Below are 46,958 nucleotides of genomic sequence, written 5' to 3'. Positions count from 1 at the left end.
ATAAATAAATTTGTGGACACAATCAATTTGCATCCCAAATTCAATCATGGCGACGCGCTGCACTCAATGGAAGACGGCGCTGGCGAGACGCTTACCCCAAGCCTTTACGTATGCAGCCTGCTACGCGGCGGCCCTTCCCGGAAAAATCGACCCCAACGCCCAGTCCGATTATGAGCAAATGCTTTTTCTACACCATGCCGACATCCTGGTGTCGGGGGATGGACGTTTCCTGCACGATGCCTTTCTAGCGCTGTGGAAGCCGCGCGGCAAGGTACTCATGACGCCCGATGAGTTCTTGATATTTGTGAACTCCCTTACCGTATAGCGACAACTGGCGGCTGCTGTACCGGCAGGTAACGTCAGCTTTGAGTCAAACCGTTCCGGCCTGACTCAAACTTAGGAGCCTCTCAAAATCCCGGCCCGGTTCACTTGCTTTTTGCATCGTGAGAAAGCGAGAGCATCGGGCACGATTTGATCCGTATAATTTAAATGCCACATTGGCGAGTTGGTGGCATTTACTTAACTGTTCTAGTTTTTCATAACCTATTTTGGAGGATTTATGGAAGCATTGGCAGGTAAAAAGCAGATGTCCTTTGGCGGTCATGGAGGTAGTTTTAGCTCCATTCAAGGTACTGGCGGCCAGCAGGTGCTGATTAAAAGTGGCTCAAAGATCGACTCGATTCAAATCGGGAATGTCAAATATGGCGGCGGCGGCGGCACCCCAACTGCCAGTTTCACATTGCCAGCTGACGGTAAGTTCTCCATTACGCGCATGTGCATAAACGGCGATGTCATCGGGTACATCCAGTTCGTGTGCGATGGCGTGACCTATCAAGCTGGTCAGGTGACTGGTGACGGCGACCTGAGTTTCGGGAGCGGCTTGCCGGTTTCTTTCGCAGGCATTGCCAGTGGTTCCATGGTCGACATGATCCTGTTTAATACCGATTTCTGATAGCGCTGCACGCGCTTGCGGCATTCTTTTCTTTCGTGGCACCCACATGGAGACTGGCCTAGCTACGCCCGGGCCAGTTTCCTTGCGCCGTGGTTGTCGCTGCGGCCAATCATCTTTGTAAATGGTGGGACATAGAGTCCCCCAAATATTCGCGACGTAAAACCTGTCCGGCATACGGGTTCATGTGGCTCAAATGCGTCATGCCAGCTGCATGGGAAGACGCTGTCTTCGACACCGAGGCTAAGGAACATGCCCACATTGACCAGTTTCGACTTGCTGGCGGGGTTACCTTCGAAAGCGGTAGTCGACTGCGCAGGCGAAAGCCGCCCATGGTCGTGGGTTCTGCACGGCGAAAGGCTTTAGGTGATAATGACCGGCGCTCAAGCGAGCGAGAGACATGCAATTGCAGGTTATCGCCTTCGAGGCGGACTCACGCCGCTATCAAGAGGCGGCGGCAAGCAGCGCTGCGATTGATATGACATGCTCATCTTGGCTTGAGGGCGACACGTTGAAGCAACCTGAGAGAACGGAAGGGGAGATTTTGAAGCAAAACGTTATTGTTGTCGGTGATCAGGCAGAGCCTGAGTTTGAGGAAATGATTGGCAAAGGCTTGGATGAGTTCAATGTGCTGAAAGCGGGCCTCAATGATCGGCGCCCCTTAAGTGTGATTGTCAGAGACCCTCATAGCAACGAGGTGCTGGGCGGGATCGTTGGAAGAACTTCTCTCGGGCTGGCATTTCTTGACTTGTTTTACCTACCGGACGCGCTGCGCGGTGCAGGATTAGGCACCCAAATGTTGCAGGCCTTCGAGGATGAAGCGTGCCAGCGTGGCTGTCGTTCCGCAGTGCTGTACACGATCAGTTTCCAGGCGCCAGGGTTTTATGAAAAAAACGGATGGGTAAGTTTTGGCGAGATCAGTTCCGCGCCAGGAATCAACCGCGTGTTCATGTCGAAGAAGCTGGCACCACACTAAACACCAGCCCGGCCGGCACCTCACGCCTTCGGCAATGTGGCCGATGGGTAGGATTGGCGGCCGCATGGAGGTGGACTGGCAATGACGAGCGACCCGAGATGGCCTTTGGTGGCGCTACACCGAAACAGAAGTCGGGCGCTTTCCCAATACCCGCTTTTTTTTTTGCGCAAAAAGAACGGGGATACGATAGGAGATCGTTATGCGCAACACTGCGACAGGCTCGGATGAGGAAAAAGCAGAAGAGGCAGCAGGTGACGTGGAATATAACCCGGACCGCTTGCTTGACACGCTGATCGAGCGCTTGGGCTTGAAGAATGACGCGGCGTTGTCGCGTGCGCTGGAAGTTGCGCCACCGGTGATCAGCAAGATCCGGCATCGCCGGCTTCCCGTCGGCGCTGCGCTATTGATCCGTATGCACGAAGTGTCGGAGTTGACCATCCGGGATCTGCGCTATCTGATGGGGGATCGCCGGAAGAAGTACCGTCTCAGTGACGTCCAAGGCAAGCCAAAGGAGTAAGGGGAATCTGTCCGTTTTTTTGGATGGCGCGGTAGCTTTTCCCTGTCGTCACGGATACTTCCATTACGAGCATTTTTGTTCTGCAAACGGCATGGGCTAAGGCCGGCGAGGGCGGTGATGTCAGTGGAGGCGAAAAACGTGCTTCCTATTCGGTCGGCTTCAAGAGGCAGTCGGGGAAAACTTTACCACGTGACGATTGGTGAGATTTTAGGCAAGAATCTTGTGCAATTATCGGATACGTTCACAGGTTGTTGTGGGTAAAAGACACAGCGCCGTTGCGGTTTCTGGTATCGATCGCTGCCATTGCAGGGTCAGGTGCAGCCTGTCCGGTGCACAAAGGTTGTCGGCAAACAGATGTTCCCCGGCGAGACGCGAGATAGGGGCTTGGCGTCAAGCATACAACGACTACAAGCACTACCGTCCAACCACCGCCCCTCTGGTCTGAAAAGCTAGGTGCTTATGGCATCACATAGCGGGTCATCGGATACTGTGCTGTTGTGCCGTAGCGGATCACGCCTGTACGCGCTGCCGCTGGCAAACGTGCGTGAAACGATGCGGGCGCTGCCGGTCGATCCCATGCCGGCCATGCCGGAGTTTCTGCTGGGATTGTCCCTGATCCGCGGCACCGCCGTGCCGGTCCTCGATTGCGCCAAGCTCGCCCGCAGCGAGACGTCGACTGCACCCTCGCGCTATGTCACCCTGGCGTTGGGGGAACGCCAGGCGGCTCTCGCGGTCGATGCCGTCCTCGGCGTGCGCACGCTGTCCACCATCGTGATGGCCGAGGCCGCTCCCTTGCTGGACGATGCAGGCCATGCGCCGGTGCAGAAAATCGCCGCGCTCGACGCCGAGTTGCTGATGGTGCTGCAAGCGGCCCGCCTGATCCCCGAGTCCTTGTGGGAGGCGGTGGCAAGCCAGGAGGAGGGGGCATGAATGCCGATCCGACAGCCGCGCAGGTCTTGCAGTTTCGTGATCTGATTGCGCAGCGGCTGGGCTTGCAGTTCGATGACACGCGCCTGGCGCAACTGGCCCGCGTCTTGAACCTGCATGCCGGCGGCAACAGCGCCGCCTACCTGTCGATGCTCGGCTCGGCCAGTAACTCGGCAGAGGCGCTGCACCGGTTGGCGGCCGACCTGACGGTGACCGAAACGTACTTCTATCGCAATGCCGAACAAATCGACGCGTTTGTGGACTTGGCCATGCCATCGTGCTGGCAGGCCCACCTGGATGGCAGCCCCGTGCGCGTGCTGTCGGCCGGTTGCGCCTCGGGGGAGGAGCCGTACACGCTGGCCATCGCGGTGCGCGAGGCGGCCGGATTGGGCGCGCACAGCCTGGCTCTGCGCGCCGTCGATGCCAACCCGGCCATGCTGGTGAAAGCGGCGCGGGCGCGGTACGCGGCCTGGTCGCTGCGGGAATTGCCACCGGAAATCCAGGCGCGCTGGTTCGTGCGCGACGGCGAGATGCAGGCATTAAAGGAGTCCGTGCGCCGCAGCGTGCGCTTCGAGCAGCGCAATCTGGCGCAGGACGACGAGGCGCTCTGGGGCGCAGGGCGTTACGATATCGTGTTCTGCCGCAATGTGCTCATGTACTTCACGCTTGAGCAGGTGAAGGCGGCGGTGGCGCGGATCGCCGCCTCGCTGGTGCCGGGTGGCTACCTGTTCTTAGGACATGCGGAAACGCTGCGCGGCGTTTCCAGCGACTTTCATCTTTGCCATAGCCACGCCACGTTCTACTACCAGCGCCGCCAGCTGGCCACCGCCGAGGAGGTGGCCCCGGCCGTGCCGCTCACCATCAGCACGCGGGCGTTGCAGGGCACGCCGCTGGACGATTTCGCCCGCTGGGGCGAGGTGATTGACCGCGCCAGCCAGCGCATTCATGCGCTGACGGCCACGCCCCTGACAGCGCCACCGGGGGAGGGTAAGCCAGCCCAACCGGATTTGCGCCATGCGCTGATGTGCTTGCACAAGGAGCAGTTCGAGCAGACGCTCACGCAGATCAATCAACTGCCGCCGGCCTATGCCGACGATCCGGACGTGCTGCTCTTGAAAGCCGTCTCGCTCAGCCAGAGCGGGGCGCTGGTGCTGGCCCAGGATGTGTGCCAGCGCCTCCTGGCGCGCGATGAGCTCAATGCTGGCGCGCACTATGTCAAGGCCTTATGCAAGGAAGAGGAAGGCGCCTGCGCCGAGGCGCTGGAATGTTACCGCAGCGCCGCCTATCTCGATCCTGGCTTTGCCTTGGCGCGCCTGCATATCGGCCTGCTGGAGCGGCGTATGGGCGACATGGCGGCGGCGCGGCATGACCTGGCCCAGGCCTTGATGCTGCTGCAGCATGAGGATCCCGCCCGCCTGCTGCTCTTTGGCGGGGGCTTCCCGCGCAGCGCCTTGATCGGCCTGTGCCAGGCGGAACTGGCCGCCTTCGGGGAGGAGGCATGATGCCCGGCGTGCCCTTGGCGGCGCACCGCAGCGCGCAAACGCTACGCGAGCAGTTCGACCGTGGGTTTGCCCTGGCCCTGGCCCCGCCGGTGGGCGGTAGCCTGAATGTGCTGATCATCCGGATCGGCAGCGAGCGCTTTGCGGTCGCGCTGCCCGATATCCAGGGACTCTATGTGGACCGCACCATTCTAGCGCTGCCCAGTCCCATGCCGGAACTCTTGGGTGTGGCCAACTTCCGGGGGCAGATCGTACCGGTCTACCAGCTGGCGTCCCTGATCGGGAAAACCGGGGCGGCCGCGCCGCGTTGGATGGTGCTGGTGCAGGAACGCGCGCCGCTGGCCTTCGCCTTTGACGCCTTCGAGGCCCATCTGTGCGCCGGCGCCCGGCAGCTCCTGGCCGGCTCCGAACGGGCGGTCGCCGAGCAGGCCTTTGATGCCGTGCACACCGAGAACGGCGTGGTGCCGCTGCTGCCGGTGCGGACGCTGGCCGGCCAGATCGCCGAACGGACGGCCGGGCCGGGACCAGGAGGGGGGCATGGCTAAGGATCCCTACCGCTATTTCCGGGTCGAGGCACGCGAACTCATCGAGCAGCTCGGCAAGGCGGTGCTGGCGCTGGAGCAGGAGGCGCCAGGTGAGGAACAGGTGGCGCGCCTGCTGCGCTGGGCGCATACTTTGAAAGGGGCGGCGCGCGTGGTGCGCCAGGGCACCATTGCCGACCTGGTGCACCGGGCCGAAGCGTTGCTTATGCCCCTGCGCGAGGACGACCGATGCCTGCAGCGCGCCACGATCGATCAACTGCTGGCCCTGTTCGATGAAGTGAGTGTGCAACTGGCGCAGCTCCCCTTGCCGGGCGAGGAGGGGCGAGGCGCCGCACCCACGCCCGCGGCCGCACCCGTATTGGCGACGGCCGATGCGCTGCCGGCCTTCGACGCGCCCCAGCGCATTGCCCGCGCCGATGTGCTGGAGGTCGATGGCTTGCTGGAAGGGCTGGGGGAGATCGGCATGGAGCTGGCGGCCATGCGGCGCGCCATCGAACAACTGGAGCTGCTGCGCGACCTGGCCTTGGCGGCCGGTGCCGGCCCACAGGGAGGCCGGGCGTTGGCTGAACGGCTGGGCGCGCTGGAACGGAGCATGGCCGCCGGCGCGGAGCGTATCGACCGCGAACTGCGCCAAACGCGGGACGCCGCCGAACGCCTGCGCCTGGTGCCGGTGGCGGGCATCGTCGGCACGCTGGAGCGCTGCGCGCGGGATGCCGCTCATGGTTGCACTAAGCAAGTGGCATTGCACGCCGATGGCGGCGACCTGCGCATCGATGGCGAGGTGCTCGATGTGGTGCTGGGCGCCTTGCTGCAGCTGGTGCGCAATGCGGTGGCGCATGGCATTGAGCCGCCAGCCGAACGCGCAGCCGCCGGCAAGCCGCCCGTTGGACGCATTACGCTCGCCGTCAGCCGGCGTGGCAATATGGTGGTGTTCCGCTGCCATGACGATGGCCGCGGCATCGATCTGGCGGCGTTGCGCCAGGTGCTGGGCCAGCGCGGCGTGCCGGTGCCGGACGACGAGGCGGCGCTGCTGGCCCGGCTCTTTGACGGCAATGTCAGCACCAGCCGCGTGGTCACGGAACACGCCGGGCGCGGCATTGGCATGGATGTGGTGCGCTCGGCCATGGGCCGGGTAGGGGGCAGGGCCACGGCCAGCACCGAGGCCGGCTGCGGCGCCACGGTGGAGTTGTGCGTGCCGCTGTCGCTGGCGGCCTTGAACGTCCTCTTGGTGGAGGACGACGCCCAAACCCTGGCGCTGCCGCTGGACGCGGTGTGCGGCGCGCTGCGGGTGCCGCCCGAGCAAGTGGTGCAAAGTGCCGAGGGCAGCGCCATCGTCTATGAGGACCAGCTGCTGCCCTTGTTGCCGCTGGCGGTGCGCGCGCGCGGACAGACGGCCCATCCGCGCCTGCCGCGCACCGTGACGGCGGTGGTGGTCCGCAGCCAGGGCGCGCGCCTGGCACTGGCGGCCGGCCGCCTGGCCGGCGTCGACAGCGTGGTGCTGCGGGCCTTGCCGCCGCTGCTGCGTGTGGAGCCGCTGGTGCTGGGCCTATACCTGGACGATACAGGCGCGCCGCGCATGGTGCTCGATCCGGAAGCATTGGGACTGTCCCTGGCGCAGCGCCGTCCCGCCGCGCCGGACGCGGCGCCAGCCTTGCCGATCCTGATCGTGGACGATTCGCTCACTACCCGCATGCTCGAGAGCAGTATCTTGGAGTCGGCCGGTTATGCGGTGGCGCTGGCCGCTTCGGCGGAAGAGGGGTTAGCGCTCCTGCGCCAGACGCGCTATGCGCTGGCCTTGGTCGATGTGGAAATGCCGGGCATGGACGGCTTTGGCCTGATCGAAATGGTGCGGGCTGATCCGCAACTGGCCGATCTGCCCGCGCTCTTGGTGACCTCGCTCGATACACCGGCGCACCGGCAGCGCGGCACTGCGGTGGGGGCTGATGGCTATATTGTCAAAAACGCGTTCGATCAGACCGCCTTTCTGGCGCAGGTCGGGGAGTTGGTGCGGCGATGAAGCGCTGGCGCGTCCTGGTGGTGGAAGATTCGCTGACGGTGCGCATGCACCTGGGCGAACTGGTGGCCAGCGACCCGGCGCTGGAATTGGTGGGGGCGGCCGAGGACGGCAAGCAGGCCATCGAACTGTGCCAGGCGCTGCGCCCGGATGTGGTGTCGCTCGACATGATGATGCCGGTGATGAGTGGGCTGGCCGCCACCGAGTACATCATGGCCTATTGCCCGACGCCCATCCTGGTGGTGTCCTCTTCGGTGAACCGCGGCGAGCTGTTCCGCACCTACGATGCCTTGGCGGCGGGGGCGCTGGATGTCATGGAAAAGCCGCAACCGGACCAAATGGGATGGGAGGCACACTATCTGGCCAAGCTGCGCCTGGTGGCGCGGATCAAGGTCGTCACCCACCTGCGTGGGCGGCGCAGCCCACCGCTGCCGGCGGCGGGCCTACCTGCGGCCGTGCCGGCCCAGCGGCTGCGCTTGGTCGCCCTGGGCGCCTCCACCGGTGGACCGCGCGCTTTGATGGAGGTGTTGGGCGCCTTGCCGGCGGATTTTCCCTTGCCCCTGTTGATCGTCGTCCATCTTGCGCCGGCCTTCGGCGCCGCTTTTGCCGACTGGCTCAACGAGCAAAGTCCGCTTCCGGTGCGCCTGGCCCGCCATGGCGAAGGTATGCCCCAGCGCGGCGTACTGCTGGCGCCGCCGGGACTGCACCTGCAAGTGCGTGGGCGGCAGCTCGTCTGCGAAGCGGGGCCGGAGCGGCTTTCTTGTCGGCCATCGGTCGATGTGCTGTTCGAGTCGCTGGCCACGGAATGCGGCCCGGCCGCGGTGGCGGTGCTCCTGACCGGCATGGGCCAGGACGGCGCGCACGGCATGCTGGCAGTGCGCGGTGCGGGTGGCATGACCATCGCGCAGGACGAGGCCAGCAGCGTGGTGTACGGCATGCCGCGCGAGGCCGTGCGTCTGGAGGCGGCGCAGCGCGTCCTGCCGCTGGGGGAGATCGGCCCGGCACTGGCCGCCTTGGCACGCCCGGGCCGATGGGAAGCGTCATGAATGCCACCGTCCTTATTGTGGACGACAGCCTGACCGTGCGGGCCGACCTGGAGGAGGCGTTTGCCGCCTGCCAGATCGCCGCCATTGGCTGCGCGACGCTGGCCGAGGCGCACGCCGTCCTGGCGCAGCAGGCGGTGGGATTGATGATTCTCGACGTGATGCTGCCGGACGGCGATGGCATCGATTGGCTGCGCACGGTGCGTCAAACTCCGCGTGGCGCCGTCCTGCCGGTGCTGATCCTGTCGAGCGAGGCCCAGGTCAGCGACCGCATCCGGGGCATGCTGACCGGCTCGAACGACTATGTCGGCAAACCCTATGACCGCGACCGGCTGGTGGCGCGCGCCATACAGCTCTTGACGGCGGGGGGCGCGGCGGCCGAGACCGCGCCGCTGGTGCTGGTGATCGACGACAGCCTGACCTACCGGGAACAGGTCAGTGAACTCCTGCGCGGCCAGCATTACCAGGTGGCGCTGGCCGCTTCCGGCGAAGAAGGCTTGCGGGCCTTGGCGCTGCGCCGGCCGGCCGCCATCGTGGTCGATGGCGTGCTGCCCGGCATTGACGGCGCGACGGTGATCCGTACGCTACGCCAGGATCCGGCCTGGCGCACGCTGCCCTGCATCCTGTTGACCGGCGCCGAGGAAGAGGGCGCCGAGTTGCGCGCCCTCGATTCGGGCGCCGACGCCTTCGTGCGCAAGGATGGCGACGCCGGTCTGCTGCTGGCGCGCCTGGCCGCTGCCTTACGCAATGCCGATGCCGCCGGCCCGGCGGTGCCGTTCTTGCGTGGTGGCCAGCGCATTCTCGCGGTGGACGACAGCCGCACTTTCCTGCACGAGCTGGCGGAGGTGCTGGGGGGCGAGGGCTACGACGTCATCCTGGCCGAGTCCGGCGAACAGGCGCTGGCGCTGATGGCGGTGCAGCAGGTGGACTGCGTGCTGCTCGACCGGATGATGCCGGGCCTGTCCGGCACCGATACCTGCCGCCGCTTGAAAAGCGACCCCGCGACCCGCGATGTGCCGTTAATCATGCTCACTGCCATGGAGGATCGCGGGGCGATGATCGAGGGCCTGGCCACCGGCGCCGACGACTATGTGCTCAAATCCGGCGAATTCGACGTGCTCAAGGCGCGCGTGCGGGCGCAGCTGCGGCGCAAGCAGTTTGAGGACGACAGCCGACGTTTGCGCGCCGAGCGGATGCACCAGGAACTGGAGGCGGCGGGTGAGCGGGCGGCGCAGACCCTGGCCGAGAGCCGCGCCGAGCTGCTGACCATGCTGGCCCAGAAGAATCGCGACTTGGAATTGGCCGTGCGTTCGCTGGAAGAGCGCCGCTGCGAGGTGGACGAAAAGAACCGCCAGCTGGAAAAGGCGAGCCGGCTTAAATCCGAATTCCTGTCGAATATGTCGCACGAATTGCGCACGCCGCTCAATTCCATCATCGGTTTCTCGGATGTGCTCAAGAACGGCATCGCCGGTACGCTTGGCCCGAAGCAGCAGACCTGCGTGAACCATATCCTGACCAGCGGGCGCCATCTGTTGGGCCTGATCAACGATATCCTGGATTTGTCCAAGGTCGAGGCAGGCCAGATGCAGCTGCTGCTTGAGCCGGTGGACATCAATATGGAGCTGCGTGCGAGCCTCGCGATCGTGCAGGACGGTGCCGCGCGGCGCGACATCGTGCTGACCTGCCATCCCGAGCCTGCCCTGGGCCAGGTGGAGTTAGACGCGCGCAAATTGCGCCAGATGCTCTATAACCTGCTCGCCAATGCCGTCAAATTCAGTCCGGATGGGGGGCAGGTCACCCTGTCGCTGCACCGTGTGCCGCGGGCCATGGTGGGTGACGCCGGTGATGGCGCCTGGCCGCATCGTGTGCTGCCGCTGCCCGAAGGGACGGAGGATGCCTTCCTGGAAGTGCGGGTGCGCGATGCCGGCATGGGGATCGCCGAGCAGGATCTATCGGAACTGTTCCAGACATTCCGCCAGCTCGATGCGTCCATCTCGCGCGAGCATGAGGGCAGCGGCCTGGGGCTGGCGCTGGTCAGCCGCCTGGCGGCCCTGCATGGCGGCACCGTGGGCGTGGCCAGTGCGCCTGACCAGGGATCGCAATTTTCCTTCTGGCTACCCGTGCGCGGGGCGGTCGATAATCCGCCTGCCGCCAAGGGCGCGCGCAAGGTCCTGGTGATCGAGGACGATGAACACGCCGCGCAGCTCTTGCGGGTGCATCTGGAGAGTATCGGTTTTGCCGTGCGCAGCGCGAGCGACGCCGCGTCGGCCCTGGCGCTGGCGTGCCAGGAAGTGCCGGACCTGATCACGCTCGACCTGTTGCTGCCAGACGCCAGCGGCTGGACCGTCCTGGAGCAGATCAAGCACCATCCGGCGTTGGCTGCGGTGCCGGTGGTGATCGTGTCCATCGTCGCCGAGGAAATGAAGGCCTGTGTCCTGGGCGCGGCCCAGCTGCTGCAAAAGCCGGTATCCCACCAGCGCCTGCGTGACGCGGTGTATGCCCTTGGCCTGGGCGCGGAGCGGGCCTTGGCGCCGACCGTCCTGATCATCGACGACGCGGTGACCACCAGCCGCCTGAGTGCGGACCTGGCGGCATTGAACTACAAGGTGCGTTGCTGCCTGGACGGCGAAGAGGCGCTGGCGGCGCTGCGGGACAGGGCGGTGGACCTGCTCATTATTGGGCTGGTGCTGCCGACCATGAGCGGCTTCGAGGTGATCAAGCGGCTGCGTTCCAGCGACGCCATGGCCCACTTGCCGATTCTCGTGCTCAGCGACAGCGCCATCAGCGAGGCCGACCGGCAGCGCGTGAGCGGGCAGGTGCACCAGATCATGGACAAAGGCAGTTTTACGCGTCAGCAATTCTTGTTTGAAGTCGGCCGCGCACTGCAGCAGGACACGGCAGGGCCGGGACGATAACGCCGGTCAGCTTGGATGGAGGGTCGTGATGGCACGGATTTTGATTGTGGAAGATACACCCGGCAATATGGTGCTCACCAGCATGCTGCTGGAGAGCAAAGGGCATACGCTATTTTGTGCCGAACGGGCTTTGCCTGGCATTGCCATTGCCCAGCAAGAAGCGCTGGACCTGATTCTGATGGATGTGCAGTTGCCGGAGGTCGATGGCTTGACGGCCATGGGTCTGCTCAAGGGCGATGCGCGAACGCGTGTCATTCCCGTGGTGGCCTTGACGGCGTACGCCATGAAAGGCGACCGTGAGCGCTTGCTGGCATCGGGCTTTGACGGTTATATCGAAAAGCCCATCGAGCCCATGGTATTCCTGGACGAAGTAGAACGCTTGTTAAGCAAAGGCGGAACATGACACAGGACAGGGCGGCGCTTGCCGACAGGTACCGTCTGCAGTCGCAGGAAGAAGGCTGGGCGGTTGTGTCGACTAACTGAAAAGGAGGGGAGCATGAACCAAAACTGGACCTTCGGTCGCAAACTGGCCTTTGGTTTTACCGTGTCGTCCACGTTCCTGATCGCCATTGGGATGGCCGCTTACTGGAGTATTTATGTGCTGATCGCGACAGCTGGTTCGGTCACGCATACGCAACGCGTGCTGGAACAGGTCAGCGGCTTGCTCAGTCAAATGAAGGACGCCGAAACAGGCCAGCGCGGTTATCTCCTGACGGGTGACCCGGTGTATCTGGAACCCTTCCAGGCCACCAGCACCGGCATTGCCACCGCAATGGCGGAGCTGCGCACGCTCACGGCCGACAATCCCAACCAGCAAAGCCGATTGAGCCAGGCCGAAGCGTTGATGGCGACCAAGTTTGCCGAGCTCAAACGTACCATCGACTTGCGCAAGGGCGGTCGTGCCGGGGAGGCGCTCAACATCGTGCTGGGGGGCGAAGGCAAGAAAACCATGGATGCGCTGCGGACGGTGTGCGAGCAGATCAGCCGCGAGGAGCGCGAATTGCTCAGCAAACGTGAGGCGGACGCTGAAGCGACATCGAGCCGGGCCAAGATCACCATCGTTGGGGGCACGGTGCTGTGTCTGCTGTTCGTGGTGGCCGCCGGCATCCTGATCACCCGTTCCCTGACCGGCAGGCTGGGGATGGCGGTGGGCCATGTGCAGAGCTCGTCGGCGGAACTGCAAGCGGCCGCTAGCCAGCAAGCGACAGGGGCGCGTGAGCAGGCCAGCGCCATGAGTGAAATCAGTACCACCATCAGCGAGCTGGGCGTGACCTCGCGCCAGATCGCCGAGAGCGCCCAGCGCGTGGCCCAGATTGCCGAGGAAACCGCGCGGGCCGCGCGCAGCGGAGAGGGGACGGTGGACAAGGGGCAGGCGTCGATTGCGGACATCCGCCGTCAGACCGACCAGGTGGTCACGCATATGCTCGACCTGGGCCGCAAATCGCAGGAAATTGGGGCGGTGCTCGACATCGTCTCGGAATTGGCGGAGCAGACCAATATCCTGGCCATCAACGCCACCATCGAGGCCAGCGGTGCCGGCGAAGCGGGGCGCCGCTTTGCCGTGGTGGCTGAAGAAATCCGTAAGCTGGCCGACCGCGTCGCAGCCTCGACGAAAGGGATTCGTGCGCAAATTGACGATGTACGGGGCGCCGTCAACACGACCGTGATGGCCACCGAAAGTGGCGCCAAAGCGGTTGATCAGGGCGCGCGGCAGTTCGCCGAGGTGGCGCTGGCGTTCAAGCAGATCGCTGATCTGGTCGGTACCACCACGGAGGCAGTGCGGGAAATTGAACTCTCGACCAAGCAGCAGGCCACGGCGGCCGACCAGGTGCGCGTCGCCGTGTCCGATGTGGCGCAATCGACGCAGGAAACCGAGACCAGTTCGACCCAGACCTTACAGACGGCAGCGCAGCTGGCAGGATTGTCGATGGATCTGCGGCGTCTGGTACATCCACAGGCAGCCTGATGCGTCATACGGGTATCTGATACGCCAGCACACATGTTTGCTGGTCATGGCCGTGCCAGTGTTTCTGGTCGGACGACGCACGACGGCTGGGTTTGCTGGAGCGTGGCGACGCCGTCCGCCCGAACTGAATCAGGGTAGTCTGGAAAGGGGCGTGTCGATATTTACCGAATACATGTGGAAATTACTCTCTCTTCGGGGCTGTTGGAAACGGCGACGGTTGCAGCTGAAATTGTGGTTGCCAGCCGCCAGCCACCTGCCGCCAGCCAGAGCACGATTGCATTGGTCTGCTGCTGGGTATTCCGATGCCAATGGATTGCCGAGATCGCACCGCTCGACATCTCAGACATCATGTTTCCCCAGTGTTGCGCTGCGCGGCCAGCGTGTTTGCCGCCCCCGCAAAGGGTTGCCGGTCAAGGCTCCTATACTGAAAGCCGTTGTCCCATGCCTGTACCGATTAGAAAGCTAAATCGCCCAGAGTACCGAAGCATGATAACTTAGGGGAGTAGGTAATGTGTTTTTCCGAGTGCGCTATGGAAAGTCATTTCAATCGGCGATGCCCAGGCATGGATGCCGTTGCGATCGATCGCATCGTTGACCTGAAAGCTTAGTCGCGGAACGTCTTATGCCTTACGCTATCTCCGTCATCTGCGAATTGACGAGAACGCGATTCGGCGTGCCCTCTTGTGGGGGGGGGCTGGCCCGACCATCGCTTTCACGATTCTCTGGCGTTAACGCGCTGTGAAGGTGGTCGCCTCTGGTGGTTCAAGGTTGGTGTGACTGCACGCGCAGCTTGCGCGACGCCCCGGATAGACGTGCATGCCACTATGTAGCGGAACCGTGCAAAACAAAGTTTGAACGCAATCATGCAACCCCGCCTCGCCGATTTTATACGCGATAATACAGAGCCAATCCTGCAGGCTTGGGAAGATTTTGCACGCACCATTGAGCCGCCCGCTTTAACGATGAGTGATGCGGAGTTACGAGCGCATGCTCACCAGATATTACTTGCCTTCGCCACAGATATTGAGACTCCCCAATCCGATGAGGGGCGCATGGTTAAATCCCTAGGATTGGGCGCGCACGGCCAAGGCGAGTCGGCCGCAGAAACGCACGCCCAAGCGCGCCTGCAGTCCGGATATACCGTCGTGCAGCTCGTGTCGGAATACCGCGCGTTGCGTTCGAGTGTTTTGTCGCTGTGGCGCTGTGATCCGGGAGGGAATGTAGCCGTGGATATGGCCGACATGACGCGATTTAATGAGGCGGTGGATCAAGCCTTGACCGAGTCGGTCGCGCGGTATGAACATCTGGTCAAGAAGTCGCAAAACATGTTCCTGGCCATCTTAGGCCACGATCTGCGCAATCCGCTTGGCACGCTCGTCGCGGGGGCCAGTTACATCATGCAGGCTGCTGATACCTCCCCGAAGTGCCTGCGGATGGCCACCCATATGTTCCAGAGTGCCAAACGGATGAGCAAATTGATTGGCGATCTGATCGACTTTACGCGTACGCACCTCGGGCCTGGTATTCCCGTGGAGACTACACCGGGCGATCTGGTCGCTGTGTGCCAGCAAGTGCTCAACGAAATCCGCACGTTTCACCCGGCGAGGTTCGTTGAGCTCCGCGCTCCACCGCAGTTGGATGCCACTTTTGATGGGGATCGCATCGCCCAGTTGCTGTCAAACCTCATCGGCAACGCACTGCAATATGGCAGCGATGTCTTCCCGGTGCGCGTTTCCATTACCAGTAGGGACGACGCTGTTTTGATTGCGGTCAACAATCGAGGGCCTGTCATCCCCTCTGATCGGATATCGGGCATTTTCGACCCCATGGTACGTGTTGGCGCCAGTGCCAGCGCCGGCTGCACTGAGCGAAACAGCCTGGGTATTGGCCTGTATATCTCGCGTGAGATTGTTCATGCGCACGGAGGACAGATTAGCGTCGCTTCAAATGCGACAGAGGGAACGACTTTTAACGTGACGATACCGCGACGGCTTCCCAAAAAGTGGGCGTTGACGGATACCATCGTAAGTCTGCCGGTTTTTCTCTCCTCCGAATGATCCATCCTTCTCGTCTACCACGCTCTTGGGCGGCGACACTTCATGGTTGACGCAATCAGGCTGCCGTTTCGATTTATCAATAACCAAGTTTATATTGGTGGAGGCAGCAAGAACGATCACGCCGCCCCATACACGCTATGCTGCTGGCCAGGATTGCATGGCCGTAATTGCTGGCGGCCCGAGTGGGGCGGTCCCTTAGACTTGGCTGAGACCGTTCTTGCGACTTTCCGCCGGTCGTTTGTCCCGTGACTGCCATACGGCCGTCGTGCGCCGGGCGGTGCGGACAGTACACGCTCAATAACATGCGCAGGAACGCGGCACTTGACGAGATAACGTCGTGCGTCTTCCTTCCCCGCGACGAAAAGGAGCGACACACCGATCTGTACGGATTCGGCCATACTGGGATTCATGCGTCGTTGCTCATTGCTTCTTGGCTTCATGCTCATCTTCCTTTCCTTGGGTATGTTGGGTGTGTGCCGCCCTGTGCCATGGCGTTGTGGCCGTGTTGAGACACTCTGCGCGCTGGGCGCGGGCATGCTAGCCTGCATGGCAGTGGCGACGGCGGGGGGGCAAGCAGCGTGGGCGGTGCATCGGCCGGCCCGCCATACAAGACGATTGAACAGGCCACGTGAAAACCAGTCCTCGGATATTGGCGCCCTCCCTAGCGAAATACCAAAACCGGAATGGCGCTATGGGTGAGTACCTTTTGGGTTTCGCTGCCCATCAAGAATCCTGTGATGCCACGCCGGCCATGCGACGCCATGGCGATCAGGTCGCATTGCCTTAGCCGGGCTTGCTCAATGATCTCCGCATAAGGGTGGTTGCTCGTCACGTGGATAGCTTCGCAAGGAACGCCTGCGGCCCAGGCAGCGTTGACGATCTCGGCAAGATAACCTTGTGCCCGGATGATGCTTGCATCATCAAAATGTTCCTTGGTCTGTGCCAGCATGCGGTAGTCGATCGAGAGGGTGTGGTATTCGGGCCTGACGAACAGTCCGGTGACGCTGGCGCCAATGCTTTTCGCGAATGCCATACCCGACTGGATTGCGCGGGACGATGCCGGCGATCCATCGGTGGGGATGAGCAGATGGGTGAACATGGTCTGGCCCCTTCATGATCGGCTTTTCTTGCCTACTTTGCCAAATGCTGTGGTCGCGCTAGGATGGTTGCCTGGGTCTGCAGATGGCGAGGATGCGGTGCGACGCTCAATGCCGCGTCGCGGGTGATCCGGTCGGATCGATCGGTAGTACGGCTTCGATGGACGCGAAGTGATCCGTGAGATAGATGGGGAGGGCGGCGGCGATGCGGCGCGCATCGCGAACGTTTCCCATGGCCGCCGGCGGAAGGGCACGGTGCAATGCACCAAGTACGCGGGCATGCCATTCCCGCTGGCTTTGTAAGCAGGATAGGCCTGCCGCGTCCATGCGCTCATCCTCCATGCGGAATTCGAATTCGATGGCCTCCGTCAGTTCAACCAGCTCCACGGCCACTTGCGCATCCGGCAGCTGCATCAATCTGGCGAGGGTATCGAACAAGGCCGCGTGCTTGTTCTCGGGGTACATGCTGATAGATGACTAGTCAATTGATACTATCATTTTATGCCGGTTATACCGCGCACGGTTTCGACAGCAGCGGGTGCGGCTTCTCTTCGCCGCCGCCGGCATTCTGGCCTTGCAGCGGTTGGCGCCGCCTCCTGGTTCTCCCTGCGGCCTTAGCGGCCGCGGTGGAAATGCACTAACCTCGGTTACTCAAGCAGGTATTGCCTGTCCGAGTCAACGAGTTGGACAGCTTGGTTGATTGCTGCCTCAATAGCGCTGCGCTCGTGATTCGACAATTTTCGCCGTCCGAAGTAGCAATACGCTCCTCCGGGGGCGTAATGCGTGGATAAAAGTCCAAAAAACTCATCGTCAATCTTTTCCACCAGCAGTTCCATGTGCGCCTCTGTGGATGTGCTCGCGCTAAGGTACATGAGACCATCCATATCGGCGATCCCGCACCAGGAAACCTCTTCCCACATCAAAGAGACACTGGGTGGAACTGTTCTCGTATCGAGGCATTCCTCCAACGTCCAATCGCCAGGATGGCTTCTGAGCTGAGGAAGCAGCGGTTCGCAGGAGACGACTTCAAAGTCATATCGATATGGATAGGCATGGGACATCGCCGCGTGGCCTGCTCGTGCTGCCACAATAAAACTCTTGGCAACCTCGGAGGGGCATTCGCTCCAACCGTTGATAGCTGTGAGCGGCGGTTTCCAAAGAAGATGGATGATCTCGCCGACGGGCAGATCCTCCGAGAAGAAGGCGTGGGTCTGTTGACCTGCTTTAGGCAAAATCGTAGACAGGCTGATTTCGGCAGAATAATCAAGTCCGGGCATTTGCGGCCAGGACTCCGGGCAACACTCTCATTTCTTGGTCTGGCTTCTCTTCGAATTATTAAAAGGGTACCCGTCAGCTTCTGGCCAACTCGGCCTCCACGTGTACCCGAGCTTCCCGCCGGCGCTGGCCGTGCAGGTGCCTGCGCTGATGGACGGCGGTAGCACATCGGCAAGATCGGCTTGGATCATGATTGGGCATCATGACAGCCTTGCCGATCTTGACCGCCCGGAAAGAGCGGACCGAGGAAGCACCGGCGGCCGGCATGCCGGGCAGCCATGGCGCGTCACCCCGGCGCCGCCGCAGGCAGGGATGCGTGCCGAAACTGCGATGGCGACATGCCCGTTACGCGTAAAAATTCCTTGTTAAAGTGCGATTTGCTGCTAAATCCCGCTTCCTGCATGACCGCGATGACCGGCATCTCTGGTGTGGCCAGCAATAATTGGCGAGCCTCTTCGATGCGCCGGTCGTTCAGGTAGACCGAGAAGCTTTGCCCATACACCTGATTGATCGCGGACGATAACTGGCGCGCCGGGACGCCCAGTTTCTTTGCCGCCTGTGCCAGGGTGATGCCGAATTCCAGCTTATGCAGGTTTTCGCTGTTGACCAGCGTTTCCCAGCGCCGGAACACGGTCTTGAGCTGTTCCTCATCGATGCCAGGGGCAATGCCCGGCAAGGCCTTTTCGCCGAACAGATACATCCATTCCAACCAATCACTGCGGCGCAAGGCCGCCAACATGGTCAAGGTATTGAGCAGCAGGAAAGCCGCGCTGGCGACGAGCAGGGACTTTGCATCCCGCAAAGCACTGCCATAGGCCATTTCAAGGGTTACGGCGAGCTCCAGGGCGAGGTTGATGAAGGCCATCAGCATCAAGCTCGTCAACCAGCGCTGCGCCGACGGGGCATGGCCGCCGAGGTGGGCAAATGCTTGGCTATCCCCCCGCATTTGCCAGGCAATGAGCAAGAAGTAGCATAAGAAGCTGGCGGGGATCGCCCAGTCGATGAAGGCGCGCCAGGACGGTACGAGGTAGAGGACGCCAAACACGAGAATGGCCAGCAGCAGGTGCGCGGCATCGCGCGGCTTTGCCTCCGGCGCCTGGCGCCTTACGCAGGAAAAGTAGGCATATAAGCCGGGGCCAAGCAGCATAGCTCCCAGCGGGCGCAATATCAGGAAGATGTGCGCTTGGCCGCTCAGGATGGCGACCAAGGCAATGCTTTGATGCCCGTAAAGCAAGTAATTTAGCGCAAGCAAGCGCTTGGGATGCGGCCGTAGGGCGGGCAGCGCAAGCAGTTGGGCTGCCAGAAGCAGGTATAAAAGGGCGTTGGCGAGTTGCAGGTGGCTGATATAGGCGCTCATGGTGCGTAGCATAAACGATATGGGAAAACTGACCTCAAACGCGTTTTCGGCGTCCTGCATCGCGTTTGATGTCGAGTTTATGCGCCGCCATGGGCAAGCTAGGGGCGTTCCCAACTACCAAGGATGTCACGATGCCCCTGTTTTCATTGCGCCCAAATCCATGTCCAAACAAACAATTTCGCCAACTCCTGGGTGTGGGCTTCGGCGCCCTCATGGCGTGCGCGGCGGCGCAAGCGGATTCCTTGTTAATCAGAAACGCCCGGATTATCAGTGGCGACCATCCCCAGGTCCAGGCGCCGCAAGACGTCTTGATTAACCAGGGGCGCATCCAGGCCATAGGCAGGCAATTGGGCAGCGCCGACCGGGAGCTCGACGCGCATGGCCAATACCTGATACCTGGACTGATCGATACCCATGTGCACCTCGATGGTGTCCCCGGTTATGCCGGCTCCCATCCGGAAGACGAGCCGATGCTGCGTGAGGCCAGGGTGCAGATACCGCGCAGCTATGCGTATTTCGGTTTCACGACGGTGCTCGACCTGACCGGCGACGCTGGCTTTATTGCCAAATGGAATGCCCAGGCGCTGGCGCCGAAAGCCTATTTCTGTGCGCCCGTGACCATTCCCAACGGCTATCCGCTTGCCTGGCTGGACAAGAACGCGCAGTTCCAGGCCGCCGCGAGCAGGTATATGCTGTTCGACCCTGCGCAAGCGGACGTCTATCCGGACGGATTCCCGCGCCAAGCCCACACCCCCGCCGCCGTTGTGGTACAGGCCCGGCGGGATGGGGCGCGCTGCATCAAGGTGTTCCATGAGACCGGATTTGGCCGGCAAAGGAATCTGCCCACCCCGTCGCTGGCCCTGATCCGCGCTGTCGTGGCGCAGGCGCATCAGTTGGGCTTGCCGGTCTACCTTCACGGGAATTCCCAGGCTTCCTATGAATTTGCGCTGCAGGCCGGGGTCGATACCCTGGTCCACGGCATGTGGCATGAAAACAAGGGTGGCAACCAATCGGCCGCTCAGGGCGGGTGGGCGCGCATGGCGAGGGAGATCCTCAAAGCCGGCATTGCGGTCCAGCCAACGGTACAGGTGCTCTATGGCGAGCAGGAAGAACTCAATCCAGATTTCTTCAACGATCCCAAAGTCGTCCATGCCATACCGCAGTCGCTGGCACGCTGGTATCAGGGGGCGGCGGGACAATGGATGCGCAAGGTGCTGGCCGAAGGGATTGAAGGCGGGGCAAAAAATCCCGCTGAACAGTATGAAACCATGAAAGCCGCTTACCAACGGCCGCTGGGCACCGTACGCCAGATGACGCGGCAATTGCTGCAAGCAGGTGTGCCGTTGCGCTTTGGCAGCGATACGCTGAGCGGTCCTTTCTATACGCAATTTCCTGGCGTGAACGGCCGCTGGGAGATGGATCGCTGGCTGGAAATGGGAATCAGCTTGCCACGCCTGTTCACGGCATTGACGATTGAGAACGCGCGCGCCCTCGGCCTGGAACGAACGATTGGAAGCGTGCAAGTGGGGGCGCAAGCGGATTTGCTGCTGCTCGAACAGAATCCCCTTCAGAGTGTCGCGGCGTATGACACGATCGTGCTGCTTATTCTGAACGGTAAAGCCGTCGATCGGCAGGAACTTTCCGCGCGAGGGAGTAAGGGCGCGGCGCAATGACCGCGCTGAGCAGCGCACAGTTATTGTAAGCGTCGAGCCGGTACCGTCTGGACGCGGTATTTTCACCCTGCCATGATGTGCTCACCCTGACAGGCCGGCGGCCGGTAGCGAGACGGAGGCACCCCGGCAGTTGCGGTGTGCCTGGACATGCTTGCGCAGCAGTAGAGCGTTGTGCCATCCATTGTAGACTTCTATCGGCAGCTTGCACCCGGTCGGCGGCAGCGCTACTGGCCTGGCGCGGCGAAGCGGCGCAAACGAAGCGCGTTGCCAAGCACGAACACACTGGACATGGCCATGGCGCCGGCGGCGAATATTGGCGAGAGCAACATGCCCCATGTTGGGTACAAGGCGCCCGCCGCCACCGGAATGAGGGCGGTGTTATAGGCAAACGCCCAGAACAGGTTTTGCCGGATATTGCCGATCGTCGCCTTGGACAAGGCGATCGCATTCGATACGCCCTGCAGGTTACCGGACATCAGGACCACGTCGGCGGACTCGACCGCTACATCGGTGCCGGTGCCAATGGCCAGGCCGACGTCGGCTTCGGCCAGGGCCGGCGCGTCGTTGATGCCGTCGCCGACGAACGCAATGGCGCTGTGGGCCGCGCGCAAACGCTGTACGGCCGCCACCTTGCCGTCGGGGAGAACCTCGGCTATCACTTCGTCGATGCCCAGTTCGCGCGCGATCGCATTGGCGGTACGCGCATTGTCGCCAGTGATCATGGCCACTTTAAGGCCCAGGGCATGCAGTGCCTTGATCGCCTGCGGCGAGGTCGGCTTGATGGGATCGGACACGGCGATGATTCCCGCTATCTTGCCGTCGATGGCCGCATACAGCGGCGTCTTGCCTTCATTGCCCAGCCGCGCGGCCATGGCGGCAAAGCCATCAATACTGACACCCAACTGGCGCATATAGCGATCCGCCCCCACATCCACGCGCTTGCCGCCGGCCATCGCATACACCCCCATGCCGGTCACCGAGGCAAACTCGGTCAACGGCGGCAGGGCCAGGCCGGCCTGCTGCGCGGCATCGACGACGGCGCGGGCAATGGGATGCTCCGAGCGCGACTCGACCGCCGCAACCAGCGCCAGTAGGGCGTCGCGCGTGAAGCCTTCGGCAACCTCCAGATCGGTCAGCACCGGGCGCCCTTCGGTCAGGGTGCCGGTTTTGTCGACCGCGACGACACGTGCGTCCTTGAGCAATTGGAGTGCTTCCCCTTTGCGGAACAAGACGCCCAGCTCGGCACCGCGGCCGGTGCCGACCATGATCGAGGTCGGTGTCGCCAAGCCCATGGCGCAAGGGCAGGCGATGATCAGCACGGCCACCGCGTTCACGAGCGCAAAGCTCAAGGCGGGGGAGGGGCCAAAGAGTAGCCAGAGCAGGAAAGTGAGGGCGGCGGCGAACATCACGGCGGGCACAAACCACAGCGTGACCTTGTCGACGACGGCCTGGATCGGCAACTTTGATCCCTGCGCCTGCTCGACCATGCGGATGATCTGCGCGAGCATGGTCTGGCTGCCGACTGCCGTGGCGCGTAGCCGGAGGGCGCCATGCTGGTTGACGGTGCCGCCGACGAGCGCACTGCCTACCGATTTTTCGACGGGAACCGGCTCACCGGTGATCATGGACTCGTCCACGAAGCTGTGGCCTTCGCTGACCTCGCCATCGACCGGAATCCGTTCGCCGGGACGCACTTCCACGATGTCCCCCAGCGCCACCTCGCTAATGGGAATGTCCTCGACGAGTTCGCCACGCACCAGGTGGGCCACCTTCGCCTGCAGTCCGACCAGGCGCTGGATGGCTTCCGAGGTGCGGCCCTTGGCCTTGGCTTCCAGAAAACGCCCCAGCAGGATCAGTGCAACAATGACCGCGGCGGCCTCGTAGTAGACATTGACAGTTCCCTCCGGCAGCAGCTGGGGCAGGAAGGTGGCGACGACCGAGTAACTGTAGGCGGCGGCCGTGCCCACCGCGACCAGGGAGTTCATGTCCGGACCCAGGCGCAGCAGCGCCGGCAGGCCTTTTTGATAGAAGCGCCTGCCGGGAATGGCCAACACCAGGGTGGTCAGGATAAACTGCATGGTCCAGCTGGCCTGCATGCCGATGCTCGCCATGACCCACGTATGCACGGCGGGAATGAGGTGGGAGCCCATCTCCACAGCGAATACAGGCAGGGCGAGCAGGGTGGCGATCATGAGATCACGTTTGAGTGCGGCACGTTCGGCATCCTTCTTTTCCGCCGTTGCGCCACCATCGGCAACCGCACCGCCCACTTCCTTGGCAACATAGCCGGCCGCCCCGATGGCGGCAATGAGCGCCGTGGCATCGGCCGTGCCGCGGATGGTCGCGCGTTCCGTCGCGAGGTTGACCGCCGTTTCGCGCACGCCCGGAACGGCCTGTAAGGCCCGCTCCACCCGCCCCACGCAAGATGCGCAAGTCATGCCCTCGACGGCCAATTCGGTGGCGGCGGCGGGCACGGAATAGCCGACTGTTTCGATGGCTTCGATGAGCGCCATGCGGTCCACCTGGCCGACCGGGCGGATATTGGCGCGCTCGGTGGCCAGATTGACCGAGACACTGCCTACGCCGGCCACTTTGGCCAAGGCCGCTTCAACGCGGCCGACGCAGCTGGCGCATGTCATGCCGTCCACCGGCAAAGTTATGGGCGCTGACGCTGCGTCAGCGATCTTCACGCTTGGTGCGTTCATATTGACTCTCTTCTTCGATGGGACAAGGACACAGCGTGCACCTTCCCTGGGTGGGAAGGTCAAACGCTTTTTTTCCCGCGCGCGTTGCTCGCAAACAGCGGCGAACGGGCGCCAGCGGTGGCAAGCTAACCTTGTTCCTTGGCGTGGTTGATGGAGTATTTCGGGATCTCGATCAGCAGTGCTTCCATGCCGATCACCGCCTGGCACGACAGGCGTGACTGCGCATCGATCCCCCATGCGCGGTCGAGCATGTCTTCCTCCGCGCTGCTGGTGGGATTGAGCGACGCGAAGCCTTCTCTGACGACGAGGTGACAGGTGGTGCAGGCGCCTACCTTGCCGCACGCATGGTCCATCTCCACGCCATGCTCGAGTAGCGCATCGCAGATCGAGGTTCCCGGCGAGGCCGCGAATGTGTGTCCTTCGGGGCAATAGTCTGGATGGGGTAATACAGTGATATTGGTCATGTCTTTTCTCTCGAAGCAAAAAAAGGGCGCGGCAGTGGGATGTGTTCGGTGATTGCCCCTTGATGTGCCGGCCCCATCGTTGGTCGCGTGAGGGGACGAGCGTCGCCTCACGCACTGGCGAGCTGCGGCCCGCCGGTCGCTATGGCCGCGTCTGACGTTCAGGGCAGGTCCGGCCACATTCTCAGGAAGGCCATGAAGGTCGGTAAATTCGGCCCAAGCTCCGCGTGGGATCCGGCGCTGCAGCATGCCGGGCGAGCAGCCCCCTGCGGGTGGTGTTTCTTGTCCCCCTGGATGCCGCTCTCGACGGTGAGATTGGATACGCAGTGCTCAATGAGGATGTGCAAGGCGTTCTTCAATTGCGCCATATCGCGTGCTTTTTCCTCCAGCTTGGCGAGGTATTGTTCGGCGTGGCACCGTCCGACAGCGCCATGAACAGAACGGTCGGCTTTCAATGCAACCAAGATGCCGATGTCATGGGTATGAAAGCCCAGATTCAAGGCGGCCCGGATGAGCCGCAGATTGTCGACATGGTGTTGGCAATAGGTCCGATAGCCGGACTGCGTGCGCCGGACGGTGGGGATCAGACCGATCAGCTCGTAGTGCCGGATCATTTTGGCGGACACGCCCGATGTTTTGGCGACGCTGCTGATGTTCATGCTGACGAGTTCCTTTCAAAGATCTAATGGACGGCAGGCTGGCTCGGCTGGTCGCACCGTCGCGGGGAGGCGATGGTTCGGCGCCGCGCGATGGATATTGCTTGCATCGCGGGCGGCCACACAGCCGGTCCGCCGCCACTGCGTCGATAGGCGCGACGACAGCGCGGCGGGTGGCAGGGCAAACAGGTTCGACAATGTGGTCGATCACCACGTCGGCCAGGGACGCCTCGGAACGCCTTACCCTATTGCCGACGGCCGATCGTGGGCGGGGCCATGGCACCGTGCGGGCATGGCCTCTCTTCGCATGTCGAATGCGATGATCGCTGGCTTACGCTTCTTCCGCCGGGAAGAGGTTCGCGCGCAGGGCCGCCTCGATGTCTTCTCGCGCCGACGAACTCTCCACGGTCACCAGACGGTTTGGTGGATCGGTAACGACCTTCGCGTTCGGATCGACCGCGAGAATGGCCTGGGTGACGCTGCGCGCGCAGCCGCCACAAGTCATGTTGGGAATGGTGAACTTCATGGTGAATCTCCTTTTTGGGATACGGTCAATCCAGTCTGGGGATTCTTATAGTGGGAAGGTCAAGCGATTTTTTTGATTGGTCGGCAGCAGGAAAATCCAGGCTAAAGCAGTTCCGGCTACCGCCCGAACTGGCGCTGGCCGTGTCGCCATGCGCGATGGCTGCGCGATGGCTGCCGGATGCTGGCGCGCTATTCAGCTTCCTTCCGTATTACAAGTGATCTTGCGGGTTGTTGGTCGTTATGGCATTGTCTTAATTGCATTATGTTATATGCATTATTGGTGTTGGTGCCATTTAGTCTATCGCCTTAGCGGCCCGTCGCCGTTGCGTTTCCAGCACCTTGTAGCAGGTAGGTTTTTAAACTTTTATCCTGATCAGCTTGGAGGACAGAATCTTGATAGATGCAGTCGCCCCCTACATTCCTCGTGATCAATTCGATAAAGCTATATTCCCTTTGGCGCGGTCGACGCGCACTGGCCGTGCCGCCGCTCTTCCTATGTCGGACCGGTTTGATGGGGTGACGTCGCGTGTGGACGAGAGGGCGGCGCCCTATGGCGAGCTGACAAAGGGTAATACCGATAGCGAACACGAACTCGCTAGCCATACTTTATCAAGCCGCTACTATCAACTTGGGCCACGGCCATTTTGTTGCTCGTCATTAAGGCGCTTTATTTCACCCGCACGCATTGTTGGCAGTGCTATTGGTGCTATGGACGGACCGTGCATAGGGATTTCGTTTGCGCATCTGACGCCACAGTGCGCTGTTGGTGTGAACCCGATCTAACGCTTGTTCAGCGGTTATCAACGTTTTACAGCCGCAGGAATGGTGTGACGACCACAGAGAGGCTGATCTATTACGAGCGTGACCGATGACCGTGGATAAGCATGGAGAATCTTTTTCACTTAAAAAAGGAGTTTGTGCATGAATGACTCGGATATGTCGCACACCGTAGTTTTGCCGGTCACCGATGAAACTCTGCTCGCGCAACTGCAGGAGCTGGACTACCGATCCGTATTCGATATCGTGCGTGATTCGCAAGGGACTTTTGTCCACAAACTTTCGGATTATCCGGCGGCACAGGTCAAACGCATTTATGCACAAGCGGAAGCACGCGCGCACACATTACTCAGCCTGCACCGCGCGCTGGTGGCGCGCAATGAACCGGTGATGCAGGGCATCGCCAAACTGGGTATCAGTCCGCAGCCCGAGGCTTTGTCGGCGGCGCTGCGCAGCGCCTTGAACGATGCGCCTGACTTTGCCGAGCTGTTCCCGGAGCGTTCTCCGCAAGGCTATGCCGAGGCGACGTCGATCCAATCGCTGTTCTCGCCCGGCCGCTATCTGGTCGAACTCTACAAGATCGCACAGGGCCTGCACACGAAGGACAGCCCGCTGAATATCGATCAGCGCCGTCCCGATATCGGGCAGCTGGTGCTGAGCAACAAGAACATGGATGAGCGGATTCCGACCATCGACATCTTGCTGAATATCCTGGCGAGCAATAACACCACGGCTGCCGACCTGGCCAAGGCCTACTATCCGATGACCCTGCCGTATGAGGATAATCTGGTGCAGAGCCGGCAGGTGCTGGCGGCCCAGGACGGTTCGCTGCAAGCCTTGTGGGCGGCCCTGGCCGATGCGCAATGGCAGGCATTTTTGCCGCCGGTCTGGCTGGCGCCCGATCCGGCGAATGACAACCGGACGCCGTCGCCCCCCACCCGCGAACAGCTGCGCCTCACGGCCGGCGCCTATGCCCTGCTGGTGTCGGAGCCGGCCAATGCGGACGAGATCGAGGAGCGCTACCATCTGCCTAGCGCCAACATTGCCGAGGAACTGCGGCCCTTGCCGGTTTTCACTGACCGTACCGGCCTGAGCTTCAATGAGGTCATCGCCATGACCGTGCAGCAGACCTACCAGAGCAGCGACGCCGCTGCGCTGCGTGCCAGCCCCTACTATGCTTATGGAGAAATGCGCACCGTGCCGGTCACGGAATACGGCCAGACCTATCTGGCCGGAGCGGCGGCAACGCCTCTGCTGGTGGTTCCGGCCGGGAAGGGTGCCGATGGGCAGGATGTCTATGAACTGGATTTAAAAAACGACACGGCCGTTCCTTTGGCCGACTGTGCCGAGCGGCTGTTGCGGCTGCAACGGCAGATCGGCCTCGAGTATGCCCAGCTCGACTGGCTGATCCGGAATGTGAACCAGGCCATCGGGCGCAGCGAGCTGGAACTCGATACGCCGGTGCTGGCGGCGCTGGCCGAATACAGCCGGCTGGCCGCCTCCTACGGCATTCCCGCCGACGCCTTTGCCTGCTTTATCGGCACCATGAACACCTATGCGCGCCCCAATCACGCCAGCCTGTTCCAGTCGCTGTTTACTTCGCCTAGCGATGGCCGCACGGCGACCCTGGATGGTGTCATCGACTTCACGCCCGCCAAGGTCGATCCGAATGCCATCCTGATCAGCGGCGGACTGGGGGTATCGGCGAATGAGCTGTATGCGATGGCGCAGCTGGCCTTCGACACCACCACGCCTACGGAGATAAAGATGAGTGCGGCGCGCTACGCCCAGTTGTATCGGCTGGCGACGATCCCGCGCATGCTGGGCATCAGCTTCGGCGATGCGCGCGTGCTCTGGGCCCTGCTCAACGGGGCCTTGGAACCAACGCCGCTGACGGTGGTGGCGCGCGCGCCGACGCTGCTGACGCTGGAGATCATCCGCCAAACCGAAAGTGTGCTGACGTGGATGGGTGAATATCAGCTGACGCTATCCAGCGTGGTTGCCATGACCACGCCGGTCTATACCGATGAGGCCACGCCGGAAGTGTTCAACTATGTGCAGAATATCTACAGTACCTTGAGCAGCGATAGCGCTGCCCTCGAGTATACGGGCAAGGAGCCGCCGGGCGAGGACCTGTGCGAGAAGCTGTACCGGGTGATGGCAGGCGCGTTCTCGCTCAAGGCCAATGTGCTGCGTCAACTGGTGGTCTGGCAGGACGTGCATTTCACCGTGCCTGCGGACGAGGGTAGCAAGCCGTATGGTCTTGGTGATTTCTGGGTCGAAATCCGGCAAATGTTTACGGCGCGGCCCGATGGCATAGGCTTGGCGGACTTGCGCGCGCATCCGAATCTGGCGCGCTATAGTAATGCGACCGGGCAGGGCGCCCTGATTGCGCGCTGGGGCGAACTGACCGAGCAGGACTTGAGCCTGCTGGTGCAAACGCCCACCTGGTTCCTCGATTTACCGCCGGGCGCCGCCGCGCCGCCACCCTCCCTGCCGGTGCTGCTGATGCTGTCGCGTCTGAAAACCTGGCAGCAGCGGGTGATCGTGCCGGAAGACACGGCCATGCACTATTTCACAGTGGCCAATACCGACGGCGAGGAGGAGGCGCTGGCGCAACTGGCCTACATCCATGGCTGGCCGCTGGAAGCGACCACGGCCATGAACGCCGATTTGGTCAGTGTTGGCGCGTATGCCGCCTATCCGCAAACCTTCCAGCAGTTGAACCGGCTGGAGATCTGGATGCGTGCCAGCGCCCAGCTTGGCGTGGGCAGCACCGGCATGGCCCAGTTGTACCAGATGGGGGAAAGCGATGCGGCGTCCGAGGCGCCGGTGTTGGTCGCGGCGGCGGCGGCCAGTCTGGTCGCGGGGGCGCCGGGCTCGGTGGCGGCGCTGGCGATGCAGGACATTCAAGAGCTGCGGCGCGACGCGCTGGTGGCTTACTATATCCAGAATTCCGTGCCGGAGCAGCTCAAGCCGCGGATCAAAACTGCCGACGATCTGTACGAGTACTTGTTGATCGACACCAAGATCTCGTCGGTGGTGACGAGCTCCCAGGTGGCCGAAGCGATTTCCAGTGTGCAGCTGTACATCAACCGCTGCCTGGGGGGCTACGATCCTGACGTGGACAATGCGCCCGATTCGACCATGGTGCAGGAATCGCGGCCAGGTGGCTTTCTATATGACTGGGCCGACTATAACCAGATCTACTCGACCTGGGCTGGCAAGGAGCAACTGCAATACTATGCGGCGATGTATCTCAGTCCGGAGCTACGCTATGGCAAGACGGTACTGTTCGATGCCATGGAAGAGAGCATCAACCAAGGAAGGATCACCGACTTCCGGGTGAATCAGGCATTCCAGGAATACATGCTTGGTTTTGAAAATTTGGCGAACCTGAAGACGATCAGTGGCTATCAGGCAGGCGTCGACATCAGTGTGAATACCGGCGACACCTTCTATTTCATTGGACGCAATCCATCCCCCCCTTACAACTATTACTGGCGTTCGCTCAATGCAGCGGTACGCAACGACGAGCAGGAGTTGACTGCCGGCTCCTGGTCCGAGTGGCTTAAGATCACTGGCGGTGTCAGCGACGCTGTAGGTGGCATGGTAAGTCCGGTATGGAATGGCGGGCGCCTATACATCTGCTGGCTGAGCCTTATCCAGGACGGAACGGCCGGTTCAGGGGAAACTACCCAAGCGACTTATGCGTATCGCGCGGAGCTTTGGGTCCTGCTGGAGAATGGCGCATGGGCCGCCAGCTCCAGCATTCCGTATACAGAAGCGGGAACACCGCAGGCGACATATGCGGTGACCGATCAGGATGGCGGAAAGCTGCGGCAGTATATGGTGGTGAGGCAGGATGGCAAGGAAAAAAGTTTTGAGTGGAAGGGGGACCGATGGATTGCATCGGACTTCATCCCGCCTGCCAGTGGAACCGTCTTGCATGACTTGGCCTTGCCGGGCACGGTACCCCCGCTGGCGGTACCGTTCACATGGAAGATCAACCAGGATGGACGCGAGTACACGTTTGTATTATCGAAATTCAACGGCAGATATATGACCTTTGATAAGGTTGTCGGCAATCCCTATGATGCCGGCGTAATTTTCCTCTCAGAGACTTATAATTTGACATCCTCTGCGCAGACCATCGATATTGGTCGACCAGGATATGAGTATATCCAATATCGCCTAACCACCGTTTCTAATTCGAGCACTACCACAACAATTTCACCAATTGCTCAGACTAAAGATTTCGCACCGAACGAACAATATATCACCTTCGCATTTAAAATCGGTGACGGTAAACTCCAATTAGAACGTACCGAGGGAAGTACTGTTGCAGTATTATGGTCTTGCTCGATTGTGACGGCAGCGGCGCCATATTTCATCGAATGCCTGCACGCAGGCTCCACCGGTATCCCTAGGCTGCTGTCTTATCGGACGCAGACGGACCTGATTGAGAATGGTGGCAAGGAGCCGATCGACTTCAATGGTTCCTATGGCCTATATTTCTGGGAAATCTTCTTCTACAACGCCTTCCTGATTGCCGACCGCTATCTCACCGAGCAGAACTTCGCGCAGTCCACGCTGTGGTACCAGTATCTGTTCAACTACGCCGGTTATCGCAATGCCGACGGCGAGCTGGAAATGGTCGATGCCGATGGCAAGCCGGTAAAGGTCGATGGTGAGGTGCGCTACTGGAATGTGGTGCCCCTGCAGACAGATGATAGCTGGAACCTGGCCATTCCCCCCACAGTCGATCCCGACGTGATCGCCATGAACGATCCCATGCAGTTCAAGCTGGCGGTCTTCAGCCAGACCGTGAATCTGCTGATCGAAGCCGGCGACCATGCCTACCGCCAGCTGCAGCCCGATACGCTGGCGCGTGCCAAGATGTTTTATGTGCAGGCTTCGCAGTTGCTGGGCACGCGGCCGGTCATCGATGTCAGCGACAGCTGGGCCAATCCCACCGTCGGGAAGGAAGCGGAACAGATTGCCGTCTTCAATGACGACGATCCGGATGCCCCGGCGCCGACCTGGCTCACCCAGGCCGCAAGCGCCTGGCTGGCCGGGCAGAACGGCAGTTTCCTGCCGCCCTATAACGCCGACCTGCTGAGTTACTGGGACACGCTCGAAGTCCGTCTGTACAACCTGCGCCATGGCCTGAGTCTGGACGGCCAACCGCTGGCGCTACCTTTGTACGCGGCACCGGTGTCGCCGGCCAGCCTGCAGCGCCAACACGGCGCTGGCAATGGCGCTGGCGGCAATTCCGTGCCATCGCTGACCCGGGCAAGCCAGTTCCGTTTCAGCGTGTTGCTGGAGCGGGCGCGCGTGGCGGTCGGCAATGTGATCCAGTTCGGCAATGCCCTGCAAGCGGCGCTGGAGCGGCGTGATAACGAGACAATGACCCTGTTAGTGCAAACCCAGCAGCAGCAAGTGCTGGCGCAGACGGCGCAAATCCAGACCACCAATCTGGGCGTGCTGCAAAACGGCCTTATGGCGCTGCAGGAGGCCAAGAAGGGGGCCGAGCAACGGCTGGCCCACTACGGCAATCTGTATGAAAACTGGATTTCCAGCGGCGAAGAATCGGCGATGAATTTGCAGACGATGGCCGCCTCCATGATTGGCGCTGCCCAGCCGCTGTATGCGATCGCAGGCGGACTGGCCGTCACACCCAATATCTTCGGTCTGGCGGCGGGTGGCTCGGAGTGGTCGGCCCCGGCGAAGGCATCGGCCATGACGCTGGAAGGGAGCGGACGGATCAATGAGATCGCGTCGACCCGCCTGAACATCAGCGAACAGTACCGCCGGCGTCGCCAGGATTGGCAGATCCAGATGCTCAACGCAGGCAACGAGGTGGCCCAGCTGTCGGCCCAGATCGCCGCCCAGGAGCAGCAGCTGGTGATGGCGCAGAAGCAGCAGGCGCTGGCCCAGCTGGAGCTGGCCAACCAGCAGGCGGTGTACAACCTGCAGAGCACCCGCTTCACCGGCACGGCCCTGTTTACCTGGATGACGGGGCGCCTATCAGCCCTGTACTACCAGCTGTATGACGCCACCTTGCCGCTATGCCTGGCGGCGAAAGAGGCGCTGACCCGTGAGCTGGGTGAGGAGAAAACCCAGAACTTGTTTACCACGCCGACCTGGAACGATCTATACCAGGGCTTGCTGGCCGGCGAAGGCTTGCTGCTGGAACTGCAGAAGATGGACAACACCTATCTGCACTACGATGTGCGCGGCCTGGAGATCCAGAAGACGGTCTCGCTGAATACCCAGATCAGCGGTGCACCGCAATCGACCACCACCTTCCCGGCCATGCTGCAGGCGGCCCTGGCCGGCCTGAAGCCGCCGGCCGTGGGCGGGGTCAGCATGGAACTGCTGACCGGCGACAAGCTGGTGATCGAGCTCGACATCGCGACGCTGATGCTGTCGGCAAGCTATGGTGTGACGGGCAAGATCGGACGCTTCAAGAGCATCAGCGTGACCTTGCCGACGCTGCTGGGGCCATACCAGGATATCGAAGCCACGTTGGGGCGGGGCGACCCGGCGGGGCAGGGCGTGTTCGTGCCGTTGTCGCGCGGCCTCGACGATGCCGGCGTCTTTGTGCTGGATCTGAACGATCCGCGCTACCTGCCGTTCGAAGGTACGCCGGTGGAGGACGGTAAGCTGATTCTGACCTTCTTCCATGCCGGGAAAACCGGGGCGCAGCGCGCCCTGGTAGAAAACCTCAATGACGTGATCTATCAGTTGCGCTACACGCTCAAGGACTATTGATGGCCAGCTCGATGAAGACAATGAAGCCAACCGACACGGTCACGGTCGCCGCGCCGGCCTTGCCCAAAGGCGGCGGCGCCATCCAGGGCATGGGGGAGGCGCTGGGTAATGTGGGCATGAGCGGCCAGGCCAGCCTGTCGCTTCCGCTGCCAATCACGCCGGGGCGCGGCTATGCGCCCACGTTGGCGCTGGGCTATGGCAGCGGCGGCGGGAATGGCGTCCTGGGCATGGGGTGGCAAGTGTCCGTGCCGAGCATTAGCCGGCGCACCACGAAAGGCGTGCCGCGCTATGGCGAGGAGGACCAGTTCCTGGCGCCGGATGGCGAATATATGGTGCCGGAACTGGATGCGCAGGGCCGGGTCGTGACGGCCGAGGTGGCGAGCTATGGCGGCTTGGCGCTGGGGCAACGCTATACTGTCACCCGCTACTATCCGAGCGTGATGGCGGGCTTCGACCGTATCGAGCGCTGGCAGGGCGGCGGCGAGGATTTCTGGCTGCTGCACGGTGTCGACGGCCAGTTGCACTGCCTCGGCAAACGCCCGCAATCGCGGATTGCCGATCCTACCGCTCCAGCGCAAAAAATCGCCTCCTGGCTGCTCGACGAATCGGTATCGCCCACCGGCGAGCATATCTGCTACGAGTACCTGAGCGAGGATAGCGCCGGAGTGGATATGAGCGGTAACGAGGCGCAGCGGAGCCAGACGGCGAACCGCTACCTGGGCCGGGTGCAATATGGGAATACCGAAGGGTATGCCCCGCTGTATGCATGGGGCAAGGCGGGAGAGGGTGAAGAGCCCCGCTGGCTCTTCACCCTGATCTTCGACTACGGCGAGCGTACCATGGATGCCTTGAGCGCGCCCACCTGGGCGCCGATCCAGGCCTGGCCCTGCCGGCTCGACTCCTTCTCCAGCTATGCCTACGGCTTCGAGGTGCGCACGCACCGGCTGTGCCACCAGGTGCTGATGTTCCACCACTTCCCGCAGGAGCTGGGGCAGGAGAATACCCTCGTCAAGCGTCTGCTGCTGGACTATGTCCAGACGCCCGTGCTCAGCCAACTGGTGACGGCGCAAATCCTGGCGTATGCCGCCAGCGGCGACAGCGCCTTGCCGCCGCTGGAGTTCGATTACACCCCCTTCGATCCGGCCGCTGCCACGGCCGGCTACCAACCCTTGCCGGCTTTTGCCGGCCTGAACGATGGCACGCAATACCAGCTGGTTGACCTGTATGGCGAGGGTTTGCCGGGCATTCTGTACCAGGTGGGCACCGATTGGCGCTACCAGGCGCCGCAAAGGGGCAGCGCCGGACCGGACGCGATCAGCTACGGCGCCTGGCAATCGCTGCCGGCGCTGCCCTCCCTGATCCCGGCGCGCAAGATGCTGAGCGATGTGAGCGGCGATGGCCGCCTGGATTGGCTGGTGACCGGGCCCGCCATGGCCGGCTATTTCACGCTCGGCCCGGACCGCCGCTGGTCGGGCTTCATTCCCTTCCCCGCCTTCCCGGTGGAGTTCCTGCAGCCCTCGGCGCAATTGGCCGACCTGGTGGGCGATGGCCTGTCCGACCTGGCCCTCATCGGACCGGACAGCGTGCGGATGTACCGCAATCTGCGCCTGGACGGCTTCGGCCCGCCACGCGACGTGGCGCATGACGCGGCCAATCCCCTGCCGGTGATCGGCCATGATCCGGCCGCCTTCGTCGGCTTCAGCGATGTGCTGGGCTCGGGGCAGCAACACCTGGTCTACATCCGCCATGACAGCCTGGAATGCTGGCCCAACCTGGGTTGGGGCCGTTTCGGCACGCCCTTGGTCCTGGCTGACTTGCCCTTCGATGCCGCGACTTTCGATCCCGCCCGCATCTTCCTGGCCGACCTGGACGGGTCGGGCGCCAGTGACCTGATCTATGCGGAAGCCGATCATTTTCTGATTTTCCTGAACCAGTCGGGCAACGGCTTCAGCGCCGCCCCCCTGCGGCTGCCCATGCCGCCGGGCGTGCGCTACGATCGCCTGGACCAGCTGAGTTTCGCCGACATGGATGGCTGCGGCTGCGCCAACCTGGTGCTGTCCGTGTCCCATATGGCGCCGCGCCACTGGTATTACTCCTTCGCGCCGGTCAAGCCCTATCTGCTGAACAAGGTGAACAACAATATGGGCGGCGCGACCGAGCTGCACTACCGCAGTTCGGCCCAGGAGTGGCTCGACGAAAAGCAGGAAAAACCGGATAGCGTTTGCCAACTGCCTTTCGCCATGCCCCTGCTGTCGGCCACGCTCAGCTTGGACGAGATCAACGGCAATACGCTGACGCAGCAATACCTTTATCGCCAGGGCGTGTATGCCGGCGTGGACCGCGAATTCCGCGGCTTTAGCTTCGTGCAGCATACCGATACGAGCGCCATGGCCGCCGCCACGGCGCCGGATGTGCCGATTACCGCGCCGGCCCAGACCCGGGTGTGGTACCACACGGGGCAGGAGGGCGCCGAGCTGCATCCGGCCGTACCGCCCTATGCCGACCCCGCGCTGTTCGCGCTGGGGCCGACGCGCTTTTCCGTGTTCGACCCGGCCAGCGGCCAGGACCAGCCCCTGCTGCCGGCCGATGCGGCCATGCGCTATCAGCTCGAACAGGCGCTGAAAGGCCAGGTCTTGCGCACCGAGCTGTATGGGGCCGATGCCAACCCGCGCCACGCCACGCCGTATAGCGTGCAGACCAGCCAATACCAGGTGCGCCTGGTGCAAGCCGGCGCCGCGCGCTATCCCGATTGCGCGCTGTTGCCGATGCTGCAGGAGCAACTGAGCGTCAATTACGACCGCATCGGCGCCGATCCCCAGGTCCAGCAAAGTGTCAACCTGCAGGTCGACGCGTATGGCACCGTCACCCACAGCGTAGCGATTGCCTATGCGCGCCGGCCCCAGCCTGCCGTCAACCCCTATCCCGCCTCGGTGCCGGATACGCAATGGCGCAGCACCTACGACGAGAGCCAGCAGCCGCTGCGGCTGACGGAAAGCCTGGCCAGCGTGTACAACCTGGACGATCCGCAGGTCTGGCGGCTCGGCTTGCCGTATCAGGCCAGGAGCAATGCGATCACCGATCCGAGCGGCTACAGCGGCTATCCCGCCGATCAGCGCGGGCTCGACTACGCCGCCTTGCACCGTCCGGATGGCGTGCTGGGTAGCCAGCAGAAACGTATCTTCGCCGGGCAGGCCGTGACCTACTATTTCAATGCCGGCGGCACGGCGCCTTTGCCGGCCGGTGTGGCGCCGCCGCCATTGGCCCTGGTGGAGCACGTCGACAGTGCGGAGCTGGATGAGGCCGCGCTGGCGGCCTATGCGGGTATTGCCGATCTGGACGCGCGTTTGCAGCGGGCCGGCTATCGCCAGCAGCCGGAGGTGCTGGCGCAGCCCGGCGCGCCGGCGGCGCAAGTCTGGGTCGTCCCCAAGGGCTATACCAGCTATGTTGACCAGGACGGCAACTGGCTGCCGTTCTACCGTCCGCGCGCCAGCCAGACGACCCAAATCGTCGGCCCGCAGAGCCTGACGTATGACCAGTATACCTGCTGCGTCCTGGCCCTGACCGATGCGCTGGGCAACCAGACCAGGGCCCAGTACGACTACCGCTTCCTGGCGCCCTGGCAGGTGACGGACGTGAACGGCAATCAGCAGCAAGCCCTGTTCGACGCGCTGGGGCGGGTGGTGGCCGGTTCCTGGTTCGGCCAGGAGCTGGGGCCGGACGGCAAGCCGGCCGCCGTCGGCTTTGCGCCAGTCGGCGACTTCAATGCGCAGGCGCCGGAACTGGCCAGCATTCCGGCGGCATTGGCCCATCCGGAAGGGGCGGTACAGCAGGCCGCGTCGGTCAGCCTGTATGCGCCGTATAGCTGGATGGGGCGGATCGAGGAGGCCGGGCTGGCGGCCTACTGCCGGGCAAACGAGAGCGTGGCGGGGCTATGGGCTGCGCTGCAGCAAGCCCATCTCATCACGGCGGATGGTTGTGTGCTGGCGCGCGGCCGCGCCTGGGCCGCCGGCCGGCAATCCCTGCCCGGCATTCCAGAGGAGGTACGCCCGCTCTTGCTGGCCGCCGAGCGCAGTCCGGTGCACACTGCCGTGCTGACGCCCGACCAGTATCCTGGCGTGGCCGGCCGGCAGGTGCAGATCCAGCTATCGTATGGCGATGGCTTCGGGCGCCCCTTGCAGGCTTGCCAGCAGACGGTGCCGGGGCCGGCCTATATGCTCGACGAGCAAGGCCAGCTGGTGCTGGAGAATGGCCAGCCGGTGCTAGGCGACACCGGCAGCGCGCCGCGCTGGATCGTGTCGGGGCGGGTGGAGTACAACAACAAGGGCTGGGCGGTACGCCGTTACCAGCCCTATTTCCTCGACCAGCCCGGCTACGTCGCCGACACGGAAGCGCGGCAGTGGGGCTATGCCGATACCGTGTACTACGATCCCTTGGGGCGGGTGGATGCCGTGGTGACGGCGCTGGGCTACCTACGTCGCACGCAGTACTACCCGTGGTTCAGCGTTGCCGAGGATGAAAACGATACCCTGAGCGAAGTACTGAACGGGCAAAGCCAGCGCGCTTTGGCCGAACTGTAAGGACAATGCGATGACGACAATAGCCGATCCGCGTACCGCCAGCCTGTGCCAGGGAAGCCCCGTGCTGTCGGTGGTCGACAACCGGGGTTTGCCGGTGCGCACCGTGCAGTACAACCGGGCGTCCAACGAGGAAGCGTTCGATGAACTGATCAGCCAGCAAAGCAATACCGAGCTTGGCCAGCTGTTCAGCCGCATTGACCCGCGGCTGCTGAGCGCCCGCCAGCTCGACCCGGCCGTGCCGCCGAATTTCCGCTACGACCAATCCTTGTCGGGGCAGGGGATCAGAAGCGTCAGCCAGGACGCCGGGGAGCAGGTCGTGATTTATGACGTAGAAGGCGGCCCGGTCTGGAAGCGGGACAGTCGCGGCCTGATCGCGGAGATGGAATACGATACCCTGCACCGGCTGATCACGGTGACGGAGCAGGATGATTTGGGCGTCGCCGTGACCAGCGAGCGCATCATCTATGGCGAAGCGGTGGAAGCGCCCGCGGCCGCCAATTTGCGCGGTCAGATTGCCCTGCGCTACGATACCGCCGGGATGACCCGGACGCCATCCTGTGCTGTGACGGGCGAAACCTTGCGCAGCGAACAGCAGTTCCTGCTGGAGAGCATCGTCAACAGCAACTGGGCCGGCACCGATGCCAGCGCTTGGCAGCGTGATCTGGACCCGGCCGTGTACATCAGCAGTTGGGCGTACAACGCGCTGGGGAGCGTGGTGCAAAGCACTGATGCGCGCGGTAATCAGCAGGCGATGCAAATCAACGTGGCCGGCCAGTTGGCCAGCAGCAGCCTGCGGCTGGCGGGCCAAGCCAGTGCGCATGACTTGCTGAGCGCTATCAGCTACAGCGCGGCGGGCCAGCCCTTGCGTGAAGTGGCGGGCAATGGCGTGGTCACGGAATATGGCTACGAAGCGGCCACCCAACGGCTCAGCACGTTCAAGACCAGCCGGCCAGCCCAGTCCGGCCGCACCAGCGTGCTGCAGGATCTGCAGTACAGCTACGACCCCGTCGGCAATATCCTGGCGATCAACGATGCGGCCATGCCGCCCAGCTACACGCGCAACCAGAAGGTCGAAGGCGAGAACCGCTACAGCTACGATGCCCTGTATCAGCTGCTCAGCGCCACGGGCCGCGAGAACGCCAACGCCGGCCAGCAGACGGCGACAATGCCTTTGCCCATCGTGCCGCTGGCGGGCGAGGCAGGTCAGCTGAGCAATTACACTCGCTATTACAGCTACGACCGTGGCGGCAATCTGATCGGTATGCAGCAAGTGGGCCAGAACAGCTACACGCGGAGTATGGTGGTGGCGCCGACCTCCAACCGAGCCGTCCAGCAGACCGGCGGCGTGATGCCGGGCGATGTGGACGGGGAGTTCGATGCCTGCGGTAACCTGCGGCAGCTGGCGCCGGGGCAGCCGCTCGTGTGGAATACGCGCAACCAGCTCCAGCGCACGGTCCAGGTGGTACGCGGTGGGCCAGACGACGATTGCGAAAACTATCGCTACGATACGGCGGGGCAGCGCGCCACCAAGGTCCAGACCAGCCTGACCAGCGGCACGACGCGCACCGCGCGGGTGCTCTACTTGCCGGGACTTGAGTTGCGCCGGACCGAGCAGAACCAGGGTGGTAGCGCTACACCGGTCGAGGTCCTGCAAGTGATCAAGGGTGGCGCGGCGGGGCGGCAGTCGGTGCGCTGCCTGCATTGGGAGGTGGGCCAGCCGGCAGCCATCGAAAACGACCAGCTGCGTTTCAGCCTGGGGGACCAGATCGGCTCGCTGCTGCTGGAACTGGACCAGCAGGCCGATATCCTGACCTGGGAGGAATACTACCCCTACGGCGGCACAGCCGTGTGGTCGGCCCGGAACGAGACCGAGACCAAGTACAAATATGTGCGCTACTCGGGCAAGGAACGCGACGGCAGCGGCCTGTACTACTACGGCTTCCGTTATTACGCGCCCTGGCTGTTCAGGTGGATCAGTCCCGATCCCGCCGGCACGGTCGATGGCCTGAATCTCTTCTGCATGGTAGGCAATAATCCCATCGCCTTCTCAGATTTTGCCGGCCTGAATCGGGAAAGTTCGCTGGTCGGCGAGGCAGATCTGGATGGGCAGGGCGCCTCCGCCAGTGGCGCGGCTCAGAGCCGCGGGCCGGCATATTTTAAGGGCTCATCCCAGAAGAATACCGGGCTGGCAGCACCGACCTGGCAATATGACAAGCATCGACCTGCTGGCGACCAGGTCTGGCATAGTGTGAGACAGAAAAGCTCCCGTATTTTGGGTAAGCATCAGTATGTCTTTGGTGCGGACCGGGCAATCACAGGCAGTGAATTGGAGACGCTGGATAACAATCAGTTTGGCCCCTCATACGCCCCTCAGTCCATTGGTGGGACACCGAATATCGGGCCGGGGCCACTGGAGATATTAAAAAGAAGAAAGAGTTTTAGCCAACGTCCCATCAATATTCTGAGCGGATCCCATGGGAATTGGCATGGAAATAACTGGGATGGAAAACTACGTTATCAACCCTATCTCGAACAGGATTTTTTGGAGGAGGATTTGACCAGCTATGCCGGTAGCCAATGGGTTACGGCTTCTCACGTGCAGAATCCGATGATGGAATTCATACATACCAAGAACCGGGTGGTGCCGGAGTTGGGAACCATGCAAAATGTGACTTTCCACCAGCTTCCCGGGAAACGAACGGGTTTCGGTTACTACGCTAACGATAACTATCCGAAGGGGAGTTTTAATAGCCGGCTGCGGTTTTATAACATGAAGGGCATGACGGATACCGAATTCAACACGCTGACTTCCAATAAAGGCGAACACGCCATTCTTGCATATTGCTTTGGCAGAAATGACGAGGCCCTGAGACATTATCGCAGCTTGCAGCCGGTGGTCAGTTATATCGGACCAGATGAGAACACTGGTCTGTACAATCCGCCGTTGTTCAAAGACTCTGTTCCGGATAACGACCCCCAGGCGCCGACGAAGAACAATTATAAGGCTCACCATTTGCCCTGAGCCGGGAGATGCTGTCGGAAGGTCAGGCGATTTTGTTTGATGAGTCTGCGGCAGGAAAATCCAGGCTAAAGCAGGTCCGGCCAGCGCCCGAGGTGGCGCTGGCCGTGCCGCCGTGCGCCAGGGCGATCGCCTGGGTGATGGCCAGCCCCAACCCCGCGCCTTCGCCATCGGCGCGATGGCTGCGGTCTTTTTCCACCCGGTAGAAGCGCTCGAAGACATGGGGGAGGGCGTCGGCGCCGATCTCCGGGCCGGGATTGTCGACATACAAACGCAAACCGGTGGCCGTGCGCGCCACGGCTACCTCGATGGTGCCTCCCGCCGGCGTATGGCGCAGGGCGTTCGACAGCAGGTTGCCGATGGCGCGCCGGATCATGAGCCGGTCGCCACAGATGGTGCCGGCGCCGGTGGTCCGCAGCGACACCTGGCGGTCCTCCGCCAGCGCTTCATAGAACTCGAGCAGGGCCGATATCTCGCGTTCGAGCGCGATGTGCTCGCGCGATGGCAGGGTCAATCCATGCTCAGCCTTGGCCAGGAACAGCATGTCCGACACCGTGCGCGTCAACCGGTCGCACTCCTCCGCGTTGGAGGCCAGGGTCTCCCGATATTGCTCCGCCGTGCGCGTCTGGCTCAGCGCCACCTGGGTTTGCGTCATCAGATTGCTCAGCGGGGTACGCAGTTCATGGGCGATATCGGAGGAAAAATCCGACAGGCGGCGAAAGGCCTCTTCCAGCCGCGAGAGCATCTGGTTTAGCGACAGGGCCAGCTGCGCCATTTCCGCCGGCACCGCATCGACCGGCATGCGCACGTCAAGCTGGCCGGCGCCGACGTGCGCCGCGCGCCGTTCCATCGCGTATAGCGGCTGCAGACCGCGCCTGGCCGCCAGCCAGCCCAGGCCGGCGCTGGCCAGCGCGGCCAGCGCCACATACACGGCCAGCGCCTTGCCGAAGTCGGCGAGGAAGGCGTCGTGATGGTCGACATCGACCATGATCGCCAGGCGCAGCGGCTGGCCGGTGCCGGGTGCCGGGATGGTGCTGGCCACGCTCCGGAAGTGGCGGTTGCCCCACTGCCAGTTGCGCATGGCCGGTCCGGTGTCGGGCGGTGCGGTGCTGGCTAGAAGCTGGGTCAGGGCGCCATCCCCGGCGCGCATCAGCAGGCGGCCATCGCTGGACCACAGTACGACCGCCATGTCCTGGTGGCCGGCAAACACCACGCGCAGCTGCTGCGCCAGCGCAGCGCTGCTGCCGGCGCCGGCCGCCAACTGGCGCGCCAGCTGCATCTTCCCGGAGAGCAGGTCGTGGTCTTGCGCTTCGAAGTGGCGCGCCACGGCCAGCAGGGTAACGCCGCCCAGGGCCGCGAGCGAGAGACTGGCGATAATGGCAAACAGGACGGTCAGCCGCGTGGTCAGCGACAGGGGGCGGCTCATGCCTGCGCCTCGTCGTCCAGCACATAGCCCATGCCGCGCACGGTCTGGATCAGCTTGCGCTCGAAGGGATCGTCCACCTTGCTGCGCAGGCGGCGCATGGCCACCTCGACGACATTGGTATCGCTGTCGAAGTTCATATCCCAGACCTGGGAGGCGATCAGTGAGCGCGGCAAGACCTCGCCCTTTCGGCGCAGCAGCAGTTCGAGCAGGGCAAACTCCTTGGCCGTCAGGTCGATGCGCCGGCCATGACGCACGACACGGCGGCGCAGCAGGTCCAGTTCCAGATCGGCCGCCGTCAGCACGGCCGCCTGGGGGCTGCCTTGGCCGCGCCGCAATAGCGTACGGATGCGGGCCAGGAGCTCGGCAAAGGCAAAGGGCTTGACCAGATAATCGTCCGCCCCCAGTTCCAGCCCCCGCACCCGGTCTTCCACCTGGTCGCGCGCGGTCAGGAAGAGGATGGGCATGGCGTGGCCTGCCTGGCGCACGATCTGCAGCAGCTGCCAGCCATCCATGCCCGGCAGCATCACATCCAGGACCAGCAACTGGTAGTCGCCGCCCAGCGCCAGGTGCAGCCCATCCGGGCCGTTACGCGCCAGATCGGTCGTATAACCGGCTTCGTTCAAGCCCTGGCGCAGGTATTCGCCAGTCTTGGCCTCGTCCTCGACGATCAGGATTTTCATGCGGGGTTCTCCTTGGTTGCACGGCCGTAGTGTGCCGCAAGGATGGCGCCTTCGGCAAAGATTACGTAAATGTAATCCCGGCGTCACCGATGCGTTGCCCCGCGCCCGACATACTGGCCGCGTCTGATGTGACACATTGATATGAAAGGAATGTATGCGTAATACACCATGGAACGGGCAGGTTTCGCCCTGCACCCTGTCGCGGCGCCGCTTTGTGCAGGGGCTGGTGGCCGGCGGCGTGTTAAGTGGCCTGGGATCCTTGCCGCTGGCCGCCACGGGAGCGTCGCCACAGCGCGGCACCGAGCTGCGGGGTTCCCATTTTGAGCTGGAAATCGCTGAAACCCCCGTCAATTTTACCGGCCAGGTGCGGATGGCGACCACCATCAATGGCACGCTGCCGGCGCCCACCCTACGCATGCGCGAAGGCGATACGGTCACGATCCGGGTGACCAACCGGCTGCGGGAGAGCACCTCGGTCCATTGGCATGGCATCATCCTGCCGTTCCAGATGGATGGGGTGCCGGGCATCAGCTTTCCCGGTATCGCGCCGGGCGCCACCTTTACCTACCGCTTCAAGCTCGAGCAGAGCGGCACCTACTGGTATCACTCGCATTCGGGCATGCAGGAACTGACCGGCATGTATGGCGCGCTGATTGTCGAGCCGCGCGATGGCGAGCGCGTGCGGGCCGACCGGGACTATGTGATGCTGCTCTCGGACTGGACCGACGACGATCCGATGCGGGTGTTTGCCAAGCTGAAGGCGCAAAGCGACGTCTACAACCGCAACCGCCCGACGGCTGGTGATTTTCTGCGCGACGCTTCCCGCGAGGGCCTGGCCGCCGCGCGCGAGAAGCGCGCCATGTGGAATGCCATGCGTATGAACCCGACCGACCTGGCCGACCTGTCTTCCAGCGTGCTGACCTACCTGGCCAATGGCACGACACCGGCGGGCAACTGGACGGGCCTGTTCCGTCCCGGCGAGCGAGTGCGGCTACGCTGCATCAATGGCGCGGGCAATACCTTTTACGATCTGCGCATTCCCGGCTTGAAGATGACGGTGGTGCAGGCCGATGGCGTGGACGTCGAACCGGTCACGGTGGACGAGTTCCGCTTTGGCCCCGGCCAGACCTGCGACGTGCTGGTGCAGCCCCAGGATGACGCGTATACCATCTTTGCGCAATCCATGGACCGCACCGGGTATGCGCGCGCTACGCTGGCCGTGCGGGCTGGACTGGCCGCTCCCGTTCCGGCGCTGGATCCGGTCCCTTGGCTGGCGATGTCCGACATGTTGGGGCGGATGGCGCATGGCCCCGGCATGGATCACGCCGGCATGCAGCATCGCGGCATGGGGCAGGGTGCGGCCGGTGCTGGCGCTGGCGTGTCCCAAGGGGGCATGGACCATGGCGGCATGAGCCACGGCGCAATGCATCATGGTGGTATGCCGGCGGCCCCGGCGGCCGGTGCCGCACTGGCCCGTGCGAGCCAGACGGTGCGCCATGCCAGCAGCGAGTATGGCCCCAGCACCGATATGCGGGTGGACATGCCGCGCGTCAATCTGGACGATCCGGGCATCGGCCTACGCAACAACGGCCGGCGCGTCCTGACGCTGTCGGACCTGTCCACCGTCGGCGGTCCGCTCGATGCGCGCGGCGCCGAGCGCGAGATCGAACTGCACCTGACCGGCAATATGGAGCGTTACACCTGGTCGCTGGACGGACTGGAGTTCGGCAAAAGCACGCCGGTGCACCTGCGTTACGGCGAGCGGCTCAGGGTGATCCTGCAGAACGACACCATGATGACGCACCCCATGCACCTGCATGGGATGTGGAGCGAGCTGGAAACGGCGGACGGGCAGTTCCAGGCACGCCTGCATACGATTCCCGTGCAGCCGGCCCAGCGCCTGAGTTTCCTCGTCACCGCCGACGCCCTAGGGCGTTGGGCCTGGCATTGCCACCTGATGTTCCACATGGATGCGGGCATGTTCCGCGAGGTGGTGGTGGCATGAACCGGGTACGACGACAAGGAAACGCAATGAAGATGTATCGCTTACTGTGCGCTGTCGTGCTGGGCGCCGTGTCCCTGCCGGCCACCTGGGCCCAGGATGGCCGCGTGCAGGATGCGCCCGCCGTCCGCGATCCGCATGCCTATGCCGACGCCTATGCCCTGGGTGTGGGCCAATATGCCATCGGACCGCAGCGCCTGCTCCACCTGGCCGATGAGCATCGGTTTTCCAGCCTGCTGATCGATAGCCTGGAGTGGCGCAGGGGCGGCGGCGATGGCAGCGCGGCGTATGAGGCGCAAGCCTGGTACGGCAGCGACTACAACCGCCTGGTGCTCAAGGCCGAAGGCGAAGTGGCCAAGGGTCGCTTGCACGAAGCGCGCATCGAACTGTTATGGGGCCATGCCATCGCCCCTTACTGGGACGCGCAACTGGGTGTGCGCAAGGATCATGGTCCGGTACCACGCCGGACCTGGCTGGCGCTGGGACTGCAGGGCCTGGCGCCGTACTGGTTCGAGCTCGATGCCACCGTGTATGTCGGCGGCGGCGGGCGGACGGCATTGCGCCTCAATGCCGAATATGAATTGCTGTTGACGCAGAAATGGGTACTGCAACCCCGTACCGAATGGACCGCCTATGGCAAGGCCGATCCCGCGGCCGGTGTCGGCAGTGGGTTGTCGGAGGGCATGCTGGGCCTGCGCCTACGCTACGACTTGTCGCGCCAGCTTTCGCCCTATGTCGGCGTGGAGTGGAACCGCCGATTTGGCGGGACGGCTGCAGCGGTGGAACGGGTTCGCGAAACCCGCTGGGTTGCCGGCCTGCGGTTCTGGTACTGAGGTGGGGGATGTCCCCCATTTCCTGATTGAAAATGGAGAATCTATGCAAACGAAAAAATTGTTTACCCTGTTACTCGCGGCGCTGCCTGCTTGGGCGCTGGCTGATGGTCAGCATGCCGGCGCAGCCAATGGCAAGCCGGGCAACCCCGCCAAGGTCGACCGCGTCATCGAGGTGGGCATGGACGACAGCATGCGCTTTGCCCCGGCACAGATCGAGGTCAAGGCAGGTGAGACCATCCGCTTTCTGCTCAAGAACGCCGGCAAGATGGAGCATGAGATGGTGCTGGGGCAGATGGCGGAATTGAAAGCGCATGCCGAGATGATGCGGCGGATGCCCGAGATGCAGCATGCGGAGCCGAATATGGTGAAGCTCAAACCGGGGCAGCGCGGCGGTATCGTGTGGCAGTTCACGCAGGCCGGCGAGGTTGATTTTGCCTGCACCATCCCCGGCCATCTTGAGGGCGGCATGGTCGGCAAGGTCAGCGTGAAGTAAGAAGTCCGGCGCGACGCCGGCAAGGACGGCTATCGGCCCGTCAGGCACGGACGGGCCGAGTATGGTGATAGCGCGGGCAATACGCGGCGCCGCTGGCAGAGAAAGACAGCCGCCGCCACGTATGCCAGCATGGTCGGCTATCGCCCTTCTTAGTTCTGATGGCCTTGTTGCAGCAACAGATCGAGCTTGCCGACTTCGTTGCCGACGACTTCGATCTGGCGGTCATCGGTGGTTTCCACGACCTGGCCCTTGCGCAAGGAAACGGCGCGGCCGTATTTGTTTTCCAGGGCCATCTTGCCGTCCTTGAATACATGGAGCGTGCCGCCATCATTCAGGCTGTGGCTGCGCACCGCCTCGTCCTGGAGCGCATGCCCGGCAACCGCCGGTACGGCCGCCAGCGCCAGGGAGAGGACGAAGAGAGACCCTGTTGCGTTGATTTTCATGGTCTTTCCTTTCATGGTGTTGTCAATCGCGCAGGCAAGGCAATTGCCGCCTGCTTGCCCAACAGTGTAAGGAAGCGTAATAGACCGGGACATGACCTGGAGATTACAAATACGTCAGGTGCTGCCTATAGAGTCTGTGTTGCTATGGCGCAGATGGCGGTTGGGAGTGCAAACGCTGGAGGCGGCTTAAAACGGCCTTGTCAATCTTCGCCGCCATCCCCACGCTGCGACCGGCCAGATTGGCAACCGAGTATTTCACCACACTGCCCAGCACCAAAGCGCTCTCCGGCAGGGATAAGCCGTAGTCCTGTGCCAGCCATTGCACCATGCCGCCAGTGGCGGCGCGCAGCGCCTCGTCGAGCGAGCCGGCCTGGCCCAGCACCATGATGTGGGTCGGTGATTCGACGCGCGGCATGTTGATCGCCTTGCCCTTGATCAGATGTACGGCGAATTCGACTTCCATTGAGGTCTCCAGCGCCCATTGCGAGGTCTCGCCGTCACCTTGCGCCGCGTGGGCGTCGCCTAGATAGAGCAGGGCGCCTGGCTGCTGTACAGGCAGGTAGACGCTGTTACCCTCCACGACTTCGTTGAAATCCATATTGCCGCCGGCGCGTCCCGTGTCGCCGGTGGATAACGGCGGACCATCGGCAGGCGCCAGGGCTAGGCCCCCCAGCATTGGCCGCAGCGGAACGGCAAAGCCGGCCAGGTTGCCGCCGGCGTGCTCGGGGCTGGCCAGGCCTCGCTCCCGATCGAGGTGCCAGCGCACCGGTTTTCCCA

The 46,958-nt window shown here is 62.7% G+C and carries 32 protein-coding genes (1 of these 32 cut by a window edge); 20 read left to right on the top strand and 12 right to left on the bottom strand.

Translation table 11 applies throughout. The annotated features are described in order from the left end of the window. Nucleotides 1–46: 46 nt before the first annotated feature. The 13 genes from FHS03_RS24140 to FHS03_RS24080 all read left to right on the top strand — a co-directional run bounded on the left by FHS03_RS24140 (nt 47) and on the right by FHS03_RS24080 (nt 15,405). Nucleotides 47–325 (top strand): hypothetical protein, encoded by a 279-nt coding sequence (locus tag FHS03_RS24140; RefSeq protein WP_183443454.1) that lies wholly within the window; start codon nt 47–49, stop codon nt 323–325. Between the two features lie 234 nt (nt 326–559). Next, the gene (locus FHS03_RS24135; RefSeq protein WP_183443453.1) at nt 560–952 is read left to right on the top strand and encodes a hypothetical protein; all 393 of its coding nucleotides are present in this window, start codon (nt 560–562) and stop codon (nt 950–952) included. A 595-nt stretch (nt 953–1,547) separates the two neighbouring features. Continuing rightward, on the top strand, nt 1,548–1,925 hold the full coding sequence (locus FHS03_RS24130) for a GNAT family N-acetyltransferase (protein ID WP_443094324.1): 378 nt from the start codon (nt 1,548–1,550) through the stop codon (nt 1,923–1,925). A gap of 199 nt (nt 1,926–2,124) precedes the next feature. Continuing rightward, a complete protein-coding gene (locus tag FHS03_RS24125; protein WP_183443452.1) occupies nt 2,125–2,442 on the top strand; it encodes a hypothetical protein in 318 nt (105 codons plus the stop codon). Between the two features lie 459 nt (nt 2,443–2,901). Beyond that, nucleotides 2,902–3,372, top strand: coding sequence for a chemotaxis protein CheW (locus FHS03_RS24120; RefSeq protein ID WP_229426390.1), 471 nt, complete (start codon nt 2,902–2,904; stop codon nt 3,370–3,372). Further along, nucleotides 3,369–4,871 (top strand): CheR family methyltransferase, encoded by a 1,503-nt coding sequence (locus FHS03_RS24115; protein WP_183443450.1) that lies wholly within the window; start codon nt 3,369–3,371, stop codon nt 4,869–4,871. Before FHS03_RS24120 ends, FHS03_RS24115 begins: the two co-directional genes overlap by 4 nt. A gap of 8 nt (nt 4,872–4,879) precedes the next feature. Then, nucleotides 4,880–5,413 carry a chemotaxis protein CheW gene (locus FHS03_RS24110; RefSeq protein ID WP_183443449.1) on the top strand — a complete coding sequence of 178 codons (534 nt, stop codon included), beginning with the start codon at nt 4,880–4,882 and terminating at the stop codon, nt 5,411–5,413. Then, nucleotides 5,406–7,427: a response regulator gene (locus FHS03_RS24105; protein WP_183443448.1), complete on the top strand. Its 2,022-nt coding sequence runs from the start codon at nt 5,406–5,408 to the stop codon at nt 7,425–7,427. Before FHS03_RS24110 ends, FHS03_RS24105 begins: the two co-directional genes overlap by 8 nt. Next, nucleotides 7,424–8,470, top strand: a complete 1,047-nt coding sequence (cheB, locus tag FHS03_RS24100) for a chemotaxis-specific protein-glutamate methyltransferase CheB (RefSeq protein WP_183443447.1) — start codon at nt 7,424–7,426, stop codon at nt 8,468–8,470. The genes FHS03_RS24105 and cheB overlap by 4 nt, the downstream gene beginning before the upstream one ends. Further along, entirely contained in the window at nt 8,467–11,382 is a 2,916-nt protein-coding gene (locus FHS03_RS24095) for a response regulator (protein ID WP_183443446.1), read from the top strand. The genes cheB and FHS03_RS24095 overlap by 4 nt, the downstream gene beginning before the upstream one ends. A gap of 28 nt (nt 11,383–11,410) precedes the next feature. Beyond that, a complete protein-coding gene (locus FHS03_RS24090) occupies nt 11,411–11,785 on the top strand; it encodes a response regulator (protein WP_183443445.1) in 375 nt (124 codons plus the stop codon). A gap of 93 nt (nt 11,786–11,878) precedes the next feature. Beyond that, entirely contained in the window at nt 11,879–13,348 is a 1,470-nt protein-coding gene (locus tag FHS03_RS24085) for a CHASE3 domain-containing protein (protein ID WP_183443444.1), read from the top strand. A gap of 863 nt (nt 13,349–14,211) precedes the next feature. Next, a complete protein-coding gene (locus FHS03_RS24080; RefSeq protein ID WP_183443443.1) occupies nt 14,212–15,405 on the top strand; it encodes a sensor histidine kinase in 1,194 nt (397 codons plus the stop codon). Nucleotides 15,406–16,066: 661 nt separating this feature from the next. On the opposite strand, the gene FHS03_RS24075 is transcribed toward FHS03_RS24080, so the two are convergent. From FHS03_RS24075 to FHS03_RS24060, 4 genes are all read right to left on the bottom strand, one after another. Beyond that, nucleotides 16,067–16,504 carry a universal stress protein gene (locus FHS03_RS24075; RefSeq protein WP_183443442.1) on the bottom strand — a complete coding sequence of 146 codons (438 nt, stop codon included), beginning with the start codon at nt 16,502–16,504 and terminating at the stop codon, nt 16,067–16,069. Nucleotides 16,505–16,610: 106 nt separating this feature from the next. Further along, nucleotides 16,611–16,940 (bottom strand): hypothetical protein, encoded by a 330-nt coding sequence (locus FHS03_RS24070; protein WP_183443441.1) that lies wholly within the window; start codon nt 16,938–16,940, stop codon nt 16,611–16,613. Nucleotides 16,941–17,149: 209 nt separating this feature from the next. Then, nucleotides 17,150–17,779, bottom strand: a complete 630-nt coding sequence (locus FHS03_RS24065; protein ID WP_183443440.1) for a hypothetical protein — start codon at nt 17,777–17,779, stop codon at nt 17,150–17,152. Nucleotides 17,780–18,063: 284 nt separating this feature from the next. Further along, the gene (locus tag FHS03_RS24060; protein ID WP_183443439.1) at nt 18,064–19,134 is read right to left on the bottom strand and encodes an AraC family transcriptional regulator; all 1,071 of its coding nucleotides are present in this window, start codon (nt 19,132–19,134) and stop codon (nt 18,064–18,066) included. Nucleotides 19,135–19,265: 131 nt separating this feature from the next. Here FHS03_RS24060 and FHS03_RS24055 point away from each other — a divergent pair, with 131 nt between their 5' ends. Continuing rightward, complete coding sequence (locus FHS03_RS24055; protein WP_183443438.1) at nt 19,266–20,807, top strand: amidohydrolase family protein; 1,542 nt, start codon at nt 19,266–19,268, stop codon at nt 20,805–20,807. A gap of 224 nt (nt 20,808–21,031) precedes the next feature. Here FHS03_RS24055 and FHS03_RS24050 read toward each other — a convergent pair whose 3' ends face one another. The 4 genes from FHS03_RS24050 to FHS03_RS24035 form a co-directional block, all read right to left on the bottom strand. Next, on the bottom strand, nt 21,032–23,512 hold the full coding sequence (locus tag FHS03_RS24050) for a heavy metal translocating P-type ATPase (protein ID WP_183443437.1): 2,481 nt from the start codon (nt 23,510–23,512) through the stop codon (nt 21,032–21,034). Between the two features lie 125 nt (nt 23,513–23,637). Continuing rightward, nucleotides 23,638–23,976, bottom strand: a complete 339-nt coding sequence (fdx, locus tag FHS03_RS24045; RefSeq protein WP_183443436.1) for an ISC system 2Fe-2S type ferredoxin — start codon at nt 23,974–23,976, stop codon at nt 23,638–23,640. A gap of 158 nt (nt 23,977–24,134) precedes the next feature. Continuing rightward, the gene (locus FHS03_RS24040; RefSeq protein ID WP_183443435.1) at nt 24,135–24,632 is read right to left on the bottom strand and encodes a MerR family DNA-binding transcriptional regulator; all 498 of its coding nucleotides are present in this window, start codon (nt 24,630–24,632) and stop codon (nt 24,135–24,137) included. A 328-nt stretch (nt 24,633–24,960) separates the two neighbouring features. Then, nucleotides 24,961–25,155: a heavy-metal-associated domain-containing protein gene (locus FHS03_RS24035; protein ID WP_183443434.1), complete on the bottom strand. Its 195-nt coding sequence runs from the start codon at nt 25,153–25,155 to the stop codon at nt 24,961–24,963. 920 nt (nt 25,156–26,075) lie between these two features. Here FHS03_RS24035 and FHS03_RS24030 point away from each other — a divergent pair. From FHS03_RS24030 to FHS03_RS24020, 3 genes are read left to right on the top strand one after another with little or no spacing between them, the layout of a single operon-like run. Then, nucleotides 26,076–32,708: a Tc toxin subunit A-related protein gene (locus FHS03_RS24030; RefSeq protein ID WP_183443433.1), complete on the top strand. Its 6,633-nt coding sequence runs from the start codon at nt 26,076–26,078 to the stop codon at nt 32,706–32,708. A 20-nt stretch (nt 32,709–32,728) separates the two neighbouring features. Next, nucleotides 32,729–37,285, top strand: coding sequence for a SpvB/TcaC N-terminal domain-containing protein (locus FHS03_RS24025; protein ID WP_229426383.1), 4,557 nt, complete (start codon nt 32,729–32,731; stop codon nt 37,283–37,285). A 10-nt stretch (nt 37,286–37,295) separates the two neighbouring features. Further along, nucleotides 37,296–40,307 (top strand): RHS repeat-associated core domain-containing protein, encoded by a 3,012-nt coding sequence (locus tag FHS03_RS24020; RefSeq protein WP_183443432.1) that lies wholly within the window; start codon nt 37,296–37,298, stop codon nt 40,305–40,307. Nucleotides 40,308–40,329: 22 nt separating this feature from the next. Here FHS03_RS24020 and FHS03_RS24015 read toward each other — a convergent pair whose 3' ends face one another. After that, nucleotides 40,330–41,730 (bottom strand): heavy metal sensor histidine kinase, encoded by a 1,401-nt coding sequence (locus FHS03_RS24015; protein ID WP_183443431.1) that lies wholly within the window; start codon nt 41,728–41,730, stop codon nt 40,330–40,332. Then, nucleotides 41,727–42,410: a heavy metal response regulator transcription factor gene (locus FHS03_RS24010; RefSeq protein ID WP_183443430.1), complete on the bottom strand. Its 684-nt coding sequence runs from the start codon at nt 42,408–42,410 to the stop codon at nt 41,727–41,729. Before FHS03_RS24010 ends, FHS03_RS24015 begins: the two co-directional genes overlap by 4 nt. A gap of 154 nt (nt 42,411–42,564) precedes the next feature. On the opposite strand from FHS03_RS24010, the gene FHS03_RS24005 reads away from it, so the two are divergent. Genes FHS03_RS24005 through FHS03_RS23995 form a run of 3 tightly spaced genes read left to right on the top strand, consistent with a single transcriptional unit; the run spans nt 42,565 to nt 45,738 of the window. After that, on the top strand, nt 42,565–44,415 hold the full coding sequence (locus FHS03_RS24005) for a copper resistance system multicopper oxidase (protein WP_183443429.1): 1,851 nt from the start codon (nt 42,565–42,567) through the stop codon (nt 44,413–44,415). Nucleotides 44,416–44,441: 26 nt separating this feature from the next. Beyond that, nucleotides 44,442–45,245, top strand: coding sequence for a copper resistance protein B (locus tag FHS03_RS24000; RefSeq protein ID WP_229426382.1), 804 nt, complete (start codon nt 44,442–44,444; stop codon nt 45,243–45,245). A 43-nt stretch (nt 45,246–45,288) separates the two neighbouring features. Beyond that, complete coding sequence (locus FHS03_RS23995; RefSeq protein ID WP_183443427.1) at nt 45,289–45,738, top strand: cupredoxin domain-containing protein; 450 nt, start codon at nt 45,289–45,291, stop codon at nt 45,736–45,738. Nucleotides 45,739–45,887: 149 nt separating this feature from the next. Here FHS03_RS23995 and FHS03_RS23990 read toward each other — a convergent pair whose 3' ends face one another. Next, a complete protein-coding gene (locus FHS03_RS23990; RefSeq protein ID WP_183443426.1) occupies nt 45,888–46,181 on the bottom strand; it encodes a CopK family periplasmic copper-binding protein in 294 nt (97 codons plus the stop codon). A gap of 142 nt (nt 46,182–46,323) precedes the next feature. Then, nucleotides 46,324–46,958, bottom strand: partial view of an acetamidase/formamidase family protein gene (locus FHS03_RS23985; RefSeq protein WP_221208246.1) — the 3' end only. The gene runs 850 nt beyond the window's last position; only the last 635 of its 1,485 coding nucleotides appear in the window; the start codon falls outside the window, past its right edge; the stop codon is at nt 46,324–46,326.

The sequence above is a fragment of the Pseudoduganella violacea genome (assembly GCF_014191875.1).
Lineage (GTDB): Bacteria > Pseudomonadota > Gammaproteobacteria > Burkholderiales > Burkholderiaceae_D > Rugamonas > Rugamonas violacea_A.
This window is presented reverse-complemented; position numbering and strand designations above follow the sequence as displayed.

Coding starts and splice junctions, on each gene's coding strand:
- FHS03_RS24140 (WP_183443454.1), top strand. CDS start 47: ATGGCGACGCGCTGCACTCAATGGAAGACGGCGCTGGCGAGACGCTTA.
- FHS03_RS24135 (WP_183443453.1), top strand. CDS start 560: ATGGAAGCATTGGCAGGTAAAAAGCAGATGTCCTTTGGCGGTCATGGA.
- FHS03_RS24130 (WP_443094324.1), top strand. CDS start 1,548: ATGATTGGCAAAGGCTTGGATGAGTTCAATGTGCTGAAAGCGGGCCTC.
- FHS03_RS24125 (WP_183443452.1), top strand. CDS start 2,125: ATGCGCAACACTGCGACAGGCTCGGATGAGGAAAAAGCAGAAGAGGCA.
- FHS03_RS24120 (WP_229426390.1), top strand. CDS start 2,902: ATGGCATCACATAGCGGGTCATCGGATACTGTGCTGTTGTGCCGTAGC.
- FHS03_RS24115 (WP_183443450.1), top strand. CDS start 3,369: ATGAATGCCGATCCGACAGCCGCGCAGGTCTTGCAGTTTCGTGATCTG.
- FHS03_RS24105 (WP_183443448.1), top strand. CDS start 5,406: ATGGCTAAGGATCCCTACCGCTATTTCCGGGTCGAGGCACGCGAACTC.
- cheB (WP_183443447.1), top strand. CDS start 7,424: ATGAAGCGCTGGCGCGTCCTGGTGGTGGAAGATTCGCTGACGGTGCGC.
- FHS03_RS24095 (WP_183443446.1), top strand. CDS start 8,467: ATGAATGCCACCGTCCTTATTGTGGACGACAGCCTGACCGTGCGGGCC.
- FHS03_RS24090 (WP_183443445.1), top strand. CDS start 11,411: ATGGCACGGATTTTGATTGTGGAAGATACACCCGGCAATATGGTGCTC.
- FHS03_RS24085 (WP_183443444.1), top strand. CDS start 11,879: ATGAACCAAAACTGGACCTTCGGTCGCAAACTGGCCTTTGGTTTTACC.
- FHS03_RS24080 (WP_183443443.1), top strand. CDS start 14,212: ATGCAACCCCGCCTCGCCGATTTTATACGCGATAATACAGAGCCAATC.
- FHS03_RS24075 (WP_183443442.1), bottom strand. CDS start 16,504: ATGTTCACCCATCTGCTCATCCCCACCGATGGATCGCCGGCATCGTCC.
- FHS03_RS24065 (WP_183443440.1), bottom strand. CDS start 17,779: ATGCCCGGACTTGATTATTCTGCCGAAATCAGCCTGTCTACGATTTTG.
- FHS03_RS24060 (WP_183443439.1), bottom strand. CDS start 19,134: ATGAGCGCCTATATCAGCCACCTGCAACTCGCCAACGCCCTTTTATAC.
- FHS03_RS24055 (WP_183443438.1), top strand. CDS start 19,266: ATGCCCCTGTTTTCATTGCGCCCAAATCCATGTCCAAACAAACAATTT.
- FHS03_RS24050 (WP_183443437.1), bottom strand. CDS start 23,512: ATGAACGCACCAAGCGTGAAGATCGCTGACGCAGCGTCAGCGCCCATA.
- fdx (WP_183443436.1), bottom strand. CDS start 23,976: ATGACCAATATCACTGTATTACCCCATCCAGACTATTGCCCCGAAGGA.
- FHS03_RS24040 (WP_183443435.1), bottom strand. CDS start 24,632: ATGAACATCAGCAGCGTCGCCAAAACATCGGGCGTGTCCGCCAAAATG.
- FHS03_RS24035 (WP_183443434.1), bottom strand. CDS start 25,155: ATGAAGTTCACCATTCCCAACATGACTTGTGGCGGCTGCGCGCGCAGC.
- FHS03_RS24030 (WP_183443433.1), top strand. CDS start 26,076: ATGAATGACTCGGATATGTCGCACACCGTAGTTTTGCCGGTCACCGAT.
- FHS03_RS24025 (WP_229426383.1), top strand. CDS start 32,729: ATGAAGCCAACCGACACGGTCACGGTCGCCGCGCCGGCCTTGCCCAAA.
- FHS03_RS24020 (WP_183443432.1), top strand. CDS start 37,296: ATGACGACAATAGCCGATCCGCGTACCGCCAGCCTGTGCCAGGGAAGC.
- FHS03_RS24015 (WP_183443431.1), bottom strand. CDS start 41,730: ATGAGCCGCCCCCTGTCGCTGACCACGCGGCTGACCGTCCTGTTTGCC.
- FHS03_RS24010 (WP_183443430.1), bottom strand. CDS start 42,410: ATGAAAATCCTGATCGTCGAGGACGAGGCCAAGACTGGCGAATACCTG.
- FHS03_RS24005 (WP_183443429.1), top strand. CDS start 42,565: ATGCGTAATACACCATGGAACGGGCAGGTTTCGCCCTGCACCCTGTCG.
- FHS03_RS24000 (WP_229426382.1), top strand. CDS start 44,442: ATGAAGATGTATCGCTTACTGTGCGCTGTCGTGCTGGGCGCCGTGTCC.
- FHS03_RS23995 (WP_183443427.1), top strand. CDS start 45,289: ATGCAAACGAAAAAATTGTTTACCCTGTTACTCGCGGCGCTGCCTGCT.
- FHS03_RS23990 (WP_183443426.1), bottom strand. CDS start 46,181: ATGAAAATCAACGCAACAGGGTCTCTCTTCGTCCTCTCCCTGGCGCTG.